At 67.4% G+C, this 57,252-nt stretch carries 47 protein-coding genes and 3 pseudogenes (2 of these 50 running past the window's edge); 19 read left to right on the top strand and 31 right to left on the bottom strand.

Annotated features, from left to right (window positions below):
• On the top strand, positions 1-32 hold the 3' portion of the coding sequence (locus F0U63_RS27025) for an oxygenase MpaB family protein (RefSeq protein ID WP_395833875.1). The gene continues 985 nt to the left of window position 1, outside the view; the window shows 32 of its 1,017 coding nt (coding positions 986-1,017); its start codon lies off the left edge, out of view; its stop codon occupies positions 30-32.
• A 196-nt stretch (positions 33-228) separates the two neighbouring features.
• Here F0U63_RS27025 and F0U63_RS27020 read toward each other — a convergent pair whose 3' ends face one another.
• Positions 229-621, bottom strand: coding sequence for a transposase (locus F0U63_RS27020; RefSeq protein ID WP_395833873.1), 393 nt, complete (start codon positions 619-621; stop codon positions 229-231).
• Between F0U63_RS27020 and F0U63_RS27015 the strand changes: the two genes are divergently transcribed.
• Positions 575-760: a transposase gene (locus F0U63_RS27015; RefSeq protein WP_395833871.1), complete on the top strand. Its 186-nt coding sequence runs from the start codon at positions 575-577 to the stop codon at positions 758-760. The genes F0U63_RS27020 and F0U63_RS27015 overlap by 47 nt on opposite strands.
• 109 nt (positions 761-869) lie before the next feature.
• Here F0U63_RS27015 and F0U63_RS27010 read toward each other — a convergent pair whose 3' ends face one another.
• Positions 870-2,462 carry a non-reducing end alpha-L-arabinofuranosidase family hydrolase gene (locus F0U63_RS27010; protein ID WP_395833869.1) on the bottom strand — a complete coding sequence of 531 codons (1,593 nt, stop codon included), beginning with the start codon at positions 2,460-2,462 and terminating at the stop codon, positions 870-872.
• 300 nt (positions 2,463-2,762) lie between these two features.
• Between F0U63_RS27010 and F0U63_RS27005 the strand changes: the two are divergent.
• Positions 2,763-2,972 (top strand): annotated as a pseudogene (locus F0U63_RS27005) (transposase); the annotation flags it as partial.
• Between the two features lie 46 nt (positions 2,973-3,018).
• Positions 3,019-3,126 carry an RtcB family protein gene (locus F0U63_RS27000; RefSeq protein WP_395833867.1) on the top strand — a complete coding sequence of 36 codons (108 nt, stop codon included), beginning with the start codon at positions 3,019-3,021 and terminating at the stop codon, positions 3,124-3,126.
• 71 nt (positions 3,127-3,197) lie between these two features.
• On the opposite strand, the gene F0U63_RS26995 is transcribed toward F0U63_RS27000, so the two are convergent.
• The 3 genes from F0U63_RS26995 to F0U63_RS26985 are packed head-to-tail and all read right to left on the bottom strand — an operon-like array spanning position 3,198 to position 7,579.
• On the bottom strand, positions 3,198-4,790 hold the full coding sequence (locus tag F0U63_RS26995) for a DUF1501 domain-containing protein (RefSeq protein WP_395833865.1): 1,593 nt from the start codon (positions 4,788-4,790) through the stop codon (positions 3,198-3,200).
• Positions 4,791-4,797: 7 nt separating this feature from the next.
• The gene (locus F0U63_RS26990) at positions 4,798-5,802 is read right to left on the bottom strand and encodes a hypothetical protein (protein ID WP_395833863.1); all 1,005 of its coding nucleotides are present in this window, start codon (positions 5,800-5,802) and stop codon (positions 4,798-4,800) included.
• 1 nt (position 5,803) lies between these two features.
• Positions 5,804-7,579, bottom strand: coding sequence for a hypothetical protein (locus F0U63_RS26985; protein WP_395833861.1), 1,776 nt, complete (start codon positions 7,577-7,579; stop codon positions 5,804-5,806).
• 217 nt (positions 7,580-7,796) lie between these two features.
• Between F0U63_RS26985 and F0U63_RS26980 the strand changes: the two are divergent.
• Positions 7,797-8,408 (top strand): annotated as a pseudogene (locus F0U63_RS26980) (fibronectin type III domain-containing protein); the annotation flags it as partial.
• 2,023 nt (positions 8,409-10,431) lie between these two features.
• Here the strand turns inward: F0U63_RS26980 and F0U63_RS26975 are convergent.
• The 4 genes from F0U63_RS26975 to F0U63_RS26960 form a co-directional block, all read right to left on the bottom strand.
• Positions 10,432-10,956, bottom strand: coding sequence for an SAM-dependent methyltransferase (locus F0U63_RS26975; RefSeq protein WP_395848429.1), 525 nt, complete (start codon positions 10,954-10,956; stop codon positions 10,432-10,434).
• Positions 10,957-10,982: 26 nt separating this feature from the next.
• Positions 10,983-11,744 carry a PIG-L deacetylase family protein gene (locus F0U63_RS26970; protein ID WP_084738119.1) on the bottom strand — a complete coding sequence of 254 codons (762 nt, stop codon included), beginning with the start codon at positions 11,742-11,744 and terminating at the stop codon, positions 10,983-10,985.
• On the bottom strand, positions 11,732-12,403 hold the full coding sequence (locus F0U63_RS26965) for a hypothetical protein (RefSeq protein ID WP_395833859.1): 672 nt from the start codon (positions 12,401-12,403) through the stop codon (positions 11,732-11,734). Before F0U63_RS26965 ends, F0U63_RS26970 begins: the two co-directional genes overlap by 13 nt.
• Positions 12,404-12,486: 83 nt before the next feature.
• Complete coding sequence (locus F0U63_RS26960) at positions 12,487-13,155, bottom strand: GNAT family N-acetyltransferase (protein WP_063725069.1); 669 nt, start codon at positions 13,153-13,155, stop codon at positions 12,487-12,489.
• A gap of 122 nt (positions 13,156-13,277) precedes the next feature.
• On the opposite strand from F0U63_RS26960, the pseudogene F0U63_RS26955 reads away from it, so the two are divergent.
• The 3 genes and pseudogenes from F0U63_RS26955 to F0U63_RS26945 all read left to right on the top strand — a co-directional run.
• Positions 13,278-13,532 (top strand): annotated as a pseudogene (locus F0U63_RS26955) (transposase); the annotation flags it as partial.
• Complete coding sequence (locus F0U63_RS26950) at positions 13,456-13,860, top strand: hypothetical protein (RefSeq protein WP_395833857.1); 405 nt, start codon at positions 13,456-13,458, stop codon at positions 13,858-13,860. The pseudogene F0U63_RS26955 and the gene F0U63_RS26950, both read left to right, overlap by 77 nt.
• Before the next feature lies 1 nt (position 13,861).
• The gene (locus F0U63_RS26945) at positions 13,862-14,059 is read left to right on the top strand and encodes a hypothetical protein (RefSeq protein ID WP_395833855.1); all 198 of its coding nucleotides are present in this window, start codon (positions 13,862-13,864) and stop codon (positions 14,057-14,059) included.
• On the opposite strand, the gene F0U63_RS26940 is transcribed toward F0U63_RS26945, so the two are convergent.
• Complete coding sequence (locus F0U63_RS26940; RefSeq protein ID WP_395833853.1) at positions 14,034-15,521, bottom strand: pyridoxal phosphate-dependent decarboxylase family protein; 1,488 nt, start codon at positions 15,519-15,521, stop codon at positions 14,034-14,036. The genes F0U63_RS26945 and F0U63_RS26940 overlap by 26 nt on opposite strands.
• Before the next feature lie 102 nt (positions 15,522-15,623).
• Here F0U63_RS26940 and F0U63_RS26935 point away from each other — a divergent pair, with 102 nt between their 5' ends.
• The gene (locus F0U63_RS26935; protein WP_395833851.1) at positions 15,624-17,045 is read left to right on the top strand and encodes a PLP-dependent aminotransferase family protein; all 1,422 of its coding nucleotides are present in this window, start codon (positions 15,624-15,626) and stop codon (positions 17,043-17,045) included.
• 260 nt (positions 17,046-17,305) lie between these two features.
• Here F0U63_RS26935 and F0U63_RS26930 read toward each other — a convergent pair whose 3' ends face one another.
• Complete coding sequence (locus F0U63_RS26930; protein ID WP_395833849.1) at positions 17,306-18,349, bottom strand: aldo/keto reductase; 1,044 nt, start codon at positions 18,347-18,349, stop codon at positions 17,306-17,308.
• Positions 18,350-18,493: 144 nt separating this feature from the next.
• On the opposite strand from F0U63_RS26930, the gene F0U63_RS26925 reads away from it, so the two are divergent.
• The 3 genes from F0U63_RS26925 (at position 18,494) to F0U63_RS26915 (ending at position 22,607) form a co-directional block, all read left to right on the top strand.
• Positions 18,494-19,069: a TetR/AcrR family transcriptional regulator gene (locus tag F0U63_RS26925; protein WP_395833847.1), complete on the top strand. Its 576-nt coding sequence runs from the start codon at positions 18,494-18,496 to the stop codon at positions 19,067-19,069.
• A 683-nt stretch (positions 19,070-19,752) separates the two neighbouring features.
• A complete protein-coding gene (locus tag F0U63_RS26920) occupies positions 19,753-20,667 on the top strand; it encodes a transposase (RefSeq protein ID WP_395833845.1) in 915 nt (304 codons plus the stop codon).
• Positions 20,668-21,215: 548 nt separating this feature from the next.
• Positions 21,216-22,607 (top strand): hypothetical protein, encoded by a 1,392-nt coding sequence (locus F0U63_RS26915; RefSeq protein ID WP_395833843.1) that lies wholly within the window; start codon positions 21,216-21,218, stop codon positions 22,605-22,607.
• Between the two features lie 304 nt (positions 22,608-22,911).
• On the opposite strand, the gene F0U63_RS26910 is transcribed toward F0U63_RS26915, so the two are convergent.
• Positions 22,912-23,127, bottom strand: coding sequence for a hypothetical protein (locus F0U63_RS26910; protein WP_395833841.1), 216 nt, complete (start codon positions 23,125-23,127; stop codon positions 22,912-22,914).
• A 96-nt stretch (positions 23,128-23,223) separates the two neighbouring features.
• Here F0U63_RS26910 and F0U63_RS26905 point away from each other — a divergent pair, with 96 nt between their 5' ends.
• The 4 genes from F0U63_RS26905 (at position 23,224) to F0U63_RS26890 (ending at position 27,108) form a co-directional block, all read left to right on the top strand.
• Positions 23,224-23,631 carry an ester cyclase gene (locus F0U63_RS26905; protein ID WP_395833839.1) on the top strand — a complete coding sequence of 136 codons (408 nt, stop codon included), beginning with the start codon at positions 23,224-23,226 and terminating at the stop codon, positions 23,629-23,631.
• Between the two features lie 441 nt (positions 23,632-24,072).
• A complete protein-coding gene (locus F0U63_RS26900; protein ID WP_395833837.1) occupies positions 24,073-24,741 on the top strand; it encodes a hypothetical protein in 669 nt (222 codons plus the stop codon).
• A gap of 2 nt (positions 24,742-24,743) precedes the next feature.
• Positions 24,744-25,199, top strand: coding sequence for an immunity 26/phosphotriesterase HocA family protein (locus F0U63_RS26895; protein WP_395833835.1), 456 nt, complete (start codon positions 24,744-24,746; stop codon positions 25,197-25,199).
• Positions 25,200-25,854: 655 nt separating this feature from the next.
• On the top strand, positions 25,855-27,108 hold the full coding sequence (locus F0U63_RS26890) for an IS701 family transposase (RefSeq protein WP_395833833.1): 1,254 nt from the start codon (positions 25,855-25,857) through the stop codon (positions 27,106-27,108).
• Between the two features lie 325 nt (positions 27,109-27,433).
• Here the strand turns inward: F0U63_RS26890 and F0U63_RS26885 are convergent, their stop codons facing one another.
• From F0U63_RS26885 to F0U63_RS26820, 14 genes are all read right to left on the bottom strand, one after another.
• Positions 27,434-29,023 carry an RICIN domain-containing protein gene (locus F0U63_RS26885; protein ID WP_395833831.1) on the bottom strand — a complete coding sequence of 530 codons (1,590 nt, stop codon included), beginning with the start codon at positions 29,021-29,023 and terminating at the stop codon, positions 27,434-27,436.
• 677 nt (positions 29,024-29,700) lie between these two features.
• Positions 29,701-30,606 carry an ornithine carbamoyltransferase gene (argF, locus tag F0U63_RS26880; RefSeq protein ID WP_095988019.1) on the bottom strand — a complete coding sequence of 302 codons (906 nt, stop codon included), beginning with the start codon at positions 30,604-30,606 and terminating at the stop codon, positions 29,701-29,703.
• Positions 30,603-32,048 (bottom strand): argininosuccinate lyase, encoded by a 1,446-nt coding sequence (gene argH / locus F0U63_RS26875; RefSeq protein ID WP_395833829.1) that lies wholly within the window; start codon positions 32,046-32,048, stop codon positions 30,603-30,605. Before argH ends, argF begins: the two co-directional genes overlap by 4 nt.
• Positions 32,045-32,530 (bottom strand): arginine repressor, encoded by a 486-nt coding sequence (gene argR, locus F0U63_RS26870; protein WP_395833827.1) that lies wholly within the window; start codon positions 32,528-32,530, stop codon positions 32,045-32,047. The genes argH and argR overlap by 4 nt, the downstream gene beginning before the upstream one ends.
• 25 nt (positions 32,531-32,555) lie before the next feature.
• A complete protein-coding gene (gene argJ / locus F0U63_RS26865; RefSeq protein WP_395833825.1) occupies positions 32,556-34,631 on the bottom strand; it encodes a bifunctional glutamate N-acetyltransferase/amino-acid acetyltransferase ArgJ in 2,076 nt (691 codons plus the stop codon).
• Positions 34,628-35,692 carry an N-acetyl-gamma-glutamyl-phosphate reductase gene (gene argC / locus F0U63_RS26860; protein WP_395833823.1) on the bottom strand — a complete coding sequence of 355 codons (1,065 nt, stop codon included), beginning with the start codon at positions 35,690-35,692 and terminating at the stop codon, positions 34,628-34,630. Before argC ends, argJ begins: the two co-directional genes overlap by 4 nt.
• Before the next feature lie 98 nt (positions 35,693-35,790).
• A complete protein-coding gene (locus tag F0U63_RS26855; protein ID WP_395833821.1) occupies positions 35,791-37,431 on the bottom strand; it encodes a carboxypeptidase regulatory-like domain-containing protein in 1,641 nt (546 codons plus the stop codon).
• Positions 37,428-37,955, bottom strand: a complete 528-nt coding sequence (locus F0U63_RS26850; RefSeq protein ID WP_395833819.1) for a hypothetical protein — start codon at positions 37,953-37,955, stop codon at positions 37,428-37,430. The genes F0U63_RS26855 and F0U63_RS26850 overlap by 4 nt, the downstream gene beginning before the upstream one ends.
• Positions 37,956-38,091: 136 nt before the next feature.
• Positions 38,092-39,999 carry a sigma 54-interacting transcriptional regulator gene (locus F0U63_RS26845; protein ID WP_395833816.1) on the bottom strand — a complete coding sequence of 636 codons (1,908 nt, stop codon included), beginning with the start codon at positions 39,997-39,999 and terminating at the stop codon, positions 38,092-38,094.
• Positions 40,000-40,013: 14 nt separating this feature from the next.
• A complete protein-coding gene (locus tag F0U63_RS26840; RefSeq protein ID WP_395833814.1) occupies positions 40,014-40,964 on the bottom strand; it encodes a hypothetical protein in 951 nt (316 codons plus the stop codon).
• Positions 40,961-42,787 carry a protein kinase gene (locus F0U63_RS26835; RefSeq protein WP_395833812.1) on the bottom strand — a complete coding sequence of 609 codons (1,827 nt, stop codon included), beginning with the start codon at positions 42,785-42,787 and terminating at the stop codon, positions 40,961-40,963. Before F0U63_RS26835 ends, F0U63_RS26840 begins: the two co-directional genes overlap by 4 nt.
• Positions 42,788-42,899: 112 nt before the next feature.
• Complete coding sequence (locus F0U63_RS26830; protein WP_395833810.1) at positions 42,900-43,385, bottom strand: hypothetical protein; 486 nt, start codon at positions 43,383-43,385, stop codon at positions 42,900-42,902.
• A 240-nt stretch (positions 43,386-43,625) separates the two neighbouring features.
• Positions 43,626-46,856 carry a helicase HerA-like domain-containing protein gene (locus F0U63_RS26825; protein ID WP_395833808.1) on the bottom strand — a complete coding sequence of 1,077 codons (3,231 nt, stop codon included), beginning with the start codon at positions 46,854-46,856 and terminating at the stop codon, positions 43,626-43,628.
• The gene (locus F0U63_RS26820) at positions 46,853-47,890 is read right to left on the bottom strand and encodes a hypothetical protein (RefSeq protein WP_395833806.1); all 1,038 of its coding nucleotides are present in this window, start codon (positions 47,888-47,890) and stop codon (positions 46,853-46,855) included. The genes F0U63_RS26825 and F0U63_RS26820 overlap by 4 nt, the downstream gene beginning before the upstream one ends.
• Positions 47,891-48,018: 128 nt before the next feature.
• Between F0U63_RS26820 and F0U63_RS26815 the strand changes: the two genes are divergently transcribed.
• Positions 48,019-49,365, top strand: a complete 1,347-nt coding sequence (locus F0U63_RS26815; RefSeq protein WP_395833804.1) for a trypsin-like peptidase domain-containing protein — start codon at positions 48,019-48,021, stop codon at positions 49,363-49,365.
• Complete coding sequence (locus F0U63_RS26810) at positions 49,353-50,327, top strand: FHA domain-containing protein (RefSeq protein WP_395833802.1); 975 nt, start codon at positions 49,353-49,355, stop codon at positions 50,325-50,327. Before F0U63_RS26815 ends, F0U63_RS26810 begins: the two co-directional genes overlap by 13 nt.
• A gap of 4 nt (positions 50,328-50,331) precedes the next feature.
• Here F0U63_RS26810 and F0U63_RS26805 read toward each other — a convergent pair whose 3' ends face one another.
• The 5 genes from F0U63_RS26805 to lon form a co-directional block, all read right to left on the bottom strand.
• On the bottom strand, positions 50,332-51,312 hold the full coding sequence (locus tag F0U63_RS26805; RefSeq protein WP_395833801.1) for an aldo/keto reductase: 981 nt from the start codon (positions 51,310-51,312) through the stop codon (positions 50,332-50,334).
• 22 nt (positions 51,313-51,334) lie between these two features.
• Positions 51,335-51,892, bottom strand: coding sequence for a head protein (locus tag F0U63_RS26800; protein ID WP_395833799.1), 558 nt, complete (start codon positions 51,890-51,892; stop codon positions 51,335-51,337).
• Positions 51,889-52,497, bottom strand: coding sequence for a hypothetical protein (locus tag F0U63_RS26795; RefSeq protein ID WP_395833797.1), 609 nt, complete (start codon positions 52,495-52,497; stop codon positions 51,889-51,891). The genes F0U63_RS26800 and F0U63_RS26795 overlap by 4 nt, the downstream gene beginning before the upstream one ends.
• Positions 52,498-52,568: 71 nt before the next feature.
• Complete coding sequence (locus F0U63_RS26790) at positions 52,569-53,417, bottom strand: N-acetylmuramoyl-L-alanine amidase (protein WP_395833795.1); 849 nt, start codon at positions 53,415-53,417, stop codon at positions 52,569-52,571.
• Between the two features lie 119 nt (positions 53,418-53,536).
• On the bottom strand, positions 53,537-55,999 hold the full coding sequence (gene lon, locus F0U63_RS26785) for an endopeptidase La (RefSeq protein WP_395833793.1): 2,463 nt from the start codon (positions 55,997-55,999) through the stop codon (positions 53,537-53,539).
• 245 nt (positions 56,000-56,244) lie between these two features.
• Between lon and F0U63_RS26780 the strand changes: the two genes are divergently transcribed.
• A protein-coding gene (locus F0U63_RS26780; protein WP_395833791.1) for a vWA domain-containing protein crosses the window boundary here: on the top strand, positions 56,245-57,252 show its 5' portion. 207 nt of this gene lie beyond the right edge of the window; the window shows 1,008 of its 1,215 coding nt (coding positions 1-1,008); it begins with the start codon at positions 56,245-56,247; its stop codon lies beyond the right edge, outside the window.

Raw genomic sequence — 57,252 nt, 5'->3', positions numbered from 1 at the left:
TCGCGCCGAAGGCCCCTGCGGACAAGGATTGAGATTGGAGGCCTCCTGGCAGGAGCGCCGGGAGGGAGAAGAGGCCTCGACACGCGAGCGAACTCGCCTCGAGTCAACAAGCGCAACTGGAGGCCTTTGCCACGGCCGTGCGTGAGGGGCACGACGCGCTCGACTCCGAGGGCAGGCAGCGGCTCGTGCGCCTGCTCATCGAGCGCGTCGTGGTGACGGGAGAGCATGTCACCATCGAGCACGCGGTCCCCCTCTCCGGCCGGCTTTGTCGTTTGCGGAAAAACGACGAAGTCGAACGTCTTCCTCAGGAGTTCCGCGAAAGTCCACTCGCGGCGTCCTCTCCTTCTGCGGCTCCTTCCTGGCCGCTGCCTCGAACGCCACGCTCGCCTCCTCCTCACCTGCTTGGGGGACCAGAAATGGCCGCAGGTGTGCGCCTGGAGCGAAGACGCCGTGAAACCTCGTGAGGTTTGCCCGAGGCGGAGGCACCAGGGACGCCACACGCCGTAAAAATTCCAGCCCGGTGAAGAGCAGGTGCGTGGTGCCGTCCGGCAGCGGGCGCTTCATTCGGGAGGCGATGCGGCCGTCCTCCGCCCGACGCAAGGTGACGGCCGAGCCCGTCATCGGGCAGGTGAAGAATGGGACGCTGCCGCGCTTCTCTCTGCGGGGTCTGCACAAGGTAAGCGGAGAATTCTCCCTGGCGTGCGCAGTGCACAACCTCAAGAAGCTGTGGCGAAGGGCAGGGAGTTGCCCGTGCTGGTAGCGCAGCCCGCCTGACGGGTGGGGCCCCGCGCCCGTCGAGCCGCGGAGACAGGCACCTCCTGGTGCCTGCTACGCTCGGACGTGCTCCTGGCCGATTCGCCGACAAGCTCCTAGCGCTGTAGCGTCAGCAGACCCGGAAGGTATGGCAGACGACCGTAGTCACCACCAGAGTTGGGATTGCGTCCCTGATACAGCAATTGCAGATTGCACGCGTCGACGGTCATGGTCTGGTCGGGGTTGCTGCGGACCAGATCGCCGTGGCTGATGTCATTGGTCCAGGTGGCGCCGCTGTTGGCCTTGCCCGCGAAGGGGTTGCTCTCGTTTGCGGCCTGCGGCGTCCACGATCCGGCAAGACTGGTTGCCGTGAACGAGCGGAAGTATCTGCCGTTGGCGCCGATTGCCTCGACGATCATGAGGTACTGGTTCTGGCCCTGCACCTTGTAGACCTGAACGGCCTCGAACAGGTTGTTCGTAGTGTCGCTCAAGACGATTGTCGACGCCGTACCGAAGCTGGCCGGGAAGTTGCCGATCGGCATACTGGCTCGGTAGATCTTCCCATTGTCCCCGGCGAAGAACAGGTACATGTTCGTGTCGTCGCCGATCAGCGTCAGGTCGATGGGCCCGGTGCTGGAACCGGAGATCGTTCCGGAGAACAGCTCGCGCGGGGACGACCACCCATTCGCGTTGCTGGGGTCGGTCGACGTCCGGTAGATGAAAGCGGTTGCGCCCCACTGGTAGGCCAGTACCCAGATGTTCTTCGGGGCGAAGTAGAAGAGCGAGGGGGCGACGGCGGAAGAGGACATCCCGTTCTGGGGGGCGGTGGCCATGTCAGACCAGTTGGTGAAGAGGCCGAAGTTCATCGAACCCCACGACGTTCCCGTGTCGTGCGTCGTCGCGTAGACGAGATGCTTGCCGTTGTAGACGACGTTGGTGAAGTCCTTGAGCGAGACCCAGCCCGATTTCGGACTCGCGAGAGGTCCCGTCGAAGTCCAACGGTACGTCGAAGGAAGGGCGCACGTCCCGCCCGACGAATTGTTGACGAACGAAGCGTCGTCGATGAAGAAGCTGTCGGTGTCGGCAAGCGTCTCCACATAGAGCGTCGCGGATGACAACGTCCCGGTCCAGGACACGGTTGTGGTGCCGGTCAGCTGCGTCCAAGCGGATGCGTTCACCGCGCCCTGCGCCAGGGTGATGTAGTTCGTCGTCCCGTTGGCGGTCAAAGCCAGAGCGACCTTGCCGGTGGGGGCTCCGCTCTGCGTTCGCATCCATACGCTCGTCGTGAAACTGGCACCATTGGCCAGCAGGGATGTCACATTCTGGCTCGGTCCGTTCCACGAAGCCGTGCGGCCCGTGTACGACAGCGACCGCGTGCCGCCATGGACGACACTCGTGTTCGATGCCGGCGTTCCAGCGCCCATGGCAGACCAACCGGTCGTGCCGCTTTCCATGCCGGCGTTCGTCAGAAGATTCCCACTCGCCGCAATGGCGGGGGCATCATCAACCGGTACTTCCCCGAGCGAGTCCCGCGTCAGTGCAACGGCCGGAGCCGGCCGGAACGTGAACAGAAGAAGGAGGGACAGCCCCAGCGTCGTAAGGAGGGATGACCTCGAGCGCCGCTCTTGATGGGACGCTGGCTCGCCGATACCTGGAAATGTGAGCGCTAACATTTTTGCGGAACCGATTGCCACGTTCCTTCGACTCATGGGGATCCTCCGGTGGGGTAGGGGCGCTCGGGGCGAACATCAGCGCCCGATTCACGCCAGTGTGGCTCTATGAGGGCTTTCTGTCAAGGTTGTAAGTCATGATTACTCTGGAAATGCATTAATGCATTATGGCGTTCATGTAACCATCCTCGGCTTCGACGTGGAATGGGGACGCGCGTAGCCCTGATCGCAAACCACTGCCGCACGAGAAGACGAAGTGGGTACACGTAACGACCGTGGACGAGGTGCATACCCTGGAGGGCTTGCGCATAGGAAGGACAGGAGCCCTATTGGGCGTAGCTGGAGGGCTTCTCCCTGCACGCCAATACGCACCTGCATGCCAACGACAGGCAGGGCCTGGAGCGGCTGTGCCGTTACGGGGCGCGTGGCGCGCTGGCGCTGGAGCGGTTGTCCCGAGCGGAGGACGGCCGCATCGCTTACCGGATGAAGCGCCCACTGCCGGACGGCACCACGCACCTCTTCTTCACCGGGCTGGAACTCTTACGGCGCGTGGCCTCCCTGGTGCCTCCACCGCGGGCGAACCTCACGAGGTTTCATGGCGTCTTCCTACAAGGACGTGGACCGGGTGGTGGACGCGGTGGAGACGGCGGGCATCGCCCGGAAGGTGGCGCGGCTGGTGCCTCTGGCGGTGCTCGAGGGCTGAGCGGGGCCATCGGCGACACCGCCCGTGCGGCGGACGCGGGCGTCATGCGGACGCCCGCGTCACTGCTCCGCTCAGGTCCTCACGACGCCCTCGAAGACGCCGTAGCCCCCCGGGATGAAGAAGTCCTTCCCGGGCAGCAACCCGTAGGCGCGGAGCACCGTCGCCGCGATGTCCTGCGAGTTCGGCGTCCGCGTGACGATGTCCCCGGACTCCTCGACGAGCCTCACCGGAATGCCCATGGGCGAGCCCTCCATCCTCTCGTCGTAGCCGCCGATCATCTGGTTCCCCTGGATGCCGCCCCCCACCAGCAGCGCACACGTCGCGGGGTGGTGGTCGCTGCCCACCTTGGGGAACGTCCGCCCGAAGTCGCTGTAGACGTAGACGAGCGTCTCATCCAGCAGCGAGCGGGACGGGTCCGAGCGGCTCGGAGTCAGGCTCATCTCCAGGCACATGCGCCCCACCATCTCGAACGCGATGCGCAGGTACTGGGCATGCACGATCTGCCCGTTGACGAAGTGGGAGTCGAAGGTGAAGCCTTCGATGCTCGTCCCCCGCAGGGTGACGGTCGACACCAGGTCGGACTTCAGCAACTGGAGCGCGAACGCATAGTCCCCCATCGACTGCATCATGCCGCAGGCATCCGCATAGCCGGTGCAGGCCATCCAGTCCTCGGGATAGGCGGGGTCGGCCTTGAGCTTTTCCCAGGCGGGCGTCTTCTCGAGCACCGACAGCATGTCCCGGCGAATCGTGCGGCTGGCGCCCTTGTACGTGTCGTAGAGCTGCTCCAGGTACGCATCCGTGCCAGCGGTGGAGGTGCCGCGCTCGCGCCGCACTGCCTTGAGCAGGGCCGAGTCCACCGCCGTCGCGGGCACCGTGCCGGACATCGGCGTGCCATCGAAGGCGAGATTCGGCTCATCCTTGCGCGCTCGCAGGCCGTTCCACGTGCCGTCACGCCGGTCGGAGAGCGTGGGCTCCACCGTCGCGCTGGAGGAGAGCAGCGTCGGGTTCGCCAGCGCGGGCAGCCCGAGCGCCATCGGCAGTGGCCCACCCAGGGCGACATTGGGCAGGGCCCGGTCCGGGAAGCGTGACGCCATGGCGTTGGCGACGACGGCCTGCACCGCCGGGGCCCGGAAGGTGGAGCCGGCGACACCGGACATGCTCGCGATGAGGCCGCTGGCGTGCGCGGCCGTCCCCTGGTCCGCCCCCACCAACAGCACCGCCTTCTCATAGAGCTTGTAGGCCGGGTTGGCCCACACGTATCCCTCCGGCCGGTAGACCTGGGCATTGCCGACGACGGGATTGTTCCCGCTCCTGTCCGCCGGGTTGGCCCAGTTCCAGTAGACGGGCACGCGCAGCTTGCGCACGGGCCCGGGCGCCATCAGGTCCACCGGAGAGCGGTCCAGGTGCGCCACCTGCTCGGGGTTGTACCCGTAGGCGTAGTTGCCTCCCTGCGCGGGAGGAATGAACTTCTGGATGCCCGCGCGGGTCATTGGCGCGAAGAAGGACTCCCAATGGAGTCCGCCCACCAGCCAGATGGCCAGCATCTTCGTGGGCCGGCCCGACGCCGACTGCGCCATCGCCGTCGGTAGTCCATACCGCGCCAGCAGCCCGACCTGCGCGGCCCCGAAGGCCGCTTGAAAGAGATTGCGACGAGAGAGTTTCATGGGGGCCTCAGTAGAAGATCCAGTGCGGGTGGCGGACGAAGTACGAGCAGACCCCCACGTAGGCGGGCTCGGTGTCGGTCGGAGTCGCGAGCGGCACGAAGACGTCCGTGTACAGCTCGTCCACCTGCGCGTCGGTGAAGCGCTCCCCCAGGAAGTGGAGGGACCAGCGCTTCAGCGTGGCCTTGACGTCGGCCGGGTTCGCCGTGCGCGTCGCGCCCTTCGGGAACAGCGCCGTGTTGTCCGGCTTGGAGAGAGCCCGCCGGCACCAGCGCTGGGAGACCTGCGTCAGCGTCAGGGCGAAGGTGGGCGCGGGGGTCCGGTCCGCGGAGACCTGGTTCATCACCGAGCCTCCGCCCAGCCCGTGGTAGCGCTCGCCGGAGATGTACTGCCGGGGTGAGGGGATGGCGTCCGGCGACTGGAGCGGGAGGTGGTCCTCGCCCCGGGACTCCGCCATGTCGAAGCCGAACTCCTTGGCATTGACGAAGAAGTCGTCGTACCCCAGCCCGAGCTGCTGGTAGAGCGCGCGCTGAACCTGGTCGGCGCTCATGCGGGTGATGCGCGGGGCGTCGGGGTTCGGCCGGGAATCGCGCTGCTGCGCGCCGAGCCCCTGAATCCATGCGCGCACCGCCTGCACGGGGAGCGTCGCGGTGCCTTCCGAGACGAGCTGCGCGTAGGATTTCTGGCCGATGGGCATCTGCTTGAAGGCGCCGGTGCCCCGGCCCTCCAGGAGCCTCACCAGCTCGCTGTCATCGGGGCTGCCCGCCTTCACCAGCCGGGAGTCCGAGACGAGCAGGCTCTGGAAGGCCGCCACCGAGGCGAAGTAGCCGCGCGTGCCCTGCGCGTGACACCCCTCGCAGTGCGGCTTGAGGCCCTCCATGACGCGCATGGTTTCGGTGGTGGCGGGCGTGCCGCAGGTGGTGGACGGGGGCTGGGACTGGGGCGCGATCGCGGTGCCCTCGCAGCCGGACAGGAGCACCAGGGGGAGGACGAGGAGGAATGCGAAGCGGTTCATGTCAGAGCCCCCTCTGGAACAAGCTCGACTGGGTGAGTGATTTGACGAAGGGCCGGACCTTGCGTCCTCCCTCGATGAAGCGCGCCACCTGGTCCTCCATGTAGCCCGCCTCCTTCGCCGGGTCGATGTCCCGCCCCATCACCTGCGCGTGCAGGTGGCGCACGACACACCGGTCGAACGAGCCCGAGGCGACGATGAGCTTGGCGAAGCCCAGCGGCCCCACCGTCCCGTCACTCACCTGGCCTAGCAGGTTCTGCTCCGGCGGGAGGAAGTCGATGAAGACGGCCTCCGGGTTCGCCTCGGCCTGGGCCTGCGTGACGGGCGTCAGGAGCGTGTCGGGCATGTACCAGCGGTTCCAATGGATGAACGGATCGGTGTGATAGGGGTACTCGCTGGTGCGCCACCGCGCGGGCCAGTGCCACACCTTGCCCACGCCCGGCATCGGGTAGGTCGCGCCATGGCCCTCGAACCCGTGCCCTATCTTCGCGTAGCGCTTGAAGTGGATGGCCGCCGGATCCACCCGGCGGTGGCAGTGCTGGCAGGGCCCCTCCGTCCCCGGGTCCCTCCGGTACTCGTTGAACTCCTGTCCCTGCGGCGGGGAGAGCTCCTCGCACGCCAGCATCTCCAGCGCCCGCGCGCCGCGCACGCGCTCGCGGGTGAAGGCGCTGAGGAAGCCGAGGCTGGTGAGCATGCCCGCGGCGGGGATGCCCTTCATGGCCGTGGACTGCGTGCGCGGGTCGTACCGGTAGTCTCGTTCCTCCAGGAAGAAGGGGTTGCGGGCCGGGACGGAGTACTCGCGCCAGGCGGTCGGATCGCCCTGGGAGTGCTCGGGGTCGACCGGCGCGTTGGCGAAGCGTGACGGCCTCCACCAGGAGTCGTCGTCGAGCAGGTACGTCAACTCGCCGGCGAGCCCCTGCATCACGTAGGCGGCCTGCAGGCGCGTGGGCCCCACGGAGTAGCTGCCGAGGAGGAGGTCCGTCATCGGCCGGTCGTGCCAGCCGAGGTGCGCGAACAGCCGGGCGGGTTCCTCGGCGACGAGCCGCCGCTGCCCCTGCGGGTTGTGGAGCCCGTAATCCTCCCAGCCCGGATAGCTTCCCGTGTCGGCGTGGCAGCGCACGGCAGCGGGCCCGCAGCCACAGTTCGCGACCGGGCCCGCGGTGGCGCAGGTCACCGTCACCGGGAAGCCGCTCGCGTCGTAGGTCTGCCCCGTGGCCGCCACGCTCGCCGCGTAACCGACCAGCACCGCCGTCGTGCCCGGCGCCCACCAGGGCTCGAGGGAGCGCTCCTGCGCGGGGGTTCCATCCGGCTTCTGGCCCTGACAGGCCTTCTCGTCGCCGCGGAAGTACTTCCAGGCCCCGGCCTTCGGGGTGCCGTCCGCGCACCGGACAATGGAGCGCTGCTGCTGCAAGCCATACTCCGGCGGATCCGCCGACGGCCCCACGGGCGGGATGTTGAACCAGTCGCGCGCCGTCTCGAACAGCGTCCGGTAGAACGCGGGCTGCTGGAGCGTCTGGTCCACGAAGGCCGAGACGTAGGCGCGCTGCGCGGCCTCGTCCCCGGCGGCCTCCTGCGCGGCGTACTCCTCGTCCGTCGGAGGCGTTCCCCTCAGCGCCAGCGCGGCGCGCCGCAACTGGCGGCTGGGGGAGAGCACGTCGGCCGGCACACCCGCGTCGGAGCCGCCCTCGGACGGGGGCTCGACGCAGCCGGCGTCCTCGCCACCGGGATTGTCATGGGGGGCCGTAGTGCTGCCGGTGGAGCATCCCAGCCAGAACAGCACGGGAAGGACCCACAGCAGGGAGTGCGCGCATCGCGCGGCTGCCAGCCATGGAGGGGGGAGCTTTCGGTTGGAGATGGAAGAAGTTGAGTAACCGCTCATGGGTTCCCGGCACAGCATCCCCAGGATGGCGAGCTGGCACGTGTTCTCTCTGGCCACGGTGACCTCCTGTCCCTTATATATCAGTCTGATACAAATGCGCCAAGAGGGATGACACCCCATGGAGCCACCCGGTTGTTGCGCGAGGCAGGCACTGGCTGGCGTTGCAGGCCTGTGCATGCTCCACAGGTCGCAGCGGGCGCCTGATGACCGCCGTACTACAGAAGTCACACTGAGACTGCAGATGCCCCACAAAAACAGAGACACTCGCTCACGAAAACTATCGAGGATGGAAGAGAGCACCGTAGGACTGCACACGCGCATGCTGCTTCGACCGCTCGTTCGAACCCTTGTCGTCAGTGTGTTGGTTCTGGCCTCAGCCGGCTGCACCGGCTCGGGCAATGGAACAGATGACGGCGGAGTTGTCGGGCGAGCCGACGCCGGCGCTGACGCGGGGTTCGACGCCGGTGTCAGCGCGTGCGGTCCGAGGCCGGCGCGCCCCGCCTCGCCGACGAAGCTCGCCGCGGCAAGCGTCTCCTCCTTCGAAGTCTCACTGGCGTGGGAGCCGTTGCCGGATGCCTCGGTCAAGCGCTACCGCGTGCTGCTGGGCGCGGCGCAGGTCGGACAGGTCGATCGGTCGTCCTTCACCCACCGCCCGGCCGTCCCGGGCGAGACGTACACGTACACCGTCACCGCGCTCACCGACGACGGGGGAGAAAGTGTCCCGTCGAACCCGGTGACGGTGACCATCCCGAATCCCCAGCCGGATGCACTCTCCGGGCTGGCGGCGGGACACTGGTACGAGTTCCCGGCTTCGAACCTGCGGGCCGCGGCCCTGAAGCCGACGCCCGATAAGTATCAGTGGCTCGCTTGGGGCGAGGGCATCAGCGGAATCATGAACGACTGGTCGAGCGGTGCCTTGGACACCCAGCGCGACCGGCTCTACATCACCGGCGGCGGCCACAACGGCTACTTCGGCAACGAAATCTACGGCTTCGATCTGCGCACGGGCGCGTGGCTGCGCCTGACCGACCCGGACCCCGTCAAACAGGGAGATGAGTGTCCCTCCCGGTCGTTGGGGGTCAACTGCGCCACCCACACCTACGATGGGCTCGAGTACCTGCCTCCGCCCTTCGACCGGTTCCTCGCGGTCGGCTGGGATGGCTGGCCGCAGACGGCGCTCAACCTCGACACGAACCGCTGGGAGAATCACCCCGACCTTCCCCAGCTCGGAATGCGCACCGGCGCCAACTGTGCCTACGACCCCGGCACCCGCGTCCTCTGGTACCACGCCGGCGGAGGGGCGATGTCGTTCTGGGACCCGGCCACCGGCAAGTGGACCCTCCGCGGTGAGACGGATGGCTTTGGCTATTACCGGAACGCGGTCGTCGACCCCCGGCGCAAGCTGTACGTCGCGGTGGGTCAGGGCTTCACCGAGACCTGGAGCATCGACGCGCTGGGGAAGTTCGTTCCGAAGCACGTGCGGCTCGCGACGACGGGCGACAGGGAGATTGAAGACGGTGGCAATCCCGGCGTCGACTACGATCCGGTGAACGATCGCATCGTGGCGTGGAAGGGAGGAGGGGACATCTACACGCTGGACATCGACACCCGCGTCTGGACGAAGCATCCGGCACTGGGCACGGTGGTGCCCGGACCGGCCAACATGAACGGGACCTTCGGGCGGTTCCGCTACGTGCCAGGCTTGAACGTCTTCGTGGTGGTCAATACCGTCGACACGAATGTCTTCGTCTACCGGCTCGATTCGAGACCCCCTCGCCTGTTGCGGCGCATCGACGTGAAGGCGCCCAAGGCCTCGGTCGAGACGAACACGACCGGCAAGCTGCAGGTGACGGCGGTGTTCCAGGACGGAAGCTCGTTCGTCGCCACGTCGGGGGTCACGTTCAGCTCGCTCGACCCGGAGGTGGCGACCGTGGACGAGGGTGGCACCTTCCGGGCAATCAATCCGGGCCGGGCCCGGCTGCAGGCGAGCTACACCGACTCGCTCACCCGGCGCGGGCTGGTCGGAGCCCTGGAGCTCGAAGTGGTGCCGATGGCCGGTGACGTCGTACTCGACGCGCTGAAGATTCAGCCAGCATCGGCGCTCAAGGCACTCCGCGGAATGCCGGCACGCTACACGGCCGTCGGCTCCTTCCACCGCGGCGCCGACGTATTCACCCGCGACGTCACCTGCGAGGCCACCTGGAGCTCCGACAGTTCGTCCATTGCCACGGTGACCAGCGGCACGGTGCAGGGACTCTCAGAGGGAGGCACGACGATCCACGCGAAGGTCGGGCAGGTCGACGCCCAGGCAGCCCTCGAGGTCATTGCGAACGCGACCCGGGAGCTCTTCGCCCTGAACTTCCAGCCTCCGGGACCGTCGGCGGTGGCGGGCTGGGCGGTGGCCGACGACTCCGCCTTCGACGCGGCCCGTGGTTGGGGCTGGCAGGGCGCGGCCGGTCTTCTGACCCGGGGCGACCGCAACGGCACCAAGGATCCGCGCCTCGCCAGCTTCGTGCAGACGACCGGAGGGAAGTTCCGGCTCCAGGTTCCCGATGGCCGGTACCACGTGGCGGCGTCCGTGGGAGACAACACCTTCGGCGCGGGCCTCGCGAGCGTGGAGCTCGCGGGCGCGGGCATCGTCTACGGCGTCGGCGCGGGCAACACGGCGGGAGTCGGCATCGTCGAGGCCACCGGAGGCAAGGGCCTCGTCTTCGACGTCGTGGGGCCCATCAACTGGCTCGCGGTGATGCCAGTCAACGGCCTGGATTTCGACGAGGCGCTCGCCGCGGCGAAGACCTGGTAGCGGGCGAGCAGCCAGTGGACCCTGGAAGACGTCCAGGGATTATTACAAGCGGTTCCGCAACCGCTGGCAGCCCAACGCCTACGTCCACATCGAGGACAAGCTCGGCTACGCGGAGTACGCGGACAACATCCCCGCCTCCAACACCAGCAGCCAGTGGTCGTTCGAGCCGGTGCAGTGAGACGAGCTCGAAGGTCCCCTCGGGCCACGCGTCCGGCAGCAGCCGCTGCTCCACCCGCACATGCGGCCAGGGCGCCAGGCGCCTCCGGGCCACGCGCACCGCCGCCTCGCTGCCGTCACTCACCAGCAGGGCGTCACAGCGCGCCGCCAGCTCCGCGCTCAGCTCGCCAATCGAACACCCCGGCTCGAACGCACGCGCATAGCGGGCATGCGGCAACATCGCCAACGTCAGCGCCCGCTTGCGCCGCTCGTACCAGCGCCGCCGGTACTCCCAGGGGTCCTCGCTGTCGGCGTACATGCGCTCGAAGTGCGCCATGGGCACGCTCATGTGAACACCACCTCGAAGGGCCGCATCAACCGCTCGAGCGCGTAAGGGGGCACGATGGGCGGGTTTCCCGTGGTGGAATCCGGCTCCAACTGGCTCACGTACGCCTCCATGGCCCGGCGCTTGAGCGCGAGCGTGGCCTCGTCCAACTCGATGCGCCGCGCCCGGGACCAGGGCACCCGCGTGTCTCCGGGCCGGGCCCAGTGCCACATCCAGATGGGGAACTCCACGCAGCGGCCGTCCAACGCCGCACACGCCCGCGACGCCGCCCGCCCCACCGCCTCATGGTCCGGGTGTCCATCCAGGCGCCACGTGGCCAGCACCACGTCGTCCGGACGAAGCCGCGCGCCCAACCACTCCACCAGCCGCTCCTCGTTCTCGGTGACGGCGCCATCGGGAATCCCCACCCGCTCCACCCGCGCCCCGCCCAGCCCGAGCCGGTGCAGCGCCTCCTGCGTCTCCCGGGGCCGCGTCCGCGCGAGCCGCTCCACCGGCCAGGAGGTGGACCCCGGATGGCTCGCCGTCCCATCCGTGACGGCGAGAACCAACACGTCCCGCCCGAGCCGGCCAAGCCGCGCGAGCAGCCCTCCGGTCCCGAGCACCTCGTCATCCGGATGGGGCGCGACGATGACGGCACGCCGGCCCTCGGGCACCAGCAGGGCGGGCTCCAGGGAAGGCAGGACGTCCAGGCCACTCCAGGCCTCCCAGTCCCGAGCCGAGGTGCCCTCGTCGAAGATGCGCCGCGAATTCACAGGCTCCATCCACCCGCTCCTTCCTTCACCACGAGTCCCGCCAGGGCCTCCAGGTCCCGCTCCGCGTGGCTCTGGCGCAAGAACACCGGCAGGTCCGCCATCCGCCGGGCCACCCGCGCGTCCCGACAGTAGGGACCCGCGCCCACGGCCCGGCCCGTGTGCCGCAGCACGAGCTCCGCCGCGGCCTCCACCCCGGCTCGCGCCCGCCAGGCGACGAGCGACGCATCCTCCCGGGGATGCGCATCGATCCACGCCGCGGCCTCACGCAACAGCGCCCGCGCTCCACCGAGGGCGGTGTCCACCGCGCCCAGGTGCGCGCGGGCGTGGGGCTCCTCGCGCCGGGCACAGTGCGCGCGCAGCGTCTCGCCCACCGCCGCCGCCGCGCCATACCAGCACGCGGCGATGCCCGCGCCGCCCTGCCAGAAACCCGGCCGCGCCGTGTAGCCGCCCGGCGGGCCCACGCGCGTGCCCACCGCGCCCTCGAAGAGCACGTCCACGCTGGCCGAGGACGCCATTCCCACCGCGTGCCACCCCTCCTTCGTCACGCGCACGCCCGCCTGCTTCATCGCCACCGCCACGAGGCACTGACGCTCCTCGGCGTCCCAGGCCGTCAGGTTCATCAGATAGAGGGCACTGACCCCAGTGAGCAGCAGGAGGAGATAGATCATCGTCAGCGGACCCGGTTCATGTCGCGCAGGGTGAGTACAGGATACGGGCCTGCCTTCCTCAAGTGGCGCGAGTGCCGGCCGGCTCAAGTGCCGGCTCTCGCGGAGGGCAGCGGCCCCGTGAGGCCGTGGAAGAAGACGAGGTTGTTGTGGTCCGCCTCCGGGAGCCGCGCGAACCCCATCCGCGCGAAGAAGGGCGCCGCCTGGGCGTTCGTTCCCATGTGCACGGAGTGGGCTCCCGCCGCGGCCGCCGCGAGGAAGAAGGCCTCGAGGAGTCGTCGGCCGTTCCCCCCTCCCCGCGCCTCGGGCAGCAGGTCCAGGTGCAGGTGCGCCGGATAGGGGGCGATCTCGGGGGTGAGCATTCGCTCGGGATGGTGCAGCGTGGAGACCAACCACTCGTCGGTGGTGCGGGTCGGCTCCACGGGGGGTGGGTAGCGCGAGGCCACGCGCGGCAACCATCGCTCACGCCACGTCTCGATGAACGCCGCGGTGTTGGCGGTCCCCAGCGTGTACCCCACCACGCGGCCCGCGTCCTCGACCACGAAGGCCAGGTTCGGCTCGAAGGTCAGGTAGGGACCGGCGTAGATGTCCGGCAACAAGGAGGCGTCGGCGAGCAGGCCCCGCGCGTCCTCTCCCATGGCGCCCGTGCGCACACAGATGTCGTACACCGCGTCCCAGTCTTCTGCCTGGTAGGGACGAATCCGCTGAGACGAGCGCGAGGGACGAGGCGGGGTGGGAGGGACCTGGGTGGACATGGACTGGATTGTCGGGTCATTGCCCTTTCGACTCAATGTCGAGCCCACAGGAAAAACCGGACTGGGCCTGATCCGCTTTTGTGGACATACCTCGTAAGTCGGCTACACGGGAGGTAGTGTCCATGGAGAGAAGAAAGAGGCGGAGCTTCAACGCGGAGTTCAGGGCCGAGGCGGTCCGGCTGGTGCGCGAGGGCAGCAAGAGCCTGCCCCAGGTGGCCAAGGACTTGGACTTGACTGAGTCGGCCCTGCGCAACTGGGTGCGCGGGGCCGGCCTCGGTCTCCCTCTCGGGCACGACGTCGATGACCCACTACAAGCTCCACACCGCGGAGTTCGACCTCTCCAGCAAGGACGGGCGCGCCGCCTTCGACAAGTACGCCTCCTCGGGTGAGCTTCCCTTCAAGGATGGAAACGGCGTCTCCGGCGCGGCGAAGCTCGAGAAGCTGGACCTCAGCTCGAAGTCCACGCTGGAGGCGGTGCTGGGGCCCCTCAAGGGATCCGTGGACGTCGTCCCCGAGAGCAACTCCTCCATCGTCGAGACGACCCATCCTGATGGCTCGAAGGACGCCTCGCTGGAGCTCAAGCGCTCCAATGGACACGAGCTCAACTACGAGCGCCACATCGACGCCCATGGCAAGGAGGACTACTCGAAGCAGAAGTTCTCCCTGTTCATGAAGGGCGTGGAGGGCGACGTCGAGGAGATGTAAGATGACGCAGCTGTCCCAGCGCGCCCGCGACTACGTGGCGAAGATGGACAAGAAGAACCCGGGTGACGTCGCCAATGCCCTGACGCAGTACTCGGACGCCCCCAACTGGATGGGGGATGCCATGGCGCGGTTGAGGTTGGGCTCGAACCGCGACACCCCGCTCCCGGGTGACATCACCGCGCAGAACCGGAACGACTGACCGCACCTCGCTCCGGCCCTGGGGCGCCCGTGAGTTCTTCCCCCAGGGTGCGGAGGTGGGCGAGCAGGCCCAGCGTCTCGGCCTCGGTCGTGCGGTGGTTGATGAGGCACGCCCGAAGGGCCGTGCGACCGTTCAGTTTCGTTCCGGTCAGGAAGAACTCTCCGCGCCGTTCGCACTCCTCGAGGAGCCGGTCATTCAGCCGGTCCAGCTCGTCGTCGGTCAACGAGGGCCCATGGGCGGGGACGTATCGGAAGCACACGATGGACAGTGGCACCGGCGCCATCCGCTCGAAGTCGTGTGCCCGGTCGATCTCCGCCCCGAGTCGCCGCATGAGCAACACGTTCTCCTCGATCACCGCCTTGAGCTTCCGGCTTCCATAGACCTGGAACTGCATCCAGACCTTGAGCGCGCGGAAGCCGCGTGACAGTTGGAACGTGTGGCTCATCCAATCCCATTTCTCCGCGCTGTCGCTCTTCGCTCGCAGGTAGGGTGCGGCGTAGCTGAATGAGCGTCGGATGCTGGCCCAGTCCCTGACCAGTGCACAGCCGGCCTCGAACGGCACCTGGAGCCATTTGTGGGGATCCAGGGCGACCGAGTCCGCTCTCTCGAGCCCCCGGAACATCTCGCTCGTGGGGTCCACTGCCGCCGCGGCGGCCCCATAGGCACCATCCACGTGGAACCAGAGCCCGTACCGCGAGGCCACGTCCGCCAGCGTGTCGAGGTCGTCCACCGCCCCGGAGTTGACGGTCCCCGCGTTGCCGATGATGCAGAAGGGCTGCAGGCCCGCCTTCAGGTCCTGGGTGATGTGTTCCTCCAGCTTTCGCACATCGACCCGGAAGCGGGAATCGACCGGGACCTTCCGCAGGTGCCGGCTGCCAATCCCGAGCATCTCCACGGACTTCGTGATGCAGGAGTGCGTCTCGGTCGACGCGTAGAGCGTCAGGGGAGGAGCGGAGCGGCACCCGTCCTCGCGCACGCCCGGCGCTTTCTCGTCCCTCGCGACACGGAGGCAGTACAGGTTCGCTTCGCTGCCTCCGCTCACCAGCGCGCCCCCCGCGTCGGCGCGGTAGCCGATGAACTCCGACAACCACCGGATGACCGCGCGTTCGATCTCCGCTGCCGCGGAGGCGAGGTGCCACTTCGCATGGTTCACGTTCAGCGCGGCGCCGAGGAGCTCGGCGAGGATTCCGACCTGGCTGCCTCCGGACATCACGTAGGCGAAGAACCTCGGGCTGATGTTGAGCGTCGAGTGCCCGATGATGAACGGGATATCTCGCGCGAGGAGCTCCTCGGGCTCGCGTCCCTCGGCGGGGAGCGGCCCGGAGAACCTGTCTGCAATCAGTTGGGGGCTACTGGCGTGGGTGACCTTTCTCTCGCCGAGTGACCCGTACAGCGAGAGCACCTGCTCGCTGGAGAGCTCCAGCAGCCGGCGGAAGCGTTGCAGATCGAAGTCCAGGTTCATGTTGTCTCCCGAGGGGCTCACATCCGCGGGCAAGGTAGTGGCACCCTCGTGAGAGATACAGAGGCAGAAATCCGGGTTTCGTGAGATACAGTTCGGAGCGCCATGAAGAAATACGAGCGTCTGGCCGCCGAGCTCGAAGTGCAGATCTCCAGTGGCCTGGTCGGGCCCGGGGAACGGCTCGACTCCGTCCGCGAGATGAGCCGCCTCAAGAAGGTGGGACTGAACACCGTGGTCCGCGCGTTCGAGCTCCTCGAGGACAGGGGCCTCATCGTCGCCAGGCCGCAGTCCGGTTTCTACGTGCTGGGCCCGCGCACGCCGTCCGGAGTCACGACGCCGAGACTGCGTCTGTCCCTCCCGAAGGAGGTCTCCGTTCCGGAGATGGTCTCGAGCGTCTTCGAGTCGGCGAGGGAACAGGGGTGGATCCAGCTGGGCGCCGCGTGCCTCGCGGCGGAGCTCTACCCCTGTGAATCCCTCAACCGGTTCACGCGCCGCGTGGTCCGGGAACAGCCGCGTCTGGTGGGCACGTACGAGTTGCCTCCGGGCCACTTCGAGTACCGCCGGCAGATCTCTCGCCGGCTCGAGAGGTCTGGCTGCTTCGTGGAGCCCTCCGAGCTCGTCGCGACCAACGGCGCGATGGAGGCCCTCGGGCTGGCGCTGCGGTCGACCTGCTCGCCGGGGGACACGGTCCTCATCGAGTCACCCCAGTACTTCGGTATCCTCCAGGCGCTCCAGCAGCTCCAGCTCCGGGTCGTCGAAGTGCCCGCGCACTCGACCGATGGCGTCGCCCTGGAGCGAGTGGAGGAGGCACTCCGGAAGTTCGACATCTCGGCGGGCCTCTTCATCCCCAACTTCAGCAACCCCATGGGGGCGCTGATGAGCGACGAGAAAAAGGCCGCGCTCGTCGAGCTCTTCTCCCGGTACGACGTCCCGCTCATCGAGGACGACATCTATGCGGAGCTGTCGTTCCAGGGGAGCCGCCCCAAGCCGCTGAAGGCGTTCGACACGCAGGGGTGCGTGCTGACCTGCTCCTCCTTCTCCAAGACCGTCTCGCCGGGACTCCGGGTGGGGTGGCTCGCGCCGGGCCGGTACCTCGAGAAGGTGAAGGCGCTTCAGCTCTCCTCGACGATGGGGTGTGGCTCGCTCGCGCAACACGTGATGGCGAGCTACCTGGCCTCGAGGGAATACGAACGGCACCTCGGGGATCTCCGGCTGCACTGTTCGCTGCAGATGGAGCGGTTCTCGCGCTTGATCCTGTCCAGCTTCCCCGAGGGCACGCGGCTCACCCAGCCCCGAGGGGGCTTCGTGCTCTGGGTCGAGTTGCCGAAGCGAGTGGATTCCGTGGAGCTGTACCGCCGGGCGCTGGAGGAGGGCATCTCCATCTCCCCGGGCGTTCTCTTCTCCGCCAGCGGCGGGTATCGGAACTACATCCGGCTCAACTGCGGAAACCGTTGGACCGCACCGCTCGAGCGGGGGCTGAGCCGGTTGGCCGAGCTGGCGACGGCGCTCCAGCGGACAGGCGCGTGAAGGTGTCGAAGAACTAATTTTTCGACCCCCTCACTGGCGAGCAGGTGTCCGCGGAAGTGTCTCACGGTGTTTCATCCGCGAGCCCGGGTATTTCACTCACGGGGGCGGACCAGATCACGCACGCATGGAGCGCCGAGACGGCGGGGAGATGATTCACGCTCCGTGGCGGGAGCGGTAGATGGGCCGACCCCGCCAGCAGTTCATGCGTACGTGACCTGGAATAGCAGCGCCGCTAGCATGTGGGGTCGCTCGTCATCTCATCACAGAACGAAGTGCGACGGGGCGTCCAGCGATTCGGCCCTGCCTCCGGTAATGGACTGGTTGACGAACGGGTCTTTCCTGAACTTGTGGGGATAGCCGAGCGGGATGGCACTGACCTTGTCCAACCGCTCGATCTGCTCTGCGCTCAGCTCGAGCTCGGCAGCCCTCAGGTTCGTGATCAACTGCTCCGTTGTTCTTGGGCCGACGATAGGGATGACTCCCTTGGTCATCGACCAACGGATTGCGACCTCTCCAGGTGTCACGCCCGCGTCATCGGCGATCCCCTGGACGACATCAAGGATCGCGTTCTTGTTTCCATCGTCTTCCTTATGCACGAAGACGCTCAGGAACGTCTGCGCCCTGCCGCTCTCGCCGCGCCGATACTTGCCGGTCAACATGCCGCCGCCGAGCGGCGAATAGCCGAGGACGCCGATCCCGAAGGCTTCGGCCATGGGCAGGAGATCGCGCTCAGCCGCGCGTTCGACCAGGCTATATTCGAGTTGTATCGCCGCAAGCGGCGCCCACCCGCGCAAGCTGGCCACGGTCGCACCGGCCGCGATCCGCCAGGCCGGGAAGTTGCTCAGGCCGACATACAGCACCTTGCCCGACCGGACGAGATCGTCGAACGCCCGCAGGATCTCCTCGATCGGCGTGGCATTGTCGGAAGCGTGCGCCCACAACAGATCGATGCGATCGGTCTTCAAGCGCCGCAGGCTCGCCTCGACCGATTGGATCATCGACTTCCTGCCGTTGCCGGTCAGTTGCAGACTGCTGTCCGCCGTGGTTCCAGTCGTGTACTTGGTCGCCAGCACGACATCGTCGCGGTCGGATGCGATCATGTCCGCGAGGTAGACCTCGGCCTCGCCGAACTGATAATTGGTGGAAGTGTCGATGAAGTTTCCGCCCGCGCCGCGATAGTGATCGTACATCGCTTTCGCGTCGGCTGGGCTTGCACCATGCCCCCACGCGGTCCCGAAGTTGCCTGTCCCCAACGACATGTTCGACACGCGAAGGCCCGACCGTCCCAGATATTTGTAACGCATCGTCAGATTCCTCCAAATGGGCCCGGGCCCTCACGCCTCGCGCCGTTTGCGAACGCACCCCCATCGCGCTACATTCAGCGAACCGGGGCCGCACTCCGCTTATTAAGGGAGTGACACTCCGCTTATCAAGGATATTTTCTACCGATGCCCGACATTGTCCCGCCTGCGCCACGAAAGGCGCGCGCTGATGGCCAGCGCAACCGTGCCCTGATCCTTAAGGAGGCCAAGCGCGTGCTTGCGGAAAAGGGGGCCGGCGCGAGTCTCGACGAGATCGCCCAGGCTGCCGGCGTGGGGAACGGTACGCTCTACCGCCACTTCCCGACCCGGGCCGCGCTCCTGGAGGCGGTGTGTGCCGAGGATGCGCGCGGACTGATCGACACTGCCACCGAACTCGCTGCCACCCATGCACCTGTGGATGCACTCGTTGAATGGATGAAGGCGTTTGTGGAGTGCCTCGCCACCAAGCAGATCGTCGCGGAAACCACGAGCGCCTTGCTGTCGACATCGTTGGACCGCGACGATGAATCGTGCGCCGATGTCGGAGAAGCGCTGACAATGCTTTTCAACCGCGCTGTCGAGCACGGATGCATACGAGGCGATTTCGACCCGTTGGACCTCGTGCGTGCGGTGACCGGGGTGGCGACGGTTTCTCCAAGCCCGGATTGGCAGGAAAATGCGAGAAGGTTGAGCGGGGCGATTATCGCGGGTCTCAGGACCTGAGCGGCTGTCGAGCCGCCTGCATCGTAGCGGCCCCTGACGAAGGAGTCAGCGCGGTCCGTCGTCGAGTCGCCGTCGAAGATACGACCCATGGCGTCTCCCTCGGCCACTGTTTCCGGAAGTTCTCGTCGAAAATCTCGTGGCGATGCTCTCGCAGGAACACGAACAGCTTGCGGCTCTTGCCCACCAGCCGTAGCAGTCGTGTCTCCCTCTCACTGCTCTTCACTCCAGGGGTCCAGCTGTCCATGGCGTTCCGCCTTCATCTCCGCGAAACGCAAAGCACAAGGCCCTCGTTCTTGTCGATCCGTCCACACCACTGGACTATCCACGAGACTGGACCTCGTCAGGCGTTTTCAGCCTGATCGGTGCTCTGGTACTACTCGGTGAGCGTATAAGAAGGATGGGAGGCGTGTTGAGGGAGAGGGCTGGAGCGTATAGCCCGGTTGCCCCAACCCACTTCTCGGCCTCGGCCGAGAGCCGCATGACCTACGGCTCTCGGCTGCCCAAAAATGGCGAAAGTCGAGTCAAAGGATTTGAAACGAGAGACCCGAACCAGAACGAGGCTCGGCGTGGACGGTTGAACCCATCCCCTTCAAATGCTTCCGCGGACTTGCCAGTTGGCGCGTACGGTGCATCTGGCCTGGCGGAACGCAAGCAGGGGGATGGGGAGGGGCTGGCCGCTGAGGATGTTCCAAGAGGAGGGTTACTACTTCGTCACCTCCAGGTGCTTTCAGGGGCGACTGTTGCTGCGCCCCAGCGCGGAGGTGAACGAGGTGGTGGGAGGCGTGCTGGCCCGCGCCGTCCAACAGAGTGCCGGCACCCTCCGGCTGTACGCCTTCACCTTCGCCTCCAATCACTTCCACTTGTTGGTGTGGGCACGAGGGGCCGCGCTCGCCGGCTTCATGCAGTACCTGAGAGCCAACCTCTCCAAGAAGGTGGGGAAGTTGGTGGATTGGAGTGGAGGCTTCTGGGAGCGGCGCTACTCCGCGGAACCGGTGCTGGACGACACCGCGCTGGTGGGCCGGCTGCGCTACGTGCTGGCCCATGGGGTGAAAGAGGGGCTGGTGGACAGGAGCGCCGAGTGGCCGGGTCTCACCTGCTTGCCGCAACTGCTGGGGCCCGCACGGCGGCTGTTCCGGTGGTTCAACTGGACGAAGCGCTGGAGCAAACGCGCAAGCGAGGACATGGCGGGGGAGGGGCGCTTCGCTCTGGAATGGGCCGAGCCGGTGGAGTTGGAGGTGGCTCCACTGCCGTGCTGGGAAGGACTGAAGGAGGAGGAGAGGCAGCGAGCGGTGCGGGCGCTCGTGGAACAAGTGGAAGCCGAGGCTCAATCGCGGGGCAAGCCCGTCTTGGGGGAGAGCGCCGTGAGGGCGCAGCACCCGCATACCCGGCCCGAGCACCTCAAGAGGAGCCCGAGGCCGTTGGGGCATGCCTCCACGCGGCAGGCGTTGAAGGAGCTGCGCGAGCAGTACCGGGCCTTCGTCGCGGCATTTCGAGAGGCGGCGGCCTGGTGGAGTCGAGGGGACTACTTCTCGGCGCTCTTCCCGCCCTTCTCCTTCCCGCCGCATGTCGCTCCAGCTCGTGCTGCTCAAGTTCTTTGACACCCTCTCCTGGCTCGACGTGCTGGCCCCGTTGGGAGGACGGAGGGTCATCCTTCGGGGGTACCTGTCCACGGCGTGGGCGCCATCTCCCGGCCCTGTTGTAGGCGCGTAGCACCTCGTTAGGTTCCCTCAATTCCGGGTCATCAACCGTGGTGGCGAGCTGGGCGTCGTTGGGGTCGAACAGCGGCACATCCCACGCAGGGTCATCATCCGCCGTCTTTAGAGCACCTTCCAACGCCGCGCACAGCTCGGGAACATTTGGGTAGCGCTCAGCAGGCCATTCCGAAAGCATCTTCATGCAAAGGCGCGAAACGGCCATCGGAACACAGGGGTTGACCACGTGGGGAGCCGGGGGCGCTGGTGAAGGATCCTTTCGTGTAGTTCCTTCCGTTCGCAGCTGGGCGGAAGCTCACCAAACGGAAGCTCGTTTGTCAGGAGCCAATGCAAGTCATCGCGGGCAGCTCATCGGCGCGCGAGTAAGCTGCGCGACCAGACCACGCGCGTTCAGTTGAAGCTTCAAAAGGGACAATGGTATACTACGAGTTACCATGCTCGAAGATCTAGTCGAACTGCTTGAGAGGCAATGGAATTTTCTCCTCACGCAAGAAGGCACCGCATTTCATCGCCAACTTCGCCGCTTTGTGAGGCTCGTGCAGGAGGAGCCTCGCCTAGCCGCATTGATTAACGACATGCGGCGCGAAGGGGACGAACTAGTATCTCAACATCTCCGGCACGACCAAGACTTAACCCAACGCTTAGTAGCGCTAAAAAAGGAATTTATTAAGCAGGTTCCTGAGGAGGACGACTCGGCGATGGCGTTTCCAGCCAGCGGATGGTCAACGCTCGCATACGAAGCGAGCCTCGCCAACTTCGACACAATAGCGAATAGCTCACGCAGCAGGTCAATCTGGGTGGACACGGCAACGGACAATACGAAGTCACAAAAGCTGCTCGGAATATTAACGGGCAAGTTCAACAAGCTTGAATATACAGAAAGCCAATCTCAGCAACCGGCCACACGCACCATAGAACAGCTGTCGAGAATAGATGAATTGCGGCATCAGTTGCTCTATTTTCAGCAACAGCACCAGTACGCGCATCGTAACTTTGTTGACCAAAAATTGACATCGCCAGGACTCTTGTTCAATGGAGTTCTTCGGCTTCTGCGTGATTTTAATCGAGAGCCAGCACCTCTTCCAGCAGACAAGCAAGAACGGGATGCACAGGTGCTCGCCCAGGTAAACGAATACTTGAACGAAGGACTAATGACGCCCGGCAAGCACCATCTTGAGGAGGCTCTTTACGAAGATCGTGCGCTGTCAAAGGACGAACGCGAAGCGGTCGAGCACTCTACGCGAGCGCTCAAACTTCACATGACGCGCGTATACAAGGATCTCCGCCTCAGAATTGGCACGCGTCAGTCTTTGCTCGGACTTGTCAGCCGGTTTCAGCATCGGTGCCAGTGGCATGATCGCACGCGCCTGTATAATCTGGCGAAAGGCGCAAAGCGCAGGGCTGAAGAAGTTCTCACCGCAGAACTGGCCCTATGGCTTTTTGATCAAGGCTTGTCCCCCGTATCCAAGCCCATGATGGCAGGACTTCAGCCCGATCTCACAGATCCGTCATTCAGATTCAACCTTTACGTAGAGGCAAAACAGTACAACGTCGGCGCAAAACAGTATCTCATCGATGGCTTTCACCAACTTTGGGACACCGTTAGTGGACTAAAGGGTACTCCTTACGAGGTGAAAGAAGCGTTCTATGTTGTATTCAGGCGCGGTGGCCCTCGCTATATCCTTCCAGATCAACCGCTACCCGGAGAGGGTTGGACAGCGCACCTCCGGCTTATTGATATTGCTCCAACGGAGGAGCGAGGGAGTCAGGGCGCAAAGAAGCCCATAGTGATTTCGGAAGGCGAGCTTATGCCCGCGCGCACGTAAATGCCTCTAACTAGACATAGCTTTAGTCTGTCCTTTCGGCGAGGCAGTGCCGGGAACGCGCGAGTGAGCCCGGAGAGGGGGTCAAAGAATTCGTGTGGGGGGACTCGGCACGACACGCGGCGGGAAGGAGTAGAGAGGAAAGGGGGCCGAAAAGTCCCCGTGCATCTACTGAGCTGCCGCCTCGCGGAACGCCGCGACGAAGGCCCGATACTGCTCGCGCAACTCCCTCAGCGCCTGGCGCGTGGAGGCATGACCCAAGGGCTGCGCTTGAGGTGCTCGGGCCGGGTATGCGGGTGCTGGGCCCTCACGGCTGGAGGTGGAGCTCTTCGACTCCGAGGGCGCCCCGCTCCCGCTGAGCGCCCCCGGTGACATCGACCAGCGGCAACCGGGCGAGGTGTACCTGCTTCGCGCCGAGTACGGCGGCCCGTTCCTCGTGCGTGTCCAGGCCCCTGTCGCGGTGGCGGTGCCGTACTCCGTCGAGCTGTTCGCGCCCGTGTTCGTCCGCCAAGCCATCCTTCATCGCTCCGCAGGCCACGCCCGACGCGCGAGGCGAGCTTTCCTGTCATGCTCGCTGACGCCGTCCTTTCCGGCTGCGGCCTGGTGCTAGGGTGCCGCCATGCCCGACGAGGCGACCACCTTGACCGACCCCGATCTTCCCGCCCTCTACCGGCGTTACCTCGACTGTCTCAACCGGCGGGATCTGGCAGGTCTGGGCGAGTTCGTCGACGACGACGTGCGCCACAACGATCGGCCGCTCGGCCTGGCCGGGTATCGAGACATGCTGGAGCGCGACTTCCGTGAAATCCCGGATCTCCGTTTCGATCTTCGCCTGCTGGTCTGCGAGCCGCCCTGCGTCGCGAGCCGCCTGCACTTCGACTGCACGCCGAAAGGGACTTTCCTCGGCCTCCCGGTCGACGGCCGCCGGGTGACGTTCGCGGAGAACGTGTTCTACAGGTTCCGTGGCTGGAAGATCGAGGAGGTCTGGTCCGTCATCGACAAGGCGGCGATCGAGGCGCAGCTGTAGCGGCGAGGGCATGCCGGACCCTTCATGGGATTCCATGGATTCGAACGCTTCAAGGCAGGAGCCCACGCCCCGAGGTGCTACGTGATGCGTTGTTCACTGGTGCTGCTCTGCGTGGCCCTGATGGGGTGTGGCGGCGCTGCGCCAAGCGTCCGTCATGCTGCGGATGAGCAGAGGCGCTGCGCCTATGTCCCGTCCCGTGACGAGGCGGCCGGAGACAGGAAGGAGGAGGTCTCCTCAGCTCGCGCGGGTGTTCACGTGGTGCTTGTCGCGGCGGCGGGGGCTTCGCCCGTGGCTTCCCCTTCCCCCAGTCCGGCCCCTGTCCTGGAGGGGCTGTCGGGTGAGGGGTTGGGGAACGGCATTCCCCGAGGCGTGCTCCGGTTGGTGCCTGAAGGAGGCGCGGGCGCGGAGGTAGGGGCTGGCGGTGCCGCAGGGGAGACGGTGGTGTTGGGGGGCGCGTTCGTCGCGGCCGTGGGCAGCGGGTTGCTGGTCTGCTTGACGGCCCATGCGGCCTTGGATGGGGAGAAGACCCCCATCGAGATTGCGGACGAGTATTACGGCACACACTTCGGAGACGTGAAGGGGTGGGTTCAAGGTCAATACCCGGCCCAGGTTCCTCCTCCTGGCGCAGCACCCAGGTCGAAACCCGACGAGAACACCGGCAAGAGGCTGGGGCGCATCTATGTCACCTACACGAAGCTCAGTAAGATGACCCACCACTACTACGCGGGGCGGACCAGCATGATCGTCGATCTTGCTGTGTCCCTCGAATTTCAGGCCGCACTGGCGGTTCTCCTCCGAGACAGAAACCACCACCTGGACGAGAATGCTGAACCGGGTGGCGCCATGTTCGGCCTGGCGCAGACTGATCGATTCGATGTCGGCACCGCCGTTGACTATAGCCAGAGATATGTCGACGTCGCTTATTGGCGGATTCGCGGGAGAGAGCAGCAGTTGATTGATTCCCTTGGAGGAGCCCGCTCCGACACCGGAGAGCCTTATCGCACCGAGAATGCCGTACGCGGCGTGGCGAAAGAAAATCCACAAGGCAGAAGGTTCCACGCCGCCGCGACGGAGTCGTGGGGCCAACTTCACCATTACACGGGGTACTAGGGATGCCGCGAATTTACAAACCGGGCTCGTTTTTGAGAATCCCCCTTGCCGACGGCTCTTTCGGTTACGGCAGGGTGCTCAAACTGCCGCATGATGCCTATTACGATTACAGGACCGACACTCCAGATTCCGATCTGGATCGGATTGCCTCCAAGCCTATCCTTTTCAAGATCATGATTCGCCATATGGAGGAGAGGGCATGGGAGCTCATTGGGTGGAGAAAGCTGGAGGAGCAGTTTTCTCAACCGATCGTCCAGTTCATGCAGGACATTGGGAACTTCCGCGACTGCACGATCTTCGACACCGTCGGCAATTCGAGGCGCGCGGAGCCCCAGGAGTGTGTCGGACTTGAGCGCTCGGCTGTCTGGGAAGAGGTGGGAGTCGAGCAACGCCTGCTCGACACCTTCATGGGGCGGCCCAACGATGACGTGGAGCGCTTGAAGGTGCGCCTGAAATAGGCACGCTCATAGGAGCGGACGCGGCTCAAAGCGGCGGGTTGTTCTGCGTGGAGGCGGCCGGAATCGAACCCGCAACAAGGCGGAAGCAACACCCTAAGCAGGTTGCGTTGTTACCGGCTAACGCCTTGCGCTCACACCGGATCGTTCCCCCGCTCCGTCCCGCTTCGTCTCGATCCTATCCCCACTGGAGGGGCACATTGGGGGCACATGCGGCTTCCTTCCTGCTCTCCGGTCCCCTCTATGAGCAGAAGAAGAAGAATGCCCGGGGGTTCTCCCATACGCCCACATTATAGCCGTCGCTCGTCGGGGACATTAAAAGATATGGAAGTCAGAAGCAGGCACAGTGCGCGGTGCCTGCTCGGAGGCCCGTTGGGCATAAGCTCCTAGTACTACAGTTGGAGTTCCTGGAGCGGACAGAGCCTCCCTGACCTGCTGCCGCTGCGGTGACTTCCCTTCCGCTCTCGTTCGTGGGTCGCTGCGGCCCCTTCCTTCTTGAGATAATACAGCCCCTGAGCCACGCAACTGCGCAAGTGGGGTGATGGGCCCCACCTGTCTGGTGGGGAGCCAGGAGAGGAAGCGAAACGCGGGAGCGGGTGACGTCGGAAGTGGCGTGGTTCCAACCCATGGGAGAAGTCACTTTCCACTGGGGGCCGCCATGTCGAGCAGCGCGAGCGTCTTGAGCGACAACGAAGAAGCAGTTCTCGTCGGGAAATGGGAAGAAGAGTGGCGTCGTGTGCGGGAGTGGGTCCAGCCTCACTTCGCGCGTCCGGAGACACGCGCCTCGGCGGAGGCCCTGCTGCAAGGGCTCCTGGCCCGAGTGGAGCGCAAGAACTCCTGGGGCCTGAGTGAGGAAGCGGGCCGACGGACGCCCTACGCCTTTCAACATCTGCTCAATGGAGCGCAGTGGGACGAAGAGGCACTCCGGGACGACGTGTTGACGTATGCACGGCGGCGACTGGGCGAGGGGGGCGTCTTGGCGGTGGATGAGACGGGCTTCATGAAGAAGGGGGACAAGTCCGCGGGAGTGGCGCGGCAGTACAGCGGCACGGCGGGCCGGATTGAGAATTGCCAGGTAGGTGTCTTCCTGGCGTACGTCACCGACAAGGGGCACACCCTGGTGGACCGAGAGTTGTATGTGCCCGAGGGCTGGTTCGAGGAGCCGGAGCGCTGTCGCCAGGCGGGAATCCCCCCGGAGGTGCGATTCCAAACCAAACCAGAGTTGGCGCGAGTCATGCTTCAGCGGGCGTTGGGCGCAGGGCTGAGCCCGGCGTGGGTAGTGGGAGATGAAGTGTATGGCCGGGATGGAGAGTTGCGACGCTTTCTGGAGAGCCAGTCGCAACGGTATGTGCTGGCGGTGGCCTCCAATACCTACGCCTGGCGCGGGGAGGCCCACGTGACGGCGGGCGAGGTATTGAAGGAGGTGAAGACGTCAGAATGGAGGAGGCTGTCGGCGGGGGCGGGAGCCAAAGGACCGCGGATGTATGACTGGGCTCGAGTCCAGCTCAATTCGCCGAAGAGGACCTGGGCGCGATGGCTGCTGTTTCGCAGAAGCCTGTCGGAGGAGAGCGATGTGGCCCTCTACCTGGTGCATGCACCGGTGACGACGCCGTTGGCGGCCATGGTGGAAGCGGCCGGTAAACGCTGGCCGGTAGAGGAATGTTTCGAGTCGGCCAAGGGAGAGGTGGGACTGGACGACTATGAAGTGAGGCGATGGCGAGGGTGGTATCGCCACATGACGTTGTGCTTGGTGGCACATGCATTCCTGGCCGCCGCGCGCGCCACGGCCAATGCACCCGAGGAGGAGACCCAAGTCCCAAAACGCCTGGGCCCGCCGCACCGAAGAAGTCGCATGGGAGCGTTTCGACGGCGGCAGGGCCTTTGCTCATCCGCTTCAGTCTTCAAGAAGTGAGACGCCTGCTGAGGAGTCTGGCCCGCTGGGTGGTGAGACCCACGTGGAGCTTCATCCAGGGGTGGAGTCGCTGGCGGCGCCACCATCAGGCGGTAGCCAAACTTTGTCACTACCGCCGCAGGGCCCCCAGAATCCAGGTCCAACTGTAGTACTAGGCTAACCGCATGATCCCCCCTACTTGGCAGCTTCTACGTTTACAAGATGTTATGCGCCTGCATACTGCTGAGTAGACGCCGCATGGCAGGCGCACGGTCGCTCGCCCCAATTCGATACCCTGTCGGGCACTTGATTCGATGCCGCATCAGGAAAACGAATAGAAACAAGCCTACTTGAGCAAGAACTGTTGGTTTGCGCCATCATGGCACGGATGCTGTACAATCTTGGAATCAACAGTCGAATTTCCAAAGAGCACATCCAGGCACTGGCCGCTATGTCTTGCGGTTATACGGAAGATGTTGTTGGTTGGTGGGTTTAGAGGGGTGAGGGAAAATTGTTGGTTTGCCCCTCCGTAGCACGGATGCTGTACTACTGGGGAATCGACAGTTGAGTTTCCATAGAGCACATCCAGGCACTGACCACTGTGGAACGCGGTGATTTGGTAATACCCTGGAGCCACCTGAGTGAACTTGAACTGCTGATTTCCACCGTAATGACACGGATGCTGCACGACATTAGCATCAACGGTCGAGTTCCCGCCGAGAACATCGAGGCACTGACCGCTGTGAAGCGCCGTGAGCACGTTGTAACCAGGCTGGATGAAACCCGCCGTCGAGAGTGCGAGCTTATAGGTCGCTAAGATCGGGTTGATAGGTTGGAAGAACGTCGTCCCCCCATACGTGCAGTTTCCCGAACCGCCCGAGGTCACTCCCTGCGCCTGAGTTCCTGAGATAAAGGATCCGCCAGAGTCGCCAGGCTCGGCGCAGGCGTTGGTTCGTGTGAGGCCATAGACCAGACCCTGGGGATAGTTGACCGTCGCGTTCTTTGCTTGGATCGAGCCGCAGCGCCAACCGGTCGTAGCACCGGACCGGCAGACCGAACTGCCCACCGGAACTTCCTGGGAACCCTGGACAGAGGCAATGCCACCTGCATAGTTGGTCACCCACGGGCGAGACACCCATGAGGAGTTGACTTGGACCCAGGCGTAATCATTCCCAGGGAAGGACGAACCTTGGACAGTGCCTTGGGCGGCACCATTGAACCCTAAAGTGGATGTGCCAACACCGCCGCAGTGGCCCGCAGTGACGAAGCCTCCATTCACGGGAAATCCGATCGAGCAGAGTCCATTACCGGGATAGTAGGCATCACCGCCTCGCAGAACATCAAACGTGCGGAACTCCTCGGCAGAAGGCTCCACGCGGACTGCGTTACCCTTGGCACCGATGATGGTAATGAAAGACTTAGCTTGAGATTTAGACACAGCCGAATCCCCGGAGACCACGACGACACTGTTGGTGGTCAGGTCGACGTACCAAGCCCGGATCGTCTTGTCTGCCCACTTCGCGCTGCGGTCCAGTGCTACCTTCACCTCCTCAAGTTGCTCGGCATTCCAGGTAACCTGTTTGGGTTCTGCCCCAGCACGACGCACGAGTTCTGCACTGGTTGCATCTGTGACGCCGACAATGAGTTGACTGCCATCCCCATTCAGCCATGCCCCGCCGAAACTAGTTCCCAGTTCATTGCGCAGGCTGGCTTCAAGGGCAGGGGCTCTTGCTTCAAAGGCCAACCGACGACGAGCTTGCTCTTCAGAGAGCCTGAGGTCTCGTTGCATGGCTGAAAGGACTTCTGGCGACACGTCCGGCGTGTGCCCAGCAGCATGCGCAGGAGCAACTTGGGCGGCAGCCGGAAGACTTAAGATAGTGCCAAGCCCTGCTAACAATGCAGCCACAGTAGTGAGCACTTTGAGCTTTTGATTCATGAGAAGTCCCCAACCTCTTAGAATATGGAGTTGTTTCGGCCAGCCTGGGTGCGTAGAGGCACGACCAATGCTAATAGGAACAACGCGCCACTTCGCACTCTCCGTTCACTGCCTTCGTCAGCGAACCAACGAACTTAAAGGCAATCATTCAGCACCTATCAGGATGCGGGTATAGTACTTAACGGATTGCAGCGAGAACCGAAGCTATGGCAAGGCGGAAGCACAACCTTGAGCAGGTCGCACTGTCACCGGCTGAAGCCTCGAACTTACATCGAATCGTTCTTCCGCGCGGGGCGTGGCCCTCAAGGTCATTCAGGAGTTGATGGGGGGCACGCCACCATCGAGATGACCATGAGGTACGCGCACCTGTCGCCCGAGGCGCGGGAGAGCGCGGCGCAGGAACTGGATCGTCCCATCCCCCAGCCGCGCGCCGCTCTGGGCTAGAGACGCCAGAGGGGCACACTGAGGGCACATGATGAAAACGAGGACAGAGAAAAACCCAGCAACCCGTTAAGATTGCTAGGCTTCTCGGGATGGAGGCAGCGGGAAGCGAACCCGCCGCCTGGCACTCCCAGCGCGGGCCTGGCGGAGTTTCGTGGGAGCCTGGCGGTAGCGTGTGTCTATGAGTGCGAGGGAGACGCTCCCGGCGGGGAGAGGCCGCCGGGAGCCTTCGGGGCTCAGCCGAGGATGAGCCGCTCGATGAGCGCCTTCTGCACGTGCATGCGGTTCTCCGCCTCGTCCCACACCGCCGACTGGGGACCGTCAATCACCCCCGCGGAGATCTCCTCGCCGCGGTGCGCCGGCAGGCAGTGCAGCACGATGGCGCCCGGCTTCGCCTTGGCCAGCAGGGCCTCGTCGAGCTGGTAGCCATTCAAATCCTTCATCCGCCGCGCGGACTCGGCCTCCTGGCCCATGCTTGTCCACACGTCCGTCACCAGCACGTCCGCGCCCTGGACGGCCTCGGTGGGGTCCGCCGTGACGTGCACGCGCCCGCCGGCCTCGGCCAGCAGCGACGCCGCCGGACGGTAGCCCTCGGGACAGCCCAGCCGCAGGTGGAAGTCGAAAAAGCGCGTGGCCTCCACGAACGAGCGGCCCATGTTGCTCGCGCAGTCGCCCAGGAACGCCACCGTCTTGCCCTTCACTCCGCCCAGCCGCTCCTCCACCGTGAACAGGTCCGCCAGCACCTGCACCGGATGGCCTCCCTCGGACAGGCCGTTGATCACGGGCACCGCCGACGCCTTGGCGAACGCCTGGAGCCGGTCGTCCCCGAAGGTGCGGAACATGATGCAGTCCGCATAGCCGGAGATGACGCGCGCGGTGTCCTCGATCGTCTCGCCGCGGGCAATCTGGCTGCTCGCCGAGGTGATCGTCGTCACCGTGCCGCCGAGCTGGTACATGGCCGCCTCGAAGGACAGGTGGGTGCGCGTGGACGCCTTCTCGAACACCGCCACCAGGTGGCGGCCGGCCAGCGTCGTCACCACCTCCTTGCGCTTGCGACTCGCCTTGAGGGCATGTGCCCGGTCGAAGAGGGACCGGTAGTCAGCCGCGGACAGGTCCGCCAGGGAGAGGAAGTCTTGCTTCACAGTGCTGCCTCCTGCAACGAGTCGAAGAGGGTGGCGAGCCGGGGAATGGCCTTGGCCATCTCCCGAGCGCGCGCCGCGTGGGACTTCAGTTCCACCAGTTGTTTCTCCACCGACGCGGGGCCGGTGCCCCCCGCGTTGGCCTTGCGCTCCACCGCGCGCCGGGGATCCGCGCTCTTGAGCACCTCGGCGTCGAAGCGCGCATCCACCGACTGGGCCAGCTCCAGCGTCACCTGCGCCAGCGGCAGCCCCTTCTCCTGGCACGCCCGCACCAGCGCGCCCGTGGCCTTGTACGCCGTGCGGAAGGGAATGCCCTTCATCGCCAGCGCCTCGGCGATGTCCGTGGCCTGCATGTAGTCCGACTCCACCGCCGCCAGGCACTTGTCCTTGTCGAAGTACACCTTGCCCAGCGCCAGGTGGAGCATGGACAGCACGCTGGTGAGCAGCGGCCCCGTCTCCAGCAGCACCTGCCGGTCCTCCTGCAGGTCGCGGTTGTAGCCGCCCGGAAGGCCCTTCACGAGCACCGCCAGGTTGGTGAGGTTGCCCACCGCGCGCCCCGCCTTGCCGCGGATGAGCTCGAAGACGTCCGGGTTGCGCTTCTGCGGCATCATGCTCGAGCCGCAGGCGATCTCCCCGTCCAGCTTCACGAAGCCGAACTCGGGCGAGGAGAAGTCGAAGAAGTCCGTGGCCACGCGGCTGGCGTGCAGCAGCGAGCGCATCGCCGTGTACGCGAAGTCCAGGGCGAAGTCGCGGTCACCCACCGTGTCCAGGCCGTTCATCGTCACGCGGGGGAAGCGCAAGAGTTCGCGCGTCACCTCGCGATCGATGGGCAGCGACGTGCCGCCGATGGCACCCACGCCCAGGGGCAGCGACGCCACGCCCTGCAGCACGAAGCCGAGCGCGTCCACGTCCCGGGAGAACATGGCCCCGTAGCCACAGAGCTGGTAGGCGAGGGAGATCGGCTGCGCGCGCTGCCGGTGCGTATAGGAGGGGAGGATGACGCCGCGCTCGGCCTCGGCCCGGGCCGCCAGGCCCTCGATGAGCGTGGCCAGCACCTCGAGCGTCTCGGCCACCTTCTCGCGCACGTGCAGCCGCAAGTCGAGCGCCACCTGATCATTGCGCGAGCGCGCCGTGTGCAGGAGGCCCGCGCGCTCACCCAGCACGCGGGTGATCTCCACCTCCACGGCCATGTGCACGTCCTCCTCGTCGGGGAGCGCCAACGTGCCGGCCTGGGAGGCCTTCCAGATGGCCACGAGCTGCTCGCGGATGGCGCGCGCGTCCTCGGAGGGGATGAGGCGGGTGCGCGAGAGCATGGTGAGGTGGGCGAGGCTGCCCACCAGGTCCTCACGCAGCAGGGCTCTGTCGAGCGCCAGCGAGCTGGTGAAGGCCAGCACCTCCGGGTGGAGGCCGGTTCCGCCCGAAGCGGCCGTCTTGGCAATCGTCACGGGATGTCTTCCTTTCCAAAGAAGGCTTTCAACTTCCGGTTCAACGTGCGCGTGGAGCGGCCCCGCGCCGGGGCGACGAAGATGGTGTCATCTCCGGCGAGCGTCCCCAGGCACTCGAGCAGCCGCGCATGATCGATGGCCGAGGCCACCAGGGGCGCGGAGCCGGGGCGGGTGCGGACGACGACCAGCATCTCGTTGTCCTCCACCGAGAGGATCATCTCCCCCAGCTCCATCAATCGGGACTCGCCCCCGCGCGGGGGCGCCGCCTCCAGCCCGTACACCGTGCCGCCCTCGGGCAGGGACACGCGCATGGCGCCGAGCTGCGCCAAGTCCCTGGAGAGCGTGGCCTGGGTGACGTCGAAGCCCTCGCGCGAGAGCAGCTGCCCCAGTTCCTCCTGGGTGCCCACCTGGTGCGTGCGCACGATGCGGCGGATGGCGTCCTGGCGCGCGGCCTTGTCTCCATTGTTCCGAAGCGGACTCACGTTGTGGGGCCTCCGGGGTCCTGGCTCAACGGGTGACAAGTGTTCCCACGCCCTTGTCGGTGAAGAGCTCGGCGATGAGGCTGTGGGGCACCCGTCCGTCGATGACGTGCACCCGCTCCACGCCTCCGCCAATGGCCTTGATGGCCATGTTGGCGCGCGTCTGCATGCTGCCGGTGAAGGCACCCGCGTCCAGGTGCTCCTGGAGCTGCGCGGCCGTCAGCTCGCTGAAGAGCTCCTTGTCCTTGAGGATGCCCGGCGCGTCGTGCAGGTAGACGAGCTTGTGCGCCTTGAGGGCCTTGGCCACCTCGGCGGCCACCACGTCCGAGCCCAGGTCATACGTGAGGCCGTCCTCGCCCAGGCCCACCGGGGAGATGACGGGCACGTAGCCCTGGCCCAGCATCATCTCCAGGAAGTCGGGGTTGACGCGCGTCACCTCGCCCACGTGCTCGCGCGAGCGCCCATCCTCGCTGGACATGCGCCGGGCGCGGATCATCGCCCCGTCCTTGCCGGACAGGCCCACGGCCCGGTCCCCCATGTTGTTGAGGATGGTGACGAGATCGGAGTTGACCGAGCCCGACAGCACCATCTCCACCACCTTGAGGCCCGAGTCATCCGAGATGAGCATGCCCTCCTGGCGCAGGCCCAGCTTGTCCAGCGTGCGGGTGAGCTCCGGCCCACCCCCGTGGACGATGATGGGCTGCAGGCCCGCGGAGCGCAGCAGCTCGATGTCGCGGCAGAAGGCCTGCTTGAGCGACTCCTTCACCATGGCCGCGCCGCCGTAGCGGATGACGCAGCGCTTGCCGCGGAAGCGCGAGATGTACGAGAGCGACTCGACGAGCAGCGTCGTCTTGAAGGCGGGGCTGTAGTTGGCCAGCCGGTCATCCTTGCCCACGCCGCCGTCCGGCTTGGACACGATGAGCGAGGTGTAGTCCGCGTTGATCTTCACGTAGTCGTACGAGAGATCGCACCCCCACGCCACCGCGGACGCCTCGCCGTCGGTGAGGTGCACCTCCACGCGCACCTCGGGCTCGCGCATGCGCGCCTTGAGCACCACGGCGTCATACGGCAGGGGCGTGCCCTCGTAGACGCAGACGCCCTGGATGGTGACGCGCGCGGGGTAGGGGTCCACGGCGTAGCCCTGGGTGCCAGCGCGCGCGCCCACGGTGGCCAGCACCCGGCCCCAGTTGGGATCGGCCCCGAAGACGGCGGCCTTCACCAGGGTGGAGCCCGCCACGGCGCGCGCGAGATCCTGCGCGATCGCCGGGGTGGGCACGCCCGTCACCTCCACCTCCAGGAGCTTGGTGGCGCCCTCGCCGTCCGCGGCGATCTCCCGCGCCATCTCCTGGCACAGCTCCGTCAGGGTGCTGGTGAAGGCGTCCCACTCCGGCCCGGTGCCGGTGAGGGTGGGGTTGCCCGCACGGCCGTTGGCCAGCGCGTACACGGTGTCGTTGGGGCTCATGTCCCCGTCCACCGTCAGGCTGTTGAAGGAGCACGACACGGCCTGGCGCAGGGCGGTGGCGAGCGGCTCCGGGGCGATGGCGCAGTCGGTGACGATGACGGCGATGACCGTGGCGAGCGACGGGTGCATCATCCCCGAGCCCTTGAAGATGGCGGACACCGTCACGTCCCGGTCGAAGAGCCGTACCGAGCGCCACACCTGCTTGGGGCGCGTGTCGGTGGTCATGATGGCCTCGGCGGCGGCATCCGACTCGGGGCGCAGGCCCTCCTTGAGTGGGGCGAGCACCGCGCGCACCTTGGACACGGGCAGAGGATGGCCGATGACGCCCGTGGAGGCGCAGAGCACGGCGGAGGGGGAGATGGAGAGAATCTGGCCGAGCTCCTCGCGCAGGGTGCGCACGGCCTCGAGCCCCGCGGCGCCGGTGAGCGCGTTGGCGTTACCCGAGTTGACGAGCACGGCCTGGACGTCCGCGGCGGGCAGGCGGGGCCCGGCGTCCTGCACGGGCGCGGAGCGGGCCTTGTTGGCGGTGAAGCAGCCCGCGGCGGCACAGGGGGTGTCGCTGTAGACGAGCGCGACGTCCTTGCGCTGGGGTTTGAGGCCGGCGTGTTGACCGGAGAAGAAGAATCCCGGAGGGACCCTCACGGCGTGAAGCCCCGGAGGGTGGACAGGCCGAGCGTCTCCTCCCAGCCCTTCATGAGGTTGAGGTTCTGCACGGCCTGGCCCGCGGCGCCCTTGACCAGGTTGTCGATCGCCGCCGTCACCACCACGCGGCCCGGATCATGTCCCGTGGCGTCCACGGCGAGCCCCACCGTGCAGCGGTTGGTGCCCACCACGGCCTTGAGACCCACCGCGTCCGGCGAGGACTCCACCGAGAGGAAGGGGCAGTCCGCGTAGCTCTTCTCCAGGGCGGCGCGGGCCTCGGCGGCGGTGGCGCCCTTGGCCAGGCGCGCGTAGGCGGTGACGAGGATGCCGCGCTTGAGCGGCAACAGGTGCGCGGTGAAGGTGAGCGGCACCGTGCGCCCGGCCACCCCCGCGAGCGTCTGGGCGATCTCCGGCGTGTGCTGGTGGCGCAGCACGCGGTAGGCGCGGAAGTCCTCGTCCACCTCGCTGAAGCTCATGTCCTCGCTGCCCTTGCGGCCCGCGCCCGTGGTGCCCGAGGCGGCGTCGAAGATGATGGAGCCCTCGTCGAGCAGCCCCGCGCGCAACAGCGGCGCCACGGACAGCGCGCACGCGGTGGCGTAGCAGCCCGGGTTGCTCACCAGCCGCGCCCGGGCGATGCGCTCGCGCGAGACGAGCTCCGGCAGGCCATACACCGCCTCCGCCAGCAGCGCGGGCGAGCCGTGGGTGAAGTTGTAGAAGGACGGGTAGGCGGCCGTGTCCTGGAGGCGGAAGGCGCCCGAGAGATCAATCACCCGCACGCCCGCCTCGAGCAGCCCCGGCACGAGTTCCAGCGAGGACTCGGCGGGCGTGGCCAGCAGCACCACCTCGCACTCGCGCGCCAGCTCGGCGCTCTGGTCCAGCGGCGCATAGCGCAGCTGCCCCACGGGGCCCATGATTCCCAGCCGGCGGCCCACCGACTCGCCCTTCCAGCGGTCGCTGGTCACCAGGCGCAGCTCCACCTGCCCGTGGGCCGCCAGGATGTGGGTCGCCTCGACGCCGGAGTAGCCGGACGCGCCAATGATGCCGATCGCCGCCTTATGCATGAGCGTGCATGGATATTCGCAATGCTGCATACACGCAAGGGGCAAATACGTGGCGAACATGGCGGCCAGCCCCTCTCCGTGCCCCGGAGGGCGGAGCCTCAGGGCAGGGGCAGGGTGATGTAGAAGGCGCCGGCCGCGTCCGACGTCGTCTCGCCGAGCAGCAGGGCGGAGTTCTCCCCCTCCACGGCCACCAGGCGGTAGAAGCGCAGGGCGGCGTTGGGCACGTTGGGCCGCGCCTGGGTCCCCTCGCTGTGGCGGACATAGCCGGTGACGCGGCGGCCCTTGGGCAGCGTGACGGAGACTTCCTGGGGTGGGGGGGGCGTGGCCGCCGTCCAGGGGTGCACCGTGACGATGCGGCTGAAGCGGGGCAGGTTCTCCAGGGAGGCGAAGTCGAAGCGGTAGACGCCGGGATCCAACCAGAGCTCGAAGTGGCCCGCCTCGTCCGTGCGGCGGTCCGCCGCGACGCGGCTGGAGGCGGGCCGGGGCGTGCCCACCACCTCCTTGAGCAGTGTGGCCTCCACCTGGACGCCCGCGGCGGGCAGCGAGCCGACGGGCCCCAGCACGGTGCCCACCACCTTGCGCCGCTCCTGGCAGACCACGTCCCCGAGCTTCGAGACGCTCACGCGCGGCACCACGAGGCTCGTCTCCGTGGAGCCAGCGAAGTTGCCCGCCCGCGGGAGGATGGTCAGGACGAGCTCGCGGCCGCTGCCCAGCGGGGGGCTGGGCAGGGTGAGGAGCTCGAAGGTGCCATCCCCCTGGGACTCCACCTGCGGGCTGCGGTACTGCCCGCCGCCCAGCACCGAGCCCGACACGAAGAGCGTGGCCCCGGCCACTGGCTTGTTCGCCGAGTCCACCACCCGTCCCTGCAGCCGCACCGGCTCCCCATAGTCGGGCAGCAGGATGGGCTCGGTCAGCGCCCGGCCCGGATCGAGGTGGACGAGCATCTGAGGCACCAGGTAGTTCGTGGAGGTGACCTGCAGGGTGAGCGAGCCGTGCTCCAAGTCCGTCCGGAGCAACACCAGGGTGAACAGTCCCGTGTCCGGATCCACGGACACCCGTTGGGTCAGCGGATTCTTCTTCTCATCGAGCACCTGCACACTCAGGGGCACGTCCCTGGGCATGAGCTTGTTGTCGTAGCGCAGCACCTTGCCGGTCATCTGGACGAGCAGGGAGGCATCGGGCAGGGAGAAGTCGAGCGTGGCGCTGCTTCCCGGCTGCACGTCGCCGCTGCTGGACAGGGGCGGAAGCTCGGAGTTGGTGGTGAGCAGCTTCACCGTGTAGCGCCCCGAGGCCACCGACAGGGTGTAGGCGCTGTAGGTGCCCTGCGGGCTGGGCTCCAGCGTGCTGTCTTCCTGCCAGCGCGGCACTCCGGGGATGAGCAGGCTCTCGCCCGTGATGCGCAGGGTGACGGGGGCGGAGTAGGGCGTGCTGGAGGTCGCCCCGACCACCCGGACCCGCGCCTGGAGCGTGGAGGGGCCGTGCAGCAACAGCGTCTGCTGATCGCGCAGCTCGTCCACCCTCAAATCCTGGGCGAACAGGCCCTCCTTGGCGTTGGGGATGACCTCCACCACGAGGTTCCTGCCCGGATCGCCGCACCCGTCGACGAAGCACACCTGGTCGTCCGCGCAGTTGCTGTCATCGCGGCAGCCGATGGGCTCGTTCGGATCGAACGCGCTACAGCCCAGCAGCAGCACCCCCGTGAGCACGACCCCTAACAGTCCCATGCTCGAGCGGTTCATGGGCAATTTCCCTGCTCGGTCCGCACGAACCACACATAGGACGTGGCGTAGCCGGGATTGGTCAGGATGTCGCCGTTGGGCAGCTGGACGATGTCCGCCTGGGGCACCCGTCCCTGGAGGGCCCGGTCGGAGACGACCACCTCGACGACATGGTCGCCCGGGGTGTTGAGCCGGCTGAACTCGGCCGAGTTGAAGATGGGCTTGATGGTGGGGCGCTCGTCCCGTCTCGGATCGTTGCCCTTGGGCAGCAGGGTCACTTCCCGGTCCGCGCCACGCGGTTGGTTGGGATCGTAGTCCACGTACCAGTACGCCGTGAGCGTGTCGCCCACGTTGGGATCCTCCACGATGATGCTGAACTCCAGCTCACAGCGTGTGGACCCGAAGCCTCGGAGGATGCGGTAGGGGGGTTGCACCAGGTTCTCCACGATCCGGGGGGCGTCGTTGCGTGGGAAGGGCAGCCCGTCCAGGTAGTACTCGTCCTGGGGAAGGACGCAGCCACCCAGGACCCAGACGGCGGTCCCCAAACCCCACCCCTTTCGGAGGCAGAGTCCTAGCAATTGGCTGGCCAGCCGACTCGGGGGGGATTTCGTCGTCGCCATGCGCATTTACCCGGGGGTCACGGGAGCGGGGGGGAACGAACCGTGACAGCCCTGTCATGAATTACAACAACTCCTCGTCGCCGTCTGCGGCGGGAGGCAAGGGCTCGCCGCTCTTGTCCGCTTCCAGCTTCTCGAAGTGGCGGAAGATGGTGCGCGGGTCCACGCCCAGGTCCTTGGCCGTCTTGGTCTTGTTGCGGTTGTTCCGCTCGTAGACCTCCTGGATGTACTGCTTCTGCCAGCGCTCGCGCGCCTCGGCCAGGGGCAGCACCGGCTCCAGGTTCTCCGGCTTGAGATCCAGATCATCCGGCCCGAGCAGCGGCTTGTCCGAGAGCACCACGGCCTTCTTGATGCGGTTCTCCAGCTCGCGGATGTTGCCCGGCCAGCCGTACTTCTTCATGGCCACCGTGGCCGAGGGGGAGAAGCCCTTGGCCCGGGCGCCGAACTCCTTGGCGTACTTCTGCAGGAAGTACTTGCCGAGCACGAACAGATCCTCGCCGCGCTCGCGCAAGGGGGGCAGCTTGAGCGTCACCACGTTGAGCCGGTAGTAGAGGTCCTCGCGGAAGGTGCCCTTGCGCACCTCGTCCTCCAGCACCCGGTTGGTGGCCGTCACCACGCGGATGTCCACGGGCTCGCCCCGGTGGTCTCCCACCTTGTAGACGACCTTCTCCTGCAGGGCGCGCAAGAGCTTCACCTGGAGTTGCAGCGGCATCTCGCCGATCTCGTCGAGGAAGAGCGTGCCGCCGATGGCCGCCTGGAAGCGGCCCACCTTGGTGTTCACCGCGCCGGTGAAGGCGCCGCGCACGTGGCCGAACAGCTCGCTCTCCAGGAGGTTCTCGGGGATGGCGCCGCAGTTGATGGTGACGAAGGGCCCCTTGGCGCGGGGCGAGTGGCGGTGCAGCTCGCGCGCGATGAGCTCCTTGCCCGTGCCCGTCTCGCCGGTGATGAGCACGGAGATGTCCGTGGGGGCGATCTTGTCGATGCGCTTGTACACGTCGAGCATGCCCTGGCAGGCGCCGACGATCTCCCCGTAGCGCGTGTCATCCAGGCGCTTGCGCAGCTCGGTGTTGTCCAGCTTGAGATCATTCACCAGGAGCGCGTTGTGGATGAGCAGGAGCGCCTGGGCCGCGAAGATGGTGAGCATGTCCAGGCTCTTGGGCTCGAAGCGGTTGACCAGCCGATCGTTGCCCACGTAGAGCACGCCGAAGAGCTCGTCGTCGCGCACCAGCGGCACGCACATGACGGAGAGCATCTGCAGGTTCACCACGGACTTGCTCACCTTGAACTCGGGATCCTCCAGCGCGTCGCTGAGGATGAGCGGCTGGCGCGTGCGCACCACCTTCTCGATGATGGAGTCGGACACGCGCTCCACCGCGTCCTCCAGGTTCTCGCGCGAGAGGTTGCGTGCCACCTTCACGCGCAGCTCGCCATTCTCCCGGAGGATGAGGAAGCCCTTGTCCGCCCGCGTCACCTCGATGGCCTCGTCCAGGAGGCTCTCCAGCAGCGTGTCCCGGCTGGCACCGCCGCCGAGCACCCGGGCGCTGAAGGCGGTGAGGCGGCGCAAGAGCAGCAGCTCGCGCCCCACCACGCCGGGCACCTCGCGGGTGGTGGAGTCGGGATCCGCCGTCGGCTCGGCCTGGTGGGTGAGGGACAGCGGGGGCGAGGCCGTGGGGGCGGGGCCGGGCGCGGCCTCCTCGCGGGTGAACACCAGCTCGGTGGCGCCCACGCGGATGACGTCGGAGGTGGCGAGCACGGCGCTGTCGCGCTTCTTGCCGTTGACCTGGAAGGTGGCGCCCAGGCTGCCCAGTTGGTAGCGCGCGCCATCGAAGAGCACGTGCAGGGCGCTGTCCGGCACGGACGTGTCCTCCAGCGTCACGTCATTGTCGGCCGAGCGGCCGATGCTGGTGATGCGCTTGTGCAGCAGGACCGTGCGGACCTTGCCCTGGGGGGAGCGGATGGTGAGGCTGGCCATGAGCGGACGCGTTCCTAGAAGGCGAGGGTGAAGCCGGCGCTCGCGCCACCGGACGAGGGAACCAGGTGCAGCCGGGCCCGGGGCGCGGCCGGGTCCGGGGGCGTCTCGATGCGCGTGCTCACCACCTCGTCCTGGTGACGCCACAGCGCCTCGAGCACGCCCAGGGCATACACTCCGTAGAAGCCCAGGGCCGTGTTCCTGTTGATCGTCGACAACAGCTCGGCCTGATCCTTGTTGCTGGTGGGGATGTAGCGCACCTGCACCTCCCGGGGACCGCGGACATCATCCACCGACACCTTCTCCGTCCTGTAGAGCGCCTGGTGGGCGAAGTAGGTGGCGAGGCTGGTGGCGGCGAGCAGGCCCTCGGTCGCCGCGAACAGGGCGCCCATGGCCGGGCGGCCCTGCTGGAACTGGCCCGCGCCAAAGGGGACGAAGTTCACCAGGAAGCTGCGCTTCTCCACCAGGCGCACCGTCACCTGCCGGGACATCTCCTCCATGCGGCGGCGCTGCTCCTCGGCCTCCACGCGCTCGCGCTCCCGGCGCTCGGCCTCCGCCCGCTCGCGCTCCAGCCGTGCCCGGCGCTCCTGGCGCACCCGCTCCAGCTCCTCGCCCATCCCCTCGCGCAAGGTGTCCAGGAAGTTCACCGCCGGGGGCGGCACCGCGAAGGGATCCAGGTGGAAGTCGGGATCCAGGCGCAGGAGCGCGCGGAAGTGGCGCGTGGCCTCGTCGGTGTGGTGCAGATGGAAGGCGCTCAGCCCCGCGAGCTTGTGCAGCTCCAGCAAGTCCTGCTCGGACAGCCGCCCCCGGTCGATGCGGCTCGTCGCGCGCTCGAGCACCTCGGCGTAGTGGCCGTACTCGTAGGTGGCGCGCAGGGCGGGCACCTCCTCGTCCACCCAATCCGCGGCGAGTGTGAGCCCGGGCACCCACAGCCCGAGCACGGCGAGCAGGCGCAGGCAGCGGCTCATTCGGGGACGAGCACTCCTCTCACGATGTCGGACTTGCCCGGCTCGACGTAGGCCACGCGCTTCTCGGTGCGGTAGCCCGAGCGGCTGATCTCGTACTCCACGCGGTGCTGGAAGACCGCGGGGCCGCGGACCGAGGGAATGTCGAAGGGGCGGGCCTGCGTGTCCCGCGCCGTGCGCGTCACTTCGCCCACGCGCACCAGGGCATCCGCCGGCTCCAGGTCGAAGGACAGCCGCGAGGCCTTGAGCTGGGCGCGCAGCCGGAAGACGTTCTCCGCGCCCGGACGCACCTCGATGCTCTCGCGCGCGTCCTCGCAGTAGTCGCAGGAGATGGTGACGGTGTGCGTGCCCGCCAGGAGCGCCGCCGAGTGCTGGGCGAGCGGCTCGGCGCTGCGCGCTCCGTCGTCCACGCGGATGTAGCCGTAGGGCCGCACCAGGATGGAGACGGGCACGGGGGCCTGGGCCACGGGGGCGAGGGCCGCCACGGGGCGCGAGGGAGGCTTCTTGTCGCTCGCGGGCCGCCGCTCGAGCGGGGCCGGGGTTGGCCTGGCGGTGGGCACCGCCTCGGGGGGGACGGAGGGCGTCGCCACGGGCGCCTCGGCCGCCGGGGCCGGGGGCCGAGACGGGACGGGGGGCGTGGGCGGGGGCGCCTCGGAGCGCCGCGGGGCCACGGGCCGGGGCAGGGCGAGGTGGACGCCCACGCCGAGCGCCGAGACCAGCAGCAGCCCTCCGCCGAGCCGCGCGCCCCGCGTGCGCCAGCGCTTGCGGCGGCGCTGCCGCTCCAGACCCTGGAGCAGGGTATGCGCGCGCGCGTTGGTGCCATCGAGCGCGAGCACCTGGTTGAGGTTGGCCAGCGCCCGGGGCGTGCGGCCCTCGGCGAGCAGGCGCTCGCCGCGCTCGAGCAGGGTGGCGATGATGCGCGGGCGCATCAGCTTCTGGTACGAGGGCGGGTCGGCGAAGAAGGACACCAGCTCCTCGCCCACGCGCGCGAAGCCGAGCCCGGCGAGGTAGTCCGCCAGCGCGTCGCGCAGCGCGCCCGCGTGGGCGTAGCGCCGCGAGGGCTGCCGGGCCAGGCACGTGGCGCAGATGTCCGCCAGCTCGTCCGACAGCGTGGGCACGCGCTGCCGGGGATCCTCGTAGGCGCCATCGAGGATGCGCTTGAGCGTGGCGGTGGCGTTGGCGGCGGTGAAGGGCAGCCGTCCGGTGACGAGCCCGTAGAGGATGGTGCCCAGCGAGAAGATGTCCGCGGCGGGCCCGGCCTCGTGGCCCTCGATGATCTCCGGCGCCATGTGCGCGGGCGAGCCCACCAGCGCGCCGGTGAGGGTCATCCGCTCCTCGGAGTCGAGCAGCCGGGCGATGCCGAAGTCCATCAGCTTGATCACCCCGTCCTCGCGCACCATGACGTTCTCGGGCTTGAGGTCGCGGTGGATGACGCCGGCCTCGTGCGCGTGGGCGAGCGCGGCGGCGATCTCATGGACGACCATCGCGGCCAGCTCGGGGGGCTCGAGCGGCCCCTGGCCGTCCACGTACTCCTTGAGGGTGCGGCCGCGCACGTACTCGGTGACGAGGAAGGCCTCGCGCGCTCCCTCGGCCGAGAAGTCGAACACCTCGAGGATGTTGGGGTGGTGCAGCCGCGCCACCGCCCGGGCCTCGCGCGCCAGGCGCTGGCGCGACTCGCTCTTGTGCGCCAGGTGGGGGTGCAGGACCTTGACCGCCACCTCCCGGTCCAACGCCGTGTCGAGCCCCTTGTAGACGACGCTCATGCCCCCCGAGCCCAGCTCCTCGAGGATGCGGTAGCGCCCGATGTGGCTGCCGATGAGCGTCATGGAGGCGGAACGAGGGTGAAGGACGGGCGCCCGTGTCAGGGACAAGGCGGCGGGTATGACAGCGAAGTCGGGGTGCGGAGTCTAGAAGCCGAGCCCGCTGGGGCGCAACGCATCAGTCGCGCTTGAGACGGCGGCGCGCGGCGAGCCTGTCCAGCAGGGCGTGCAGGAGCGGCTCGGCCTGGCGGGGAAGCGAGCGGTCCGTTGGCGAGTGAACGGGGAGGGTGCGCGCCATCCGGTAGAGCTCCTCGAGCCGTTCGCGGATGAGCTCGCTGTCGGGGCGCTCCTGGAGGGCGCGGCGGTAGGCGGCGGCGGCGCCGGCGTAGTCGCCCAGGCTGAAGAGGCGCTCGCCCTCGGCGACGGGCGAGGAGGGCCCCTGGGGAATGGACTGGGGCAGGTTGCTGGCCTGGAGGGCGCGCGCGGCCTGCAATTCCTGGGGATCCACGCTCTCGCGCAGGTGGGCGAGCTTGGTGGCGAGGGCGGGATCGTCGGGGAAGGCCTGGCCGAGTGTCTCGTAGAGGTGCAGGGCCTCGTCCAGTTCTCCGCGGCGCAGGGCGCGTTCGGCTTGGGCGACCATCTCGGCGCGGGCTTCGGGGGTCATCTGCGCCTCAGGTTACCGTGCGGGGCGCGGAAGTCATCTCCAAGTCTCGGGCACTTACACACCCCGTGGCGGCGCCTTCACCTGTGGCGAGCCCCCTGGCGGGGAGGGAACGGGTCGCACGGTCCGTCCCCCGACTCGCGGCTGGGCTCCGGGTCCGCGGCGGTGGCCGCCCGCCGCCCGACCTGGGAGGTGGGTGGCATGGACGACCCAATGAAGTGGGCGGCCTGGACGTGAGCCCCTTCACGGGGAGCGCGACCCGGTGGCCCGTTCCAGGCTGAGACGCGCGAGCCGGAGGATTTCCTCCTCGGAGAGTTGCCGGGTGGGGATGAGGTTGCGATCCGCCTTGAGCTGGCGCGTGGCCCCCTCGGCCTGGAGGTGGAACTGTCCCTGCTCCTGCGTGGCGAGCTTCTGGGTCCCATCCGCGCCCCGGCCGTTGGAGAACAGCGGCTTGAGCTTCTTGAGCGCCGTGTCCTCCTTCACGCGGCCCACCAGCCAGGTGCCCACGTTCTCACGGCACTTGTAGTCCAGGTCCCCCGGGCTCTGGGTCGCCAGCATCACCCCCACGCCCGCCGAGCGCGCGCGCTTGAGCAGGCTCTCCATGGGTTGCTTCGTCGCGGGCTGACTCATCGCGGGCAGGTACAGGTCCGCCTCGTCGAAGAGCAGCACCGCCTGGAGCGTGGAAGAGGGGTGTTGGCTCGCCCAACGCAAGGTCTCCAGCAGGAACTGGGACACCCAGAAGAGCACGCTCGGGGTGCCGCCCAGGAACTTGGTGCTGATGACGCTCAGCCGCGTCCGCCCCGTCCCCCCCGCGCCGCTCCGGCCGAGCAGTGCCTCCAGATCGAGCCGTTCCCCACTCGCGGACAACAGCACGCGCGAGTTGAGGCGCAGCATGGTGAGATCCTGGGTGAGCTTCGTGAAGGACTTGGGATCCAGACCTTCCGCCTCGCGCACGAGCTCTGGATCCGCCGAGTGGACGAACTGCTGGAGCATCTCGAGCGACACGTCCCGGCCACCGAGGGGCCGGCGCACGAGCAACTGGAGCGCCTGGCCGAGCAGGGCGCGCGCGGCTTTGTCCCGTGGACTGCTCTTGTACTCGAGCATGCCGGCGATGGCGTCCGCCGCCTGCTGCACGGCCTGCTCGCGCTCCTCGAGAGGCAGGGTGTCCAGGCCCCGGGGCACCACGGGAATGGCCAGCGGACGTCCATCCGAGCGACCCGGGGTATAGAGCGCCACGTCCAGGTGCTCGCGCAACTGGCGCCGACGCTCCTCGAGGGCCGGGTCCGCCAGGGGCTCGCGCCATGCCTCCTCGCGCGCGTACCCGGCCAGGTCTCCCTTGCGGTCCACGAGGATGACGGGGATGCCACGCGCGAGCAGTTGCTCCGCGAGGTTGAGCGCCACCGTCGTCTTGCCGCTGCCGGTGCTCCCCAGGAAGGCGCTGTGCCGGGTGAGCTCCTCCGGCTCCAAGGTGATGGCGCTCTCGAAGATCCCCTCCTGGCTGCCCAGCCGCAACGGACCCGTGGGCTTCCGGGGCTCCGGCGCACTCGTCTTCGGAGGCGCGTCCGGGGTCTTCGATGCGGAGTCCGTGGCGTCCTGGCGCGGACGTGGCCCGGACGTCGCCTCCGACCCGGAGGGCGGCTGGGTTTGACGGGAGCCGAGATGGGGGTCGACTCCCAGGATGTCTCCCAGCAGCTTCAGGCGGGTGAGGGGCCGTTCCGTCTGGCGCCACGCCGCCAAGGTGCTCGCGTCGTGGGGCTTCTGGAGGAAGGCGCGCAGCGCCAGCAGGTCGCGCAGATCTCCATCTCCGAGCACCACCCGGCGTCCCCCCTTCTTCTGCAGCCGCAGGAACTGCTCGGCCACGACGGTGCCCGTGCTCGCGGGGAACTCGGTGGTCCGCACCAGCACGGGCACCTGCCCCTTGGCGGACTGGAGCGCCTCGGCCATCTGCCGGCCCAGGTGCCCGCCCCGTGAGGACTTGTTGCAGAGCGCGACGAGGAGCCGCTGGCCCTCGGGCCCCGAGGTGAGCTCCAGGGAGGCTCCATCCCGTGTCCGCACGGTGACGCGCGCCGCGCTGTCCAGCTCGTCGTTGGCCGTCTTCAGGCTCCAGGCGAGCAGGATGGAAAGATCCTCGTCCTCCGTGGGGACCTGCGCCTGGAAGGTCGCGCGGAAGTCGATCCACGCCTGCTCCAGCTCCGCGACCGGCGTGGGCTGGGGCGGGTGCCCTCCCGTCTTTCCTCCGCCCTCCTCCACTGGCTTCACGTCTTCCAGGGGGAAGCGCTCGGGCAGGCGGCCCTCCTGGATGGCACGGTCGCGGTAGCGGCGGAGCAGATCCAACACGTCGCGGGGACGCCAGCCGCTCAGCGACTCGAAGCCCGCCGGAGGGAAGGGCCAGGTGGGATCGCCCGGATTGAACGCGGCGCCCCGCCGCTCGTAGAGGACCTTCAGGCGCAGCGCCGCGATGTCCCTCGCCGTCTGGGCCGTCACCAGGTGATCGAGCTGCACGGGCTCGGGATCATGCTCGATGCGATCGAGCATGGGGCGCATGAGCCCCTCGCGCGCACTGACCCAGAAGTCGGACAGGCAGCACACCACGATGATCGCTGTGGGCACGTTGCCCGCGAGGTGCACGAGGAAGTTCATCGCCCGGCGGAAGGGCGGCTCCATTCCCGGCCGCAAGGCGAAGTCGGCGATGTCCTCCACCTGATCCACGCACAGCACGAACGCCTGACCCAGCACCCCCAGCAACTGGCCCACCTGCTCCAGCATCCACTGCGGCCCCTCCTCGTCGGCGTGGGAGACGAGGTGGCCGAGCACCCGGGCATCCGCCGGGGACAGCTCCCGGCAGCGCATCCACTGGAGCACCGCGTGGTGCAGGCGCACGTCCCGGTGCTGGAGGAAGATCAAGGCGCGCAGCAGATCCACGGACACCCCACGGAAGCGGGGCTCTTCCCGATGCAGCTCGTAGGCGACCGTGGACACCATGTCGTGCAGCTCCTCGTCCTCGAGGATGCGCTCGGCGGCGATGAGCGGAGCGAAGACGCTCTTGCAGGCGCTCATCACCGCGTCCGACAGCTTCATCAGTCCCGAGGTCTCGTCCACGCGCTCGTCATAGGGACGGTCGAGCGAGTCCATCACGCAGCGCAGCACATGGCGCCCGTAGTGGGGCGTGTCGACCGTCATCGGCAGGTAGCCGACGTAGCCTTGGGTGCGTCCGTGCACGAGGTTGCGGAACGCGCGGACCAGGTGCGTCTTGCCGCTGCCGGACTCGCCTCGCAACAACAGGAGCTTGCCCGTGTCGGGTGGGGGTGAGGCCACCGCGCGATTCAACAGCCGCTGGAAGGCACGGCGCGCGGTGGCGTTGACGGACTCCACGTCGAAGGGATCCTGCTTCCACAGGTGCTGGCCCTGCTGGATGCCGCTGAACACCTCTTCGCCCTCGGTGAGGAAGGCATCGAGCCGGGGATCGGAGGTCATGGGAGTTCCTGGGCGGGGGAGTCGACGACGACGAAGTGGAAACGGGCGCCCGGGGTGCGCACCTCGGACTCGGCCACCACGCGGGGATCCATGGCCGACACGAGATCCGCCCGGCTCAGCGACAGCCGCCGGGCGCGGTTGGCCTCCAGGAGCGCGGCGTTGAAGGCCTCGCGGTCGCGCCACGCCGGTTGGAGGGCCCGCCACACATGGGCGATGAACACCTTGTCCGGTCCGAAGCGATGGCCCGCCGGAAGTGCCCGGGCCGTCGCGAGCACCTGCTCCGCGAAGCCCGGGGCGGCGCTCGGACGCGGAGCCGGAGCCGGGGCCTCGGGTGGGGGAGGCGGCGGCTCGGTGGTGGACGGGGGTTGTTCTCCGGCGACAAGCCAGGCGCGCGCGTTGGCGAGCCGCACGGCGTCCGCGTCCACACGGGTGGCCCCGACGGCCCGTGCGGCGAGCTGCTCCAGCGCGTGGTCCGGGTCGGTCACGTCCAACTCCAGCAGGGTGCCCAGCAGGTGCGCCTGGACGGCGTGCAGCGTGAAGGGCCGGTGGGTGTCCACGCCGAGCTGGCGCCACAGGAGCCGGTCGCGCACCTGGCGCAGCGTGGGGTGGGGCTTGCCCCCGCCGCCGAGCTGGCGCTGGAGCACGGCCGCGCGGACCCCCTCGGCGTCCGCGAGCCACGCGAGCGTCGCGGGCGAGGAGGGCAGCCCCAGGCCGAGCGCCTGCAAGGAGGTGGCCTTGAACTTCTGCCACGTCAAGCCCCGGGGCCGGGAGTCCGTGCCGAGCAGGCGCAAGCCCCGGGCGAGGCCCCCCTCGGACAGGGTCAACCCCCCTCTGGGGCCCACGGTCACGAGCGACTCCTGGCGCAGGTGCTCGACGAGGGTCCGGCAGCGCTCCTTCCACTGCGCGCGGCCGAAGTGGTGCTCCACGAGGGGCCAGAGGGCCTCTTCCAGCTTCGAGCGGGAGCCGTTGCGCTTGGGGCGGGTGATGAGCCAACAGAGGGCGAGCCCCGTCAACCGGGTATCGAGCGTGTCCATGGGAGCGCCCACACTCCCGCGAGCACCCCATGCCCTCAATCCCTCCGAAGGGGTATGGACAGGCGGACGCGCTTCCCCGTGCGGGTTGAGCGGGCAATGCGCGGCCGTTCCGCTAGTGTGGGCCGCGCATGTTGACCTTCCTTCTGCTCGCCACGCTGGCCCAGGCCCCGGCGCTTCCCGGAAGAGCGCCCCCGGAAGACGCTCCGGACGAGGCATCCCCGGACGAAGCGCCCCCGGCCGTGGTGCCTCCCCTGCCGGTGGCCACGCTGCCCCCGGCCACCCATGAACTCTTCGAGCGCATCAAGCGCCGAGTGGCCCAGGTGCGCATCATCGAGCGGCGCAGCGGCACCAAGTCGTCCATCGGCTCGGCGTTCTTCGTGGACGCCCAGGGCCACGCCGTCACCAACTACCACGTCATCTCCAGCATCGTGCACCAGCCGGAGGACTACACCGTCGAGCTGGTGCGCGAGGGCCAGGACGCACAGGCGGTGCCGGTGCGGGTGGTGGACGTGGACGTGGTGCATGACCTGGCCGTCATCCAGCAGGACGCGCCGGTGAAGGACTGGTTCGAGCTGGCGGCGACGGAGCCGCCCCAGGGCACGCGGCTGTACGCCATGGGCAATCCGCACGACCTGGGCACCACCATCGTCGAGGGTACCTACAACGGCCTGGTGCAGGACGCGCTCTACGACAAGGTGCACTTCAGTGGCGCCATCAACCCGGGCATGAGCGGTGGCCCCACGGTGACGAGCGAGGGCCGGGTGGTGGGGGTCAACGTGGCCACGCTGGGCAACCAGCTCGGCTTCCTGGTGCCGGTGGCGCATGCCCGCGCGCTGTTGGAGCGGGCCCGGGCGCAGCGGGGAGGAGATCCGGCGGCGCTGCTCGCGGTGGTGGGCGCGCAGCTCCTGGACAACCAGCAGCGCATCACCGAGCGCCTGCTGGCCGAGCCCCTGACGTCTCAGGGACTCGGGGACTACCGGGTGCCGGGCCGCTGGCTGCCCTTCCTCAAGTGCTGGGGCGACACGCCGCTCGAGCCGGAGAATCCGTACACCGTCACCCGCTACCAGTGCTCCTCCGAGGAGGACATCTTCCTGAGCGGCGAGCACCGCACGGGGGTGGTGGCCTACGATCATGCCTTCGTGTCGAGCGACGAGCTGGGACCCTTGCGCTTCGCGGCGCTCTACTCGGCCACCTTCGGCGACGACGCGGGGGGCGTGGACGCCACGAAGGCGGACGTGACGAACTTCCGCTGCAAGACGGAGTTCGTGCAGGTGGGCGGCATGGCGGTGCGCGCGGCGCTGTGCCTGCGCGCCTACAAGAAGTTCCCTGGCCTGTACGATCTGTCACTCCGGGCGGCGACGAACAACGCGAGCACCTCGGGGGTGCAGACGAGCCTGGACCTGGCGGGGTTCTCCGCGGACAACGCCCGCGCGCTGGCGCGCCGTTACCTGGAGGCACTCGCGTGGACGAAGTGATCTTCCTGGAGGTGTTGGAGGGGGATGACGTGGTGGCCTCGCGGCACCGGCTGGAGCGCTTTCCGGCGACGGTGGGACGGGGCTACACCAACGACGTCATCCTGGACGATCCGAAGGTGTCGGCCTCGCACCTGCGCATCGAGCGCACGGAGGAGGGGGCGCTGGTGCTGCGGGACATGGGCAGCCACAACGGCACGTTCCGGGTGGCGCCCTGGGCGCGGCTGGCGGAGCTGGTGCTCACGGACGATGCGCGCGTGGCGGTGGGGGACACGATCCTGCGCTTCCGCGGTCGCAACCACGCCGTGGAGGACACGCGCATCTCGGCGGCGCCGGTGGCGCCACACCATCACCTCTTCGAGCGGCCCTTCGCCTTCCCGGCGACGCTGGCGGTGACGGTGGTGGTCGCCCTGCTCGACGAGTATCTGACGAACTTCCAGAAGACGAACTGGGGCGCGCTCGCGCTGGCGGTGGTGCTGCCGGTGTCCGCCGCTTTCGTCTGGTCGGGGCTGTGGTCGTTGGCGAGCAAGGTGACGCGGCGGCACTTCCACTTCGGGGCCCATGGCACCATCGGCAGCCTGGGGCTGCTCGGGGTGATCGCCGTTCCCATGCTGCTGCACCTGGTGGTGTACAGCCTGGCGCTGGGGGCGTGGACGCGGTGGCTGTTCCTGGCGGGCACCCTGGGGTGGGTGGGCTTCGTGCTCTTCCACCACCTGCGCTACGTGACGCGAGCGGAGCCCCGGAAGCTCGGCTTCATGCTCGGGGGCGTGCTCGTGTGCCTCGGGGCGCTGACGCAGGCGGACTCGCTCCTGGACGAGGAGGATTTCTCGTCCTCGCTGCCGGTGGAGCGCACGGTGTTGCCGCCCGCGTTCCGGGTGGTACCCGCCCGGAGCCTGGACTCCTTCTTCGAGGACACGCGCGAGCTGCAGACGGAGGTGGACGAGCTCGCGAAGGAGAAGCCCTGAGCGGTCAGTGGCCGCGCACGGCGTGGGGCTGGTAGGGGGCCTCCAGGGCCTTCACCTCTTCCGGGGACAGCTTCACGTCCACCGAGCGCAGGGCGGCCTCGAGGTGCTCCAGTTTGGTGGCGCCGATGATGGGCGCCGCCACGGCGGGCTTGGACAGGAGCCACGCGAGCGACACCTCGGCGGGGGTGTTGCCGCGGGCCGAGGCCACCTTCTTCACCGCCTCCACGACGTCCCAGTCATGGGGGTTGTCATAGAGCGTGTTCGCGAATGGATCCGAGCCCGCGCGTGTCGTCGTCTGCTTGTCGTCCAGGGACTTGCGCGTGCCGGCGAGCAGGCCGCGCGCGAGCGGGGACCAGGGGATGACGCCGATGCCCTCGGCTTCGCACAGGGGGAGCATCTCGCGCTCCTCCTCGCGGTAGACGAGGTTGTAGTGGTTCTGCATGGACACGAAGCGTGCCCAGCCATGGCGCTCGGAGAGGCTCAGGGCCTGGGCGAACTTCCACGCGGCGGAGGAGCTCGCGCCGATGTAGCGCACCTTGCCCTGACGCACGAGCAGGTCCAACGCCGCGAGCGTCTCCTCGATGGGCGTGTTCGGATCCATGCGGTGGATTTGATAGAGGTCGATCGTCTCCACGCCGAGCCGCTTGAGGCTCGCCTCGCACCCCTGCACCACGTGCTTGCGCGACAGGCCACCCATGTTGGGCTTGTCGCTCATGGGGTTGAAGACCTTGGTGGCGAGGACAATCTCCTCCAGGCGTGCGTACTTGCGCAGGGCGCGGCCGGTGACTTCCTCGCTCATGCCGAGCGAGTACATGTCCGCGGTATCGAAGAAGTTGATGCCGGCCTCCACGGCGCGTTGGAAGAAGGGCTGCGAGGCCTCCTCGTCCAGCACCCACGGGCGCCACTTGGAACTGCCGTAGCTCATGCAGCCCAGGCAGATGCGCGACACCTTCAGACCGGTATGTCCCAGGTTGACGTAGTCCATGGGCGCATTCCTCGTGGAGGCCTCATCGCCGCGCAAGGGCGAAGGGGTAGATTGCGCGATGATGGACGTTGCGGTGGTGCACCGCGAGGTAGGGCTCGTTCCCGATCTGGATGACGCTCTGGGCGGGCGGATCGGCTTGCTGGCCGAACCACGCGTCTGCCTCCGATCGCGTATTGAACGTGGCGACCGCTGGCGGAAGACCCGCTTCCAGCATCTCCTGGAGATGGTAGGCGAGGGCGGGGTGTGGGCCGAGCGAGCGACGATCGGGATCGCGCAGATACACGACCATGTAATACGCATCCGCGATGAGCACATAGGTCAGATGAGGCGGCTTGGGATGCGCATGCAGCCATGCGTCCGCTTCCTCGCGGGTCTTGAAGACGGCGACGACGGGAGGAGGCTCTTGCGCGGAGAGGCTCTTGCGGTAGTCCTCGAAGTCGTAGGAGTGGCCCGTGGATGAAATGAATCGGATGGCGTCGATGGCGACGAGGAGCAACTTCTTTTCTTCCGGTGATGGGTTGTCCTCTCGGAGCCGTCCGAGCAGTCCCTCCACTTCAAGAGAAAGCTCTTCAATCGTCATGGTGCTACCGCCATTGGGGCTTGCGTTGAAACATCCGCGGAGGCCATCAGTGTCGCGGGAATGAGGATGAGGACTCCCGCGCCGGCGGAGGCCACGACAAAGGCCACCCCCGCGATGACGAAAACGCTTCCGACCAGAATGGATTGGTGATGGCGCCTCAACCAATCGGTGGCCGCTTCTCCGGACGAGAACTCCCGCGGTTTGAGATCCTGCAAGTCCATGCAGTCACGATACGGTCGCATGCATCGCTTGTTGCAGTACTCCTCCTTCCCGCCTTTCCCTCGCCCTTGTGTGGTGTGCCCGAATCCGCGGGGAAGAGGGCGGCTCATGCACTCGCGCATGCACTCCAGGAGTTCCGCGTAACAGTCCCGCCCGGAAGCGAGCACGATTCTCGGTGCATCGTTCAATGATGGGTGGACGTCCTCGATGGAGCGCCAGTCATGGTGTACCTGGCCAGGGCGCTCTTCCTTCAAGATGAGCACGAGGCGAGCGAACTGCTCGGTCTTCGCGACCGTCGAGTCATGAGAAGGTATCGCATGCTGGCTGGTGCCGCAGGACATCAGCAGCGCTGCCATCACCACGATCATGTGGCTTCTGAGGTTCATCTCGAGCCTCGTATCCCGGGCCCCGGTACCTGGAAATTCCGAAATCAACACCGCGGGAGTCACCCAACACTTCACTTCTTGGCCAGCGCGTCCACCAGCCCCTGGGCCACCGCCGCCGCGAAGGACTCCAGCGTGCGCTCCTCGCGCCAGCGCGCCTCCTCCTCGAAGTCCCAGGCATGGTGCGTCTCGATGATCACCGAAGGCATGCTCGGCTTGCGCAGCACGAAGATGCGCCGCCCGGGCTCATGCCGACTCACGAAGGTCCCCGGTTGCTCGGGATCCGTGGCGTACAGGCCCACGTAGTCCTCGCCTCCGTAGGGCAGGAAGCCCGCCTCGCCCATGCGCCTCGCCAGCGCCCGGGCCAGCGCCAGCCTCCGTGACACCAGCGGCGTACCACTGTCATCCGCGTAGAGCACGCTGTACCCAGGGGCCGCGTCGTTGCGCGCGCACCAGCGCTCCGGCGCCGCCAGCCATTCGCTCGCCTCGCCCCGCGCGTCCGAGTGCAGGCTCAGGAAGAGCGCCGCCCGCCACTGCTCCGCCTCCTGGAGGCGTTGGGGATAGGCGGGCCGTTGGCCCGGCTCGCGGCGGCTCAGCTTCACCTGGAAGTGGCCCGTCGCCTCCAGCCGCCGCGCCAGCTCCCGCGCCACCCGCAGCGTATAGGTCTCCTCCGCCTCGCAGGTGACGGACGAGTTGCCCTCGTTGCCGGGCGCGCCATGTCCCGCGTCCAGGTAGATGCGCGGGCGCCCGAAGCCCCGGGGGAACTCCACCTTGGCCACCGTGAGCGGCGCGCTCGCCGAGGGCCACGGGGCGGCGGGGGGAATTCCCGGAAGGGCCGGGATGGGGGAGGGCGGAGGGGACTCCGCGCCGTGGGCCGACAGGCTCGTGGCGATCAACAGGAGCCCCAGGAAGGGTTTCAGCATGGCACCTCGGACACTCGGGGGCCCGCGGACGTTCCCCGCAACGACGACGGGCGGGCCCCCGGTGAGGAGAACCCGCCCGTCATCACTTCACCGCCCGGCTCTCAGCCAGGCGCGCCTTCTCAGGCACGCACTTCAGGAGTCGCCTCGGGCTGCGGAGGCAGGCTCTTGTCGGCGCCCTCCTTGAACGGAGACTTCTCCAGGGCCGCCTCGAGCACCTCGTCCATCCGCGTGGCGAAGATGAACTCGATCTCGTTGCGGGCCTGCTCCGGCACGTCCTGCAGATCCTTGCGGCAGCGCTCCGGGAGGATGACGCGCTTGATGCCCGCGCGGTGCGCCGCGAGCACCTTCTCCTTGATGCCGCCCACCGGCAGCACCAGGCCACGCAGCGTGGCCTCGCCCGTCATCGCCGTGTCGCCGCGCACCCGGATGCCCGTGAGCAAGCTGGTGAGCGCGGTGAGGATGGTGACGCCCGCGGAAGGACCATCCTTGGGGATGGAGCCCGCCGGGAAGTGCAGGTGCAGGTCCGTCTTCTCGAGGAAGTTCGGGTTGATGCCGAGCGACTCCGCCTTGCTGCGCAGGTAGCTCAGCGCCGCCGTGGCGCTCTCCTTCATGACGTCGCCGAGCTGGCCGGTGAGCGTCATGCCGCCCTTGCCCGCCATCTTCGTCGCCTCGATGAAGAGCAGATCTCCACCGGCCGCCGTCCAGGCCAGACCCGTGGACACGCCCGGCACCTCGGTGCGCTCGGCCACTTCCGAGTAGAACATCTCTGGCCCCAGGATCTCCTTCACCCGGTTGCCATCCACGTCCTGCTTCTCCGTCTTGCCGCCCGCGACCTCCACGGCCACCGCGCGGCAGATGTCGGCGATGCGGCGCTCGAGGTTACGCACACCGGCCTCACGCGTGTACGCCGTGGTGAGGATCAGCAGCGCCTCGTCGGTGATGGTGATGTGGTCCGGCGTCAGACCGTGCTCCTTGAGCTGCTTGGGCACCAGGTGGATGCGCGCGATGCTCTGCTTCTCCTCGAAGGTGTAGCCCGTCAGCTCGATGATCTCCATACGGTCGCGGAGCGGCCCGGGGATGGGGTCGAGCTGGTTCGCCGTGGCGATGAACATCACCTTGGACAGGTCGAACGCCACGTCCAGGTAGTGGTCGCTGAACGTGCTGTTCTGCTCGGGGTCGAGCACCTCGAGCAGCGCCGCGCTCGGGTCGCCGCGGAAGTCCGCGCCGAGCTTGTCGATTTCGTCCAGCATCATCACCGGGTTCTTCATCCCGGCCTTCTTCATGCTCTGGATGAAGCGGCCCGGCAGCGCGCCGACGTAGGTGCGCCGGTGGCCACGGATCTCCGCCTCGTCACGCACGCCGCCGAGCGACAGGCGCACGAACTTGCGGCCCACCGCCTTGGCGATGCTCTGGCCGAGCGACGTCTTGCCCACGCCCGGGGGACCCACGAGGCACAGGATGGGGCCGCGCATGTCGTTCTTCAGCTTGCGCACGGCCAGGTACTCGAGGATGCGCTTCTTGACCTTCTTGATGCCGAAGTGGTCCTTGTCCAGCGTCTGGCGCGCGTTCTCGATGTCGAGGTTGTCCTCGCTCATCTTCGCCCAGGGCAGGTCCGCGATCCAATCCAGGTAGGTGCGCGCGACGGTGTACTCGCTGGAGGCTGCCGGAATCGTCTTCAGGCGGTTGAGCTCCTTGTTGGCCACCTTCTCCACGTCCGGAGGCAGGCCCGCCTTCTTCAGGCGCTCCTGGAGCTCGTCGAGCTCCTCCTCCTCCTCGCCCATCTCGCCGAGCTCTTCCTTGATCGCCTTGAGCTGCTGGCGCAGGTAGTACTCGCGCTGGGTCTTCGACATCTCGCCCTTCACGGCGGAGTCGATCTTGTTGGAGAGCTTGAGGATCTCGCGCTTGCGGTTGAGCAGCTCGAGCACGAGGTTCATGCGCGCCTTGAGGTCCACCGTCTCGAGGACGGCCTGCTTCTCCTCGATGGGCACGTCCACGTTGGCGGCGATGAGGTCGGCCAGGTGGCCCGGGTGGGTGATGGACTCCACCAGCTCGGTGGCGGCCGCGGGCAGCTCGGGCATCAGCTCGATGACCTCGCGCGCCAGCTTCTTCAGGTTGATGCCGAGCGCCTCGACCTCGACGTTCTCCGAGGCCGTGCGGTCCTCGACGGCATCCACGCGCGCCTTGAGGTAGGGGGCCTCCTGCACCAGGTCCAGCACGCGGAAGCGCGCCAGGCCCTGCACGACGAGCGAGTAGTTGTCCTCGCCCATCTTGAGCAGCTTCACGATGCGGGCGACGGTGCCCATGGTGTAGAGGTCGGACGCGCCGGGATCCTCCTCCTCGGCGCGGCGCTGGGTGACGACGCCGATGACCTGGTCATCGCGAACGGCGTCCTTGATGAGGGCGATCGTCTTCTGACGGCCCACGGCCAGGGGCAGCACGCCCCCGGGGAAGAACACGGAGTTGCGCAGGGGGAGGATGGGGAGGACCTGCGGGATGTCCTCCTTGTTGATCATCCCCGGAGGCGCCATGGCGGCCGGCATGGCCGCGGCGGAGGAGGGGCCCTTCTTCTTTTCGTCGGACATTGTCTTCGCTGCCTCGATGGGCGGCCCGGCCGGATTGTCGTCTCTCCCGGGCTCGTCAAGTGGTTCTAGTGGCGAATTTCTCTTCGGGGGTTGTTCCAACGTAGCAATCAAAACGGACATGGCAAACGCGACCTGTACTTTTCCCCCTCGTCGTCGGCTGCCGGACGGTTACCCGTCCCTCGATTCGAAAGGGGCGATACGGCGTGGCACACGCTACGCTGCGCCGCATTTCCCCTGGAGACTCCATGCGTCATTCCATCCCCCTGAGCGCACTGCTGGCCCTCACCCTGTGGAGCGGGGGCTGCTCCACTCCGGTGGACGAACCCGGCTCCACCCTGCCTGGCACCTGCCAGGCCAACGCCCCCATCCTGTCGGCGCAAAAGACGGATCTGCTCTTCGTCATCGACAACTCCGCCTCGATGGCCGAGGAGCAGGCGGCGATCGCCACCGAGCTGCCCGCCTTCCTGGAAGAGCTGCGGCGGGACAACGGGTTGGAACAGGACTTCCGCGTGGGGGTCATCACCACGTCGGTCTACCTGAACGCGGACATCAATGGCCACGTCCAGTTTTCCCTCTATAACGATCAGGCCGGACGGCTGCAGCCGGTGCCGGATGCGCAGGGCCGGCCCACCGCCGAGCGCTACCTCGAGGGGACGGATCCGGAGCTGCTCGAGAAGTTCCGCCGCCTGGTCAAGCAGGGCACCCAGGGCAGCGGCCAGGAGACGCCCTTCGAGGCCGTCCGCCTGGCGGTCACCCCTCCGCTGTCCACGGCGGTCGTGGGGGCGGGCGGCAACGGGGGCTTCCTGCGTGATGGCGCCCGGCTGGTCGTGGTGGTGGTGTCGGACGAGGAAGATTGCAGCTCCACGCAGCGGCCCGCTCCGGTGGCCCTGACGACGGACACCTCGCGGGACTTGTGCAGCGAGCAGGCTGGCCAGCTCACGCCCGTCCAGGAGTACTACCAGCTCTTCCGGGGGCTGGTGGATGGTACGGGCGCGACGCGCGAGGTCCTGTGGGCGACGATCGGCCCCGTGGGGCTGACGGACAAGCGGGCCGAGCTGGTGACGGACACGACCTCCCAGGGCACCTTCGTGCGCAACGCCGACTGCCCGACCTCCTACGGGCCCGGCTACCGCCAGCGGGAGATGGCGTCCCTGTTCGACTCGGGACTGCGCAACCTGGACTCCGTCTGCCGGGCGAGCTTCCGTGACACGTTGGTCTCCATCGCCTCCGTGGCCCGCACGTCCCAGAGCATC

The organism is Cystobacter fuscus (assembly GCF_044360685.1).
Classification (GTDB): domain Bacteria; phylum Myxococcota; class Myxococcia; order Myxococcales; family Myxococcaceae; genus Cystobacter; species Cystobacter fuscus_C.
Note: the sequence above shows the minus strand (reverse complement) of the source record. Positions and strands in the feature narration are given on the sequence as shown.

Coding starts and splice junctions, on each gene's coding strand:
- F0U63_RS27015 (WP_395833871.1), top strand. CDS start 575: ATGCGGCCGTCCTCCGCCCGACGCAAGGTGACGGCCGAGCCCGTCATC.
- F0U63_RS27020 (WP_395833873.1), bottom strand. CDS start 621: ATGACGGGCTCGGCCGTCACCTTGCGTCGGGCGGAGGACGGCCGCATC.
- F0U63_RS27010 (WP_395833869.1), bottom strand. CDS start 2,462: ATGAGTCGAAGGAACGTGGCAATCGGTTCCGCAAAAATGTTAGCGCTC.
- F0U63_RS27000 (WP_395833867.1), top strand. CDS start 3,019: ATGGCGTCTTCCTACAAGGACGTGGACCGGGTGGTGGACGCGGTGGAG.
- F0U63_RS26995 (WP_395833865.1), bottom strand. CDS start 4,790: ATGAAACTCTCTCGTCGCAATCTCTTTCAAGCGGCCTTCGGGGCCGCG.
- F0U63_RS26990 (WP_395833863.1), bottom strand. CDS start 5,802: ATGAACCGCTTCGCATTCCTCCTCGTCCTCCCCCTGGTGCTCCTGTCC.
- F0U63_RS26975 (WP_395848429.1), bottom strand. CDS start 10,956: ATGTACGCCGACAGCGAGGACCCCTGGGAGTACCGGCGGCGCTGGTAC.
- F0U63_RS26970 (WP_084738119.1), bottom strand. CDS start 11,744: ATGGAGCCTGTGAATTCGCGGCGCATCTTCGACGAGGGCACCTCGGCT.
- F0U63_RS26965 (WP_395833859.1), bottom strand. CDS start 12,403: ATGATCTATCTCCTCCTGCTGCTCACTGGGGTCAGTGCCCTCTATCTG.
- F0U63_RS26960 (WP_063725069.1), bottom strand. CDS start 13,155: ATGTCCACCCAGGTCCCTCCCACCCCGCCTCGTCCCTCGCGCTCGTCT.
- F0U63_RS26950 (WP_395833857.1), top strand. CDS start 13,456: ATGACCCACTACAAGCTCCACACCGCGGAGTTCGACCTCTCCAGCAAG.
- F0U63_RS26945 (WP_395833855.1), top strand. CDS start 13,862: ATGACGCAGCTGTCCCAGCGCGCCCGCGACTACGTGGCGAAGATGGAC.
- F0U63_RS26940 (WP_395833853.1), bottom strand. CDS start 15,521: ATGAACCTGGACTTCGATCTGCAACGCTTCCGCCGGCTGCTGGAGCTC.
- F0U63_RS26935 (WP_395833851.1), top strand. CDS start 15,624: ATGAAGAAATACGAGCGTCTGGCCGCCGAGCTCGAAGTGCAGATCTCC.
- F0U63_RS26930 (WP_395833849.1), bottom strand. CDS start 18,349: ATGCGTTACAAATATCTGGGACGGTCGGGCCTTCGCGTGTCGAACATG.
- F0U63_RS26925 (WP_395833847.1), top strand. CDS start 18,494: ATGCCCGACATTGTCCCGCCTGCGCCACGAAAGGCGCGCGCTGATGGC.
- F0U63_RS26920 (WP_395833845.1), top strand. CDS start 19,753: ATGTTCCAAGAGGAGGGTTACTACTTCGTCACCTCCAGGTGCTTTCAG.
- F0U63_RS26915 (WP_395833843.1), top strand. CDS start 21,216: ATGCTCGAAGATCTAGTCGAACTGCTTGAGAGGCAATGGAATTTTCTC.
- F0U63_RS26910 (WP_395833841.1), bottom strand. CDS start 23,127: ATGAAGGATGGCTTGGCGGACGAACACGGGCGCGAACAGCTCGACGGA.
- F0U63_RS26905 (WP_395833839.1), top strand. CDS start 23,224: ATGCCCGACGAGGCGACCACCTTGACCGACCCCGATCTTCCCGCCCTC.
- F0U63_RS26895 (WP_395833835.1), top strand. CDS start 24,744: ATGCCGCGAATTTACAAACCGGGCTCGTTTTTGAGAATCCCCCTTGCC.
- F0U63_RS26890 (WP_395833833.1), top strand. CDS start 25,855: ATGTCGAGCAGCGCGAGCGTCTTGAGCGACAACGAAGAAGCAGTTCTC.
- F0U63_RS26885 (WP_395833831.1), bottom strand. CDS start 29,023: ATGAATCAAAAGCTCAAAGTGCTCACTACTGTGGCTGCATTGTTAGCA.
- argC (WP_395833823.1), bottom strand. CDS start 35,692: ATGCATAAGGCGGCGATCGGCATCATTGGCGCGTCCGGCTACTCCGGC.
- F0U63_RS26855 (WP_395833821.1), bottom strand. CDS start 37,431: ATGAACCGCTCGAGCATGGGACTGTTAGGGGTCGTGCTCACGGGGGTG.
- F0U63_RS26845 (WP_395833816.1), bottom strand. CDS start 39,999: ATGGCCAGCCTCACCATCCGCTCCCCCCAGGGCAAGGTCCGCACGGTC.
- F0U63_RS26840 (WP_395833814.1), bottom strand. CDS start 40,964: ATGAGCCGCTGCCTGCGCCTGCTCGCCGTGCTCGGGCTGTGGGTGCCC.
- F0U63_RS26835 (WP_395833812.1), bottom strand. CDS start 42,787: ATGACGCTCATCGGCAGCCACATCGGGCGCTACCGCATCCTCGAGGAG.
- F0U63_RS26830 (WP_395833810.1), bottom strand. CDS start 43,385: ATGACCCCCGAAGCCCGCGCCGAGATGGTCGCCCAAGCCGAACGCGCC.
- F0U63_RS26825 (WP_395833808.1), bottom strand. CDS start 46,856: ATGACCTCCGATCCCCGGCTCGATGCCTTCCTCACCGAGGGCGAAGAG.
- F0U63_RS26820 (WP_395833806.1), bottom strand. CDS start 47,890: ATGGACACGCTCGATACCCGGTTGACGGGGCTCGCCCTCTGTTGGCTC.
- F0U63_RS26815 (WP_395833804.1), top strand. CDS start 48,019: ATGTTGACCTTCCTTCTGCTCGCCACGCTGGCCCAGGCCCCGGCGCTT.
- F0U63_RS26805 (WP_395833801.1), bottom strand. CDS start 51,312: ATGGACTACGTCAACCTGGGACATACCGGTCTGAAGGTGTCGCGCATC.
- F0U63_RS26800 (WP_395833799.1), bottom strand. CDS start 51,892: ATGACGATTGAAGAGCTTTCTCTTGAAGTGGAGGGACTGCTCGGACGG.
- F0U63_RS26795 (WP_395833797.1), bottom strand. CDS start 52,497: ATGAACCTCAGAAGCCACATGATCGTGGTGATGGCAGCGCTGCTGATG.
- F0U63_RS26790 (WP_395833795.1), bottom strand. CDS start 53,417: ATGCTGAAACCCTTCCTGGGGCTCCTGTTGATCGCCACGAGCCTGTCG.
- lon (WP_395833793.1), bottom strand. CDS start 55,999: ATGTCCGACGAAAAGAAGAAGGGCCCCTCCTCCGCCGCGGCCATGCCG.